This is a genomic window from Lentimicrobiaceae bacterium, from assembly GCA_020636745.1.
Lineage (GTDB): Bacteria > Bacteroidota > Bacteroidia > Bacteroidales > Lentimicrobiaceae > Lentimicrobium.
This window is the reverse complement of the sequence record JACJXH010000007.1, coordinates 1-57,671: the sequence shown is the minus strand read 5'-3', so window position 1 is coordinate 57,671 and position 57,671 is coordinate 1. Positions and strand designations below refer to the sequence as shown.

Genomic DNA, 57,671 nt, shown 5'->3' with positions numbered 1-57,671 from the left:
ATACCAAGCCATATATAGCGCTGAAACATGGCAACAATAAAAAATGGACAAGCATGTGGATCGACGATGTAGCCTGGACCAACCCCAACATTACCACTCCACCGAATCCAGCCATTTCATTATATCCGGCTAACAATGCAATTAATGTAGACCTCAACCTGCCCGACAATTACCTTATATGGTCAAACGGAGGAGGTAATCCAACCGGATATTATCTGAATCTGGGCACAAACAACCCTCCTACCAATTTGGTAAATATGGCCAATCTGGGTGATACAGTTGTATATCGTATTATGAGCGAGCTCAATTACAGCACCAAATACTACTGGCAGATTATACCATTTAACAATAACGGAAACGCAAACAACTGCCCTGTATGGCAATTTACAACCATGTCAAATCCTACCATCAGCCAATACCCGATGGTTGAAAATTTTGATGATTTAACATATGGTTCGGCATTCTATTACCCACCATTCCTTAAAGGCAACATTTATCCGCTAGGCTGGACAGTATTAAGCCCGAACAACAGCTCCATGCAATGGACGATGATTGCTAATTCCGATGGAAGTATCAATGCACATTCAGCACCCAATGCCATGCATATGGGCTGGGGTTTCCTCGAATCAATGGACGAATGGCTTATTTCGCCTCCGCTGGTAATGAGTCCCGACTTTGCCTATGATCTGAGTTTCTTCTACAAAACTGCCTCTCTTGGCATCAGCACTTTTGAAAAAATGGAAGTATTGGTTGGCACTTCGCCCAATCCTGCGGGAATGACGGCTGGTCGCATTTTTAACAATGCCAATATTACCAATCTGGATTATGAATCAGGCAGCGGTACATTTACTCCTGATACCGAAGGGGTATATTATATTGCATTCCATGGCTACAGCGATGCCCTTCAATTTTTGCTTTTCCTTGATGATGTAACCATTCAGAAAACCCCGGTTACCAGCACAAATAACATGATTCCTCAGGAAAATCCTGTGATTTATCCAAATCCAGCCAATGGATTTATCCATATTACGCTTCCTGAAACGATGAATGGCTCAGCAAAACTCAACATAACTGATCTTTCGGGCCGCAGTGTTTACAGCGGTCAGATGAATGGTACTCAACAACAGTTTGATATAAACGGGTTGAATGCCGGTATCTATCTCCTCACACTACAATCCCACAATAACCAATACCAACAAAAAATTGTGGTAAGATAGTTGATGCTTCCTTGCTTAGTGATTATTGTGTAAGAAAGGCCGGGCAATGCCCGGCCTTTCTTTTTACATGGGTTTTAAAATATATTTATGTTCAACTTTATGTGAATGGTTATAGAAAAATCACCTCATGATTTTAAACCATCTTCAACAGCAGAAACAATAAAAATCAGCATACTTTTTTTGTTATATTAGCTAAAAAAAAACAATGAAAAACCGGCATTCACTTATTCTTATCTGCATTTCAGGGTTAATTTACATTTTATCCGGATGCGGCAAAACAGAATCGGGCAAGGAAGATAAATCAATGCTCATGTCCGAAATAAACCAAACAATCGACAACTGGCATAAGAGTGCAGCACAGTCAGACCATGCCAAATACATTGGAGCAATGGCAGAGGAAGGCATTTATATTGGCACAGATGCAACTGAATATTGGACAACTGCCAGTTTTAGTAAATGGAGCAAGCCCTATTTTGATCAAGGCAAAGGCTGGGACTTAAAAAGCCTGAAACGCAACGTTTACCTGGGCAATAATGCATCCTTTGCCTGGTTTGATGAACTTTTGAATACGAGCATGGGATTATGCCGGGGCTCAGGAGTGCTTCAAAAAGCAAACGGAAAATGGCAAATATTCCATTACGTGCTTTCTCCTACAGTACCAAATGAGCTTACCAAAGAAGTAATGCTGCTCAAGCATCAGCAGGATTCATTGATCATCCACAATTTAAGCCCATTGTAAGAGCCAACTGTGTTTTATTTTAGCAAATGCAAATATCTGTCTCTGATAGCAGCCAGGTTTTCAACAGTCAGGTGCTCCTTGTAAACCCTTACCATATCGGTAATACCATGGTTTTCATAAATAAAAGCAGTTGCGGCATCAAAATACAGAAGGTTAATATCAAATTTCACTTCTGCTGTCAGGTCTTTAAACTCTTTCCAGGGAAGATAACCCGGTAACACGAAATAACCATGATGTGGCTGTGACTTATCAATGTATAAGAGATCGCCCACCGCCTCAAGGTAAAATAGCTTGCTTAAGCTGATAACGGCCGTTTCATTATCAAAAGACTTTACCTTTTTATGGTAAGCAAAGCCCTCTTCCTTGTAAAATTTTTGCAACAGGCCAATATGTCCGTATTCTTCCAGATTACGAATTCTGATTGCCCGGTGATAATGATCAAAAATATGAACATAACCTGCCGCTGCATCAAAAGGATGATTGAAAAACTTTTTGATTTTGAGCGTTGCCCTGTTAATTTTCTCTATGGAATAATTTCCATCTAGCATCATGTAAAAATAAGTAGGTTTAACAGCACCACGAATCTGACTGTAATATCCTAAGAAAGGAGACACAGCCTCTAACAGGCAGGCATTGGGAAGAAACATTTCATTGTTTACACAGGAAAGAGGTTCTTCTTTCAGGAGGCCTCCGAATTTTTCAATAATAACCGTCTTTTCCATAATTATAAAGGTTTTATCACACGGTTAAATATACGAAAAATAAAAACGTTTTACAAATCGGCATTTGAATAATCATTTGATTTACAAATATCCAGCATCCTAAAATAACAAACCTTCCAGGTTAAATAATGATATAAAGGACTTCAATATCCATAGCCTTGTTTCAGAAATAAAAAGCATGCGTTTAAAGAAGACAAGAATCTGACTGAAAACATCAGACAATAAACCGGAGCCATATCCAGGCTAATCTCATTCACAATAAATGTCGGCTAAAAAAATCGCGGTTTCAGTTTAACTTTAAACTTTAATGCGTGAAAAAAACTCAATCACATCCTGCACATAAGTTTGCGAAACAGGTATGGCCATAACGCCAGGCAAATCAAGCTCAAGTAAAAGGCCTTCCTTTTCACGTTTGATTAATGCAACCTTCTCAACATTAACCATAAACGACCTGTGACATCTGACCATATCAGTGCCGCTAAGATCTTCTCCGAGTTTCTTCAGATTGTTCCGCAAAACCAATCTTGAGGGCTTTTCACTATCCAGATAATGAATATAAACGTAATTATCAGCAGCTTCGAGAAAAAGCAAATGATCTGATTTGACCGAAAAACGCAGTACACCCCTTTCATCATTAAAATGAATCATACTTCTGCGAGCCTCAGGTTGTTGTATCTCATTGATCAATTCAAGCCGCTTCTTGTTTTCGACCCATGAAAAATAGAGCCACAAAACAGAGTAAGGCAACAACAATACCAAGGCCGTATTCTGTACAGAAACAACCAATAAATCAGGGAAAAAGCGGGTATCTCCCAGAATTAGCTTTTGATAGAGCGTATAAAACAGCCCCATAAAAAAGACTTCGGCCAGCACCCATATCAGGTACTGATATAGCTTTATTGTGTATCTGTGACTACTGTGATACATAATAATGCGACTCACAACCACAACCAGCACACCTGTGAGGATAATTATACTGGAATAAAGAAGCAATGTCCAACGGGTAACATTGAACCACACATCAACACCAAACGGTGCATAAACGTTGATAAAAATCAGCGCAAAAACAGCCGTAAAAAGAATTAATCTGACAATATTCCTTTTATTGAGAAGATAGGCAGGAATCTGTTTCTGCAGGTCGAACATAAATGGGGTATATAAATGCAAAGGTAGGGTAAAAAAACGCCTTTTATATAAGTCAAACTTATTTCAAACATGAAGGCCTGTATTTTTTTTACCCCAAAATATCGGTTTTCACCCCGATATTTAACATTCCGGACCATAAATACCTCTCAAGTCCCATTTTTTTGTATCCGGGTCAGGCGTTGTATTTCTTTGCAGAGAAAATCACACGAATGGACTATACAGCATCATATCATTTCTTAAAAAAAGCATTCAGGCAGGATTCTGCAAAACTGCTTCATACTGCCAATGGATGCAGTATAGAACAGTATACTTTCCATTCGCCCCCTCCCTTAACTATGAAAGGCCTCAGCATAGAAAACCATTTTCCGGCAGACTTTCACCTGCAGGACGATCATCAAATAAGCGAGAACTGTACATTTACTTATCCGGTTTTTACGCCTGAAGGACAACATTCATTCAGCAATGCCCTTATATTATTACACGGACTCAATGAAAGGAACTGGACGAAATATCTCCCCTGGGCGCAAAAGCTTGCCGAAAATCTTCACCGGCCAGTTATTCTTTTTCCCATTTCGTTTCATATGAACAGGTCGCCATCGGATTGGAGCAACCCCCGGCTGATGTCGGCCATGCTCCCCGGAACCCGCCTGCGTAACCACCGAAACCACTCTTCAACATTTGTAAATCTGGCATTGAGTTTAAGGCTCAGTTTACAGCCGCTGCGTTTTTTTACTTCCGGAAGTCAAAGCGCCAGAGATCTGGAAATCCTAATTAATGCCATACAAACAGGCCAGCATCCGCTGTTTGAAAAGGGAGCGCATGTCGATTTCTTCGCATATTCCATCGGGGCTTTTCTGGCTCAGATAATGATGCTTACCTACGGAGAATCAATGCTCTCCGACTCCCGTCTGTTTATGTTTTGCGGGGGAGCTCCCTTCAGTTCAATGAATGGAGTTTCAAAGCTGATTATGGACGAAGAAGCCTTTCTGAGGTTAAGATTTTTTTACCTGCATCAATACGAGCGTGAAATACGCAGCAAGGGTTCATTTTCAAATCTTGTTCAAAGCCAGCCCGCCTCCGGAGCTTTCAGAGCCATGCTCGACGCCTCCATATTAAGTGAATGGCGCAAAGACCGCTTTCATAAAATGGAAAACCGGATAAAAGCCATTGCTTTAAAACGCGACAAAGTTATACCTCCGGCAGGAATTGCTGAATTATTAAACAGCAAACAATTGCAGGTCATTGACTATGCCTCAGATTACACTCACGAAAACCCCTTCCCCTTAACCGGGAATCAGGATTTGGTCAATTATCACTTTGATATGATATTTGACAGTGCAATAGCTTTTCTAAAATAAGCAAGCACCAATTAAGCCTGAACCCATGCCTGAATTTCTTCCAGTTTAAGGGCCGGAATGTCAAGCTTCATTTTTTTACGTAAGCCGCCCAGGTCATTCAACAATTTATTGGGATTGGCAGCTTTCAGTTCGGCCACTGTTTTGAAACCGTATTTGCGCAATGCGGGAACCCAGGCTTCGGGCACACCAATCGCAATAAAAGCTTCATCAGCATCACCTGTCGGCGTAGTTTTCTTTTCGGGGCGCATCTGCGGGAAGAATAGCACATCCTGAATAGAGGGCTGGTTGGTCATAAACATGGTTAAACGATCAATCCCAATGCCCATGCCCGAGCAGGTTGGCATACCATATTCCAGCGCTCTCACAAAATCCATGTCTATGAACATCGCTTCATCATCTCCTTTTTGAGAAAGCTTCAGCTGATCCTGAAAACGTCCCAGCTGATCTACAGGGTCGTTCAGCTCAGAATAAGCATTGCAAAGCTCCTTGCCATTTACAAACAGCTCGAAACGCTCGGTAAGTTCAGGATTTGAGCGATGGCGTTTGCACAACGGCGACATTTCAATGGGGTAATCCATAATAAAAGTGGGCTGAATCAGATGTTCTTCACACTTTTCACCAAAAATGGCATCAATAAGCTTACCAGTACCCATACTCGGGTCAGTTTCAATATGCAATTGTTTGCAGATTTCCCTCAGCTCATCTTCTGATTTGCCAGCAATATCAACTCCTGCATACTGTTTGATGGCATCTGTCATTGTGAGGCGGCGGAACGGTTTTTTGAAATCGATATCACGCTCGCCCACCTTTACGCTGGTTTGATTATGCAGACCAACAGCCACACGTTCAAGCATTTCTTCCACAAACTCCATCATCCAGAAATAATCCTTGTATGCCACATAAATCTCCAGAACTGTAAATTCAGGATTATGGGTGCGATCCATCCCTTCATTGCGAAAATCTTTTGCAAACTCATAAACACCATCAAAACCGCCAACAATAAGCTTTTTCAGATACAGCTCATTGGCTATCCTGAGATAAAGAGGCATATCAAGGGCATTGTGATGTGTAATAAACGGTCTGGCAGCAGCACCGCCCGGGATAGGCTGCAAAATCGGAGTTTCAACCTCAAGATACCCCTTTGAGTTGAAGAACGAACGCATATTATTGATAATCTGGCTGCGCTTAACAAAAGTATCACGCACTTCAGGATTCACAATCAGGTCAACATAACGCTGGCGATAGCGGGTTTCAGGGTCGCTGAAAGCATCAAAAACCTGATCGTCCTTTTCTTTCACAACAGGCAACACCCGCAATGATTTGCTGAGCAGTTTCAACGACTTGACATGAATGGATATTTCACCCATTTGTGTAATAAACACATAACCGGTAATGCCAATAATATCGCCAATATCAAGCAAACGCTTAAAAACGGTATTGTAAAGGGTTTTATCATCACCATCACAAATTTCATCGCGTTTGATATAAAGCTGAATCCTGCCTGTTGAATCCTGCAGATCAACAAATGAAGCAGCTCCCATAATGCGACGGGTCATAATTCGCCCGGCAATACTAATATCCTGATATAAAGTCTGGTCTTCCTTAAAGTTCTTATGAATTTCAGAGGTAGAAACATTTACATTGAAGGCTTCTGCCGGATAAGCATTAATGCCAAGCTTTTCAAGTTCTTTGAGTGATTCCCTGCGGATGGCTTCCTGTTCGCTGAGGTCCTGATGCATATAGATTTTTTTTTGCAAAGATAGACATTTTGATTTGTTCATCCTTCCCGGCTCATTTTCATCCACAATGATTCGCACCAAACAAGCACAAACTGCGGGCTATTGCCCTTCAGTTTAAACCAAGACAACAGGCAGCTTTTGCTGCAATACAGCTAAATTCCGCACATTTTATCGACACAAACTACAGCTTGTTCAATTTATGCATTTCCCTACCTTTGCGAAGAAATAAGATTTTGAATTGCGATGAGCGCCATGCCAAAAATTACAGAAATTTCAAAATGCCGATGGTTTACTCCAGCAATGGTAACCCTTATATTCATCCCTTTGCTGTTTCTAAACATTCGTCACGACCACGACTGGGGCGGGGACTTTGCCCAGTATATGGCTCAGGCCGATAACATTGTGCATTTCAGAGCAATGGAAAACACCGGGTATGTTTATAATGAAGCATTTCCCAGCCTTGCACCCAAGGCATACCCGCCAGGATTCCCGCTCATCATTGCACCTGTCACAGCCATTTTCGGAAATGCCATTCCTCCATACAACTACCTGATTTCATTATTTTTAATTGCCACTGCCGTAACCACAGTATTATTGTTACAAAAGAAAGCCGGAATTTGGGCTGCCATTGCACTTAGTATAATCATTTACTACAATCCGTATCTGGTTAAGTTCAAATCGGAAGTCATGGCCGATATTCCCTTTTCATTTCTTGTCGCAGTGTTTGTTTCAATGGTACACAAGCAAGAATCACTTTCAGGAAGGCGATGGATTTTTGCCGGATTGATTGCAGGCTATGCCGCTGCTACCAAAACAGCCGGTGCCAGCTTATTGGCAGCACTTATGATTTACAGTCTGCAACAAATGATATCTTCATTTATTTCAGAAAAGAAAATCAGAAAAGCCATCGGCATGGCATCGGGCCCGATGAAAGGGCTGGCCGCGGGAATAGGCTTGTCGGTTGTGTTTTCATTGCTTTTTCTACACAGCGACAAAGGCTCGTTAAGCTACCTCAACACTTTCAGCTTTTCAAATATCCTTTCGTCCGTTTCACTCAATATTTTTGGTTATGCTGAAGTAATACGCTATTTCTTTGCCGGAGCTGCTGCACCTTCGCATTGGGTGGCGGCCCTGGCCGGCTCAGCCATGATTATTTTTTTTATTACAGGTCTCTTCCTCTCTTTTACACAAAAACCTGGAGTATTGGAATGGACCACTTTGGTTTACTTTGGTGTTTTATTTATTTATCCTTACCAGAACTCAGGTTTCAGATTTTTAATACCAATTGTTCCCTTGATGCTTTATTACATTATTCATACTGCCACATCATTGAAAAATGCCAGGGGAGGCACACTAATCGCTGTTTTCACTATGGTAATGATGTGTATACAATACTTTCCAATGCTTAACGACCTGCAGCACAGCACGCAAACCATTCAGGAAGGCCCATACAAATCAAATGTAGTTAGCGCTTTCCGTCAGATACAATCACTGACCCCTGAAAACGCATTGATTGTTTTTAAAAAGCCCCTTGTTTTAGCCCGATACACAGGCAGGCAAAGCATGTCGCACACGCCTGACGCCTCTGTTAAACAGCTTCAGGAGCAGTTTAATCAAAAAGAGGCTTCTTACTTTTTGCTGTATTCGGGATTGCCTGATGAAGCTCTTGAAAACTATTTGAAAAACCAAAGTAAAAATATGGCTCTGGTGTGGATTGATCAGGACTTCAAACTGTATCAGAAGAAATAATCAGTTCAGGAAAGCAACTCCTGAAGCACTTTCAGCGACTTCAATTCACCCATTTCAGGAATATTGAGCCGATAAAAATCAAGCAGGTTTTCCAAAAGCTCGTCACGCACCACTCTGTTAATCTTATAGCTTTCCAAATCAGAAAACTCCATCATCTGCAGTTCTTCAAGTGCTCTGGCAGGCTCACCGGCGATAAAATAACGGTGCAATGGTTCTGTATCGAGAAAAAAACCCTCTTCCATATCAAAATAACTACCGGCATCAGTTTTTGACAAACGGGGTTCAAACCCAAGATAACGGGTTAGTTTAAGCATAAACAATAAATGAAAAGCCTGTACAGAAGCCTGTGTATGGTCAAGTATTTGAAGTGAAGAAACAATAAAGCCAAACAATGGGCGGTTGCATTCTTCCTCTTTCACACATTTGTACAACAACTCATTAACAAATAGCACTATGGTACTTTTGGCAATATGATTCTGCAAGCCGTGCATAGGCATGCTTACTGTAACTTCTTTGATAAAATGCAGTGATTTGTGTTCTTTACGCTCAACCACCATATCAACCACCGATAAATGCCCGAACATAGCTGATCGGACACGCGATTTGCGGCTGTACAAACCCTTTACCAAATACGACTGAATACCAAAATCTTCGGTATATATTTTAACAATAGCACTGGTGTCAGAATATCGGGAAGTATGGAATACAATTCCGCGCGTATGATGAAGCATATTACTGCAAATGATTTTGATATTTATCTGCCAGACAAGCAGACCAAAATTAAATTAAATCAGGAGAAATCAGGCAAAAAAAGTTGTTTGAAACCCATCATTTATGAAGTTTCGATAATCAATAAACGGGCGAAAAAAAAACTTCCGGACATCTGCCCGGAAGTTTTCATATGTTCAGAAAAATTAGGTTAGTTAACAAACATAATTTTAGTCACAGTAGTTTTTGACCCATCGGCATTCGACACATAAACCAGATAAACGCCTGTTTGAACTTTCTCTCCATCGAAGTTTCTGCCATTCCATAAAGCCTGGCCGCCCTGGCTCATGGCAGTGTAAACCAGTGTTCCGGAGATATCCGTAATTTTCACATTAGAATTTTCGACCAACCCCCGGATGGCAATACTTCCGTTATAGCTTTCGCGCACAGGATTTGGGAAAACCACTACTTCGTCAAGCGTAGGCTGAGGGGGCACTGACTCGCTCCTGTATGAAATAATTCCCTTGGTTGTCCCGATAAACACTTCACCAGACTCGGCAATGGTAATATCTGTAATGGAATTGCTCAACAAAGGGCTGTTTTCCTCGGTAAAATGCAAAATTTCCTCGGTACCATCGGCTGACATCAGAAAAACACCTGCCCGGTCGGTTCCAAACCATTTGCGGTTTGATCCGTCAACAGCAATAGCTGTAACTGACTCAGTTTCGAGCAAATATTGCCCGTATCCATCCTGTTCAATCAATATTTTCTGCGCATCAAAATTTTGTCCGTTAAAAATATTATCAGGAGAATAAATTACTGAAACACCTTCATCTGAGCCAAGCCAAACAAGGCCATCGCGGTCAACAGCCATACTAAGAACAAACGCACCGGGAAGCGCTCCGTTTCCTACCGAGGAATTCAGTCGCCTGGCCTTATCATCCGACACATCATCGAGTGTATTATTATCATTGAATACAACCAGAGCATGGTCGCGGAGCATCATCCATTTCTGATTTGACTGGTCAACCATAACCCGACCGATGTCAATACCAGAAGCCACAGAGCCCAGGTTATATGATTTCCATTCGCCATTGGTTTTCCTGACCGATAAAGCGGTTGGAGAGCTTGAATTTGTTACCCACAAATTGTTATTATTGTCAAAAGCAATTCCACCGATTCCAATCCAGCCTTCATTATAAGCCGAAAACTCAAGAGAACTGTTTTCATTGGTATAGCGGTTTGTAAACACGCCGTCATTATATTCCAGCAAACCATAACCCCAAGTACCCAGATAAACTCTTTTATAATTTGCAGGATCGACTGCAACACAAAGCACATCACGCACATCGCCCAGGTAATCATCCTGTTTATTGCTGAATGTTTTCCATTTTCCATCAGAAAATCCGGCAAAACGGGCTTGTCTGTATAGATTTCCAAAAGAAGACGAACGACCACCGGGAACCACCCAAACATCACTTTTTCCGGATGACATGGCATAAACATCCGGGAAGTCGGGTCCGTCGGGGAGTATTTTTTCAGATGTCCAGATACCTGTTACTTTTACCAGCCCTTCGAATTCATCACCAACCCAAAGGTTGTTGTCTTTGTCAAGAATAGCATCCTGAGGCACCACATTGCCCGGGTTATAGGTATATACTCTGTATTCTAATGAAAAGTCGGGTTTAAAAACATCAACCGCCAGATTATTGGTGATAATCAACCTGTCGTAATGCACCTCCATGCTGAAACGGTTTGAAGTATTTTCGGGTTGAAACGCCTCCCAGTTGCCGTTTATTTTTACAAACATAGCATCGGTTGAGTAAGAAGGGCCTTTTTTATTGATAAAAATACGGTTATGAAAGGCCGCAATATGATTGAAAGGCCCCGCAGGGAGAGCCAAAGAATCTTCAGGAGTCCATTCAGCAAAATTGGCAAGGTTTGAATCGAAGAACGAAGCATGATAAATGCCTTCATCACTTGCTGCATAAATCAATGAATCTTCAGCATTATAAGCAATGTCGTTCACATTTACAGCACTTCCCTGCGCACCAATATAATAAATGGGTTCCGGAAACTCCTCTTTTTCAATATCAAGCACCACAATACCAAACCCACAGGCCAGATATGCTCTTTTGCCAATAAATACAATTCGGTTAATGGTTTTATTACCCAAAATTGGTTTTCTTTTGATATCAGAGAGGTTTACCACCTTTCCATCTTTAACCAGGTCAATATTCGCATTCGTATATGCAATAACAAGGGTTTTGAGCTCGGGGTGATATTGAATACTGCTGATTCCAACATCGCTCAGTCCATTGATTTTACTCAGGCGATTCACACTGTTATCGGCCAAATCGTAATAAAAAAGGCTGTATGGTGTTGCCGCATAAATAACTCCATCACCCTCGGTAACAGCAATAACCTTGCGGTATGGAAGATGATCGCGCCATTCACCAATACCAATTTCCTGTGCATTGGTTTGAACGGAAAAAATAAATGCTGTTAAAAGAAGCAGTAAAAGTCCTGTACGTTTCATTAATACAATGTTGACTATGAATAAAATATATAAATCAGCCTTAACCTGAGTACCGAAGGTTTTCTGACTTATTTAACTACATTTTTACCAAAATATTGCAATGTAGATGCATTTGCCTGGTAAAACGGTAAAAATACAATTTAAGACGGTACAAAATCCTGCAGAAATAGCCCAAAAACAAAACCTGATTTTTCGTATATTTGGCTGCATTAAACAATAACTGCTGATTTGGGTTTGATATAGACTTGTAGATGGTGACTATGCATAAGTACAATATTAGCTTCAATATTTAAAATGGTGAATTTGATCCTGCTAAAGAAAAATCAAACCAGCGCTATATAGTAAACCGGATTAACCATGGAAAGCCAACTTGAAACTTGTCGGTTACACCTTAAAAACATGGTAAGCAGCTGTTGTTTAAAGCTTATCAGAAACATTCTTGAACATGCTGGCGCCACTCCCACCTATATAAAAATGGGAGAAGTAGAATTCCGCTACAATCCACTAGAACATACCGAAGCTTATTTTGTAGAGCTCCTGGCAACAGAGGGCTTTCAATCTATCATGAGCCGCGAGGAAGTGCTTGTTGAAAAAATAAAGATGGTAACAATAGAGCTGGTGCATAAAGCCGGCAATGTTAATTCCATTATCCGTAACTCCGATTACCTGGTTGAACGCATGGGGATGTCTTATGCATATTTGTCGTCTATTTTTTCAAAATACGAACATATTACCCTTGAAAAGTTCATCATCATGCATAAGATTGAAAAAGTAAAGGAATTACTGGAATACGGAGAATACACACTGAGCGAGATAGCCATACAATTAGGATACAGCTCAGTTCAGTATTTGTCAAACCAGTTCAGGCAAATAACTGGCGTTTCAGTAAGTGAATATAAAAAGAGCGGTAGCAGCCGTACCCCGATTGAAACAATTGGCACAGGCACGACAATACAATAATTTACTTTGTCTGTTATCTCACAAAGCGTTTCCTCAAATCTTATAACCTTTTGCAAAAAAACTGTAAACCACAAAAGGGGAATAACACGTTAATTTGTAAAATCAAATTCCGGAGCACCGGATAAACCCAAACAAACCAATCATGAAAATAAACCAGAACCTGGCCATCAGTGAAAATGGGTTTCTGTTTAATCCATCAACAGGTGAATCTTTTACTGTTAATCCTATTGGCGCAGAAATTATCAAATTTTTTAAAGAAGGTTTATCTATCGAACAGATATTACTGGAGCTTACTGCCATTTATGATGTAGATAAAACCACACTTGAGAAGGACATACATGATTTCAGCAGTATATTAAATCAACACCAATTGCTTGAACAAGATGACGAAACCAAGGCTTAATATAGGTGTTACCGGGCTGAATGCAATTGACAGTCCCGGCCCAGGGATAGCTGTAATCAGAGGATTGCGCGAATCATCCAGCTTCGATGTAAGAATCATCGGGTTTGCCTATGAATCGCTTGAGCCAGGCATTTACATGCACGACCTTGTAGACTGTACTTACCAGATTCCCTATCCATCCATGGGGGCTGATGTATTGCTGAGCAGACTTGAATACATACACAGCAAAGAAAAGCTGGATGTAATTATTCCCAATTTCGATGCAGAATTATATTCTTTCATGAAACTGGAAGAAACGCTCAAAAGCATGGGGATACATATGTTTTTGCCAACATTTACCCAATTCGAAGAACGACACAAAGTCAACCTTTCGGAATTCGGAGAAAAGTATGGCATTGATGTTCCACTTGGAAAAGCCATTTACGATTCTTCAGAAATATTTGGACTACAAAAAGAGTTTGATTTCCCGCTGATGGTCAAAGGAAAATGGTATGACGCCTATGTTGCTTATAACATGGAGCAGGCACGTACCTATTTCAATAAAATCAGTGCCAAATGGGGACTTCCGGTGGTATTGCAACAATTTGTACATGGCACTGAATACAATGTAACAGGGCTTGGCGACGGAAATGGGCGGACAATAGCTGCCGTTCCTATGCGCAAACAATTTATAACCGACAAAGGCAAGGCATGGGCTGGAATCAGTATTGACGATAAAAGATTGCTGGCACTAACGGAAAAGTTTGTTGCAGAAACCAAATGGAGGGGCGCTTTTGAGCTGGAGATGATGAAATCAAACGACAACAAATACTACCTGATGGAAATTAATCCGCGCATTCCAGCCTGGGTTTATCTGGCAGTTGGAGTCGGACAAAACATTCCGGAAGCGCTCACCAATCTTGCCCTTGGCAACAATGTACCACCTTTTGAAACTTACGAGGTGGGCAAACTTTTTATACGCTACTCCTACGATATGATTGTTGATCGCAGCGAATTTGAGAAGATTTCGGTAAATGGTGAACTTTAATGAATGCTTAAAAAAACATTACAATGGAAAAGAAACGTTATGAACGCCCGCATATATTAAAACTCGAATCAGGAATGCCAGGTAAATCAGGAATGCGCAGCGATGCTCCTCCGTTTACCCACATTGAAGGTGTTGCAGTCAAAGAGCTGGCAGCTACTTATGGCTCTCCCTTATTCGTTTTGTCAGAAGATAAAATTCGCACGACTTATCGTAAAGCATACAAGTCATTCAGCACGAGATATCCAAAAGTGCAGTTTGCCTGGTCCTATAAAACCAATTATTTATCTGCTGTTTGCAATGTATTTCACCAGGAGGGTTCATGGGCCGAGGTAGTTTCATGGTTCGAATATGAAAAAGCTTTGGCCAATGGAGTTGACCCAAAGAAAATTATTTTTAACGGCCCCGGAAAATCAGCCGAAGATCTCAAAAGAGCTTCAGAAAACGGTTCACTTATTCATATTGACCACCTCGACGAGTTGTATCTTTTAATAGAGGTTGCCGGACAAATCAGCCAGAGGCCGCGAGTAGCCATCAGGGTGAATATGGATACAGGCATCTATCCGATGTGGGACAGATTCGGCTTCAACTACGAAAATGGCCAGGCCTGGGATGCGCTCAATAAAATCATGCATTCGGGCAAGCTGGAACTTATGGGCCTGCATACACATATCGGCACATTTATCATGAGTGCCAATGCATATGCTGTTGCGGCATCAAAACTTGCAGATCTGGCGCTCAACTTGCAGCAAAAGTTCAATCACAACATCAAATACATTGATATGGGAGGGGGCTTTGCATCAAAAAACACATTAAAAGGTTCATACTTGCCCGGCAGTGACACTAATCCTACTTTTGACGATTATGCAGAAGCCATTACCACTGCCCTGGTAAATACCAACTTTAAACCTGAAACATTACCCTTGCTTATTCTTGAAACCGGCAGGGCATTAATTGACGAAGCCGGCTATCTTATTTCAACGGTCATTGCCAACAAACGCTTATCAAGCGGAAGAAGAGCAACCATTATTGATGCCGGAGTCAATATCCTGTTTACATCGTTCTGGTATCAGCATCCGGTAACTCCGGCTCAGGGATTCTCACAATATCGTGAAGAAAACACCCTTTACGGCCCCTTGTGTATGAATATTGATTGTGTAAGAGAGAGCATTAATTTGCCACTTCTGAGAACCGGAGATCACCTGGTAATCCAGTATACCGGCGCTTACAATATGACCCAATGGATGCAATTTATTACTTTAAGGCCTAAAGTAGTAATGATTGACCCCAAAGGAACAACACACATTATCAGGGAGAACGAAGGCCTGACAGCCATTTCGGACTACGAAAAAATTCCTGATTATCTCAGAGATGTAAAATAATTTACTTATCCTTTTGCAGACTCGTTCAAAATATCTATTTTTATGAACTCATTTAACAGAAAAGCAAGGCTTTTTGGCTTCAGATTTGGGTATCCTTAAACAATCAGGCCAAAAAAATGTTGTTGCAGAATATCAAAAAATAAAATCAGGCGCTGGATGATACATTTTTCCGATCGGGCTATTGTCGAAGGGCTTAAACTCAATTCAGATTATATCATCAAGCATGTTTATCAGGAATTTTTTCCAACCATCAGATACCTGATAAAAAAGAATACAGGGAATGAGGAAGATGCAGAAGATATTTTTCAGGAATCATTAATTGTGATTCTTAAAAATGTTCAAAAAGACGACTTCTATCTTACGTGTTCTTTCCTGACATACCTCTATTCCATTAGCCGCAACCTATGGATGCAGCGCTTAAAGGTAAAACGCAAAGGAGGCACCAGTTTTGATCTCATTGAGAAATTCTTCAACATCCCTGAATCAGCCAATAAAGAAGCTGCCGAAAACGAACAGATGAAATACCGCATCTATCGCGAACATTTCAATGCCATGGAAAAGGACTGTCAACGTATTCTGCTGCTTTCACTTCAGAAATTTTCATCTAAAGACATAGCCGACACAATGGGCTATGGTTCAGAAAACTACGCCAAAACCAAAAAATACAATTGCAAGGAAAGGTTAAAAAAGGCTATTATGAACGATCCCAGGATGAGAGATTTTATTGAATAATTTCTGCCTTTAAACCCATTATCAGAAATCTTCATGCTCAAACACAACAGGCTGGTAAAAAATGCTATCAGCAGCATTCTGAATAGCTATTCAATGATATTTTTCTCCAAAAATCAGGTTTTTGGGGTATTGCTTCTCATTGTTTCCTTTTTTGACATCTACGCAGGACTGGCAGGCATTATTTCTGTAATTACAGCCAATCTGGCTGCCAGGTTGCTGGGGCTTAATTTCAACAACATCAACAATGGGTTCTATGGGTTTAATGCCTTGTTGGTAGGCATGGGGCTTGGCATTGCCCTGGAACCATCTGTTCCATTCTTTGCCATTTTACTTTTCATTTCACTGGCAACGCTTTTTGTCACACTGATTTTTGAAGGTGTGCTGGGCAAATACGGACTCCCCTATCTGACAATCCCCTTTTTACTTGTGATCTGGCTTTCGCAGCTTGCTATCAGAAATTATGCCGGCCTGACTCCCAGCGAGGGTGACATTTACGCACTCAATACAATGTACGGGCGGGGTGGCCAGCTAATGGTAGATATTTACCTTTGGTTTGGCGATGTTCAATGGCCACTGGTTGTCAAAACATATTTTAAATCCCTCGGCGCCATCTTCTTTCAATACCATCTGCTTGCAGGAATCCTGATTGCTGCAGGATTACTGATTTACTCAAGAATAGCATTTCTGCTTTCCATACTTGGATTTGCAGCAGCCTGGACATTTTACCTTATTATTGGCGCCAACATTCACGACCTTGATTACGGCTTTATAGGATTTAACCACATATTAACCGCAATTGCCATCGGCGGCTTTTTTATGATAGCCTCACGCTGGTCACTTTTATGGGTATTAATTCTTACACCTGTTGTTTCCATTTTTATTACCGGCTCAGCTGAACTGATGAAGCCCTACCAACTGGTCATTTATTCCCTGCCGTTTAATGTGGTTGTGCTTATGTTTTTGTATGCCATGAAATTCAGGGAGCGCATGTTACTTAAACCTGAAACTGTGATTGTACAGCATTTCACGCCCGAAAAGAACCTCTATGCCGGAATGAATGCCAGGGAAAGATTCCGTAACCAGCAATATTTTCAATTCTCGCTCCCTTTTTACGGCACATGGTATATCAGTCAGGGGCATAATGGGCAGCACACACACCGCGATGACTGGAAACACGCCTGGGACTTTGTAATTACCGATGAAAATCAACTTGAATTTAACGGCGAAGGGACACAACTCTCCGATTATTACTGCTTCAACAAGCCCATTCTGGCTCCTGCAGACGGGTGGATTGAAGAAACAATCGACATGATTGACGACAATGAACCCGGCGCATTTAATCTCGATCAAAATTGGGGTAATCTAATCATTATCAAGCACAAGGACGGACTTTATTCAAAGCTGTGCCATCTGAAAAAAGACAGCATTCAGGTTACTCGTGGCTCTTATGTTTATAAAGGACAGGTAATCGCATCCTGCGGAAATTCAGGACGTTCACCTTATCCGCATTTGCACTTTCAGTTTCAGACCACTCCTTACGTAGGCGCTAAAACACTTAAATACCCTTTTGCTCAATATGTCGTAAACAATGTTCATCACCTGCTCAGACTATCAGGAATTCCGGAGGAAAACCAATTGGTGCAGAATATCGAAGTTGAAACCTCTCTTAGCAAAGCATTTGAATTTGTGCCGGGTCAGCAGATAGAATATACCATCTCAGGCGATGAACAATCAAACGGAGAATGGACAGTGCAGACAGATATGTTTAACAACACTTATCTGCAATGCAACTCTTCAGGCTCAAAAGCCTATTACAAAAAGGAAACCAAACTATTTTACTTCACTCATTTCGAAGGCAACCGTCACACCGTATTGTATCATTTTTATCTTGCAGCTTACAAATTACCCCTGGGCTTTTATAAAGGCATGCAGGTGCAGGACATTTACCCTCCTACTATACTTAAAACAGGGCTATTGCGTCTGGTACAGGACATACTGGCCCCTTTTGTGCTTTTCCTGAAACCTTCATTCCTGCTTACTTACAAAAACCGTGAAGAAGATTTGGCCGGAAACAATTTACATATTGAATCCGGGTGTCGCCTTCACCTGGCCGGACAGCAATTAAGAGACTGGAAATACGTTATGCATATATCGGAAAACCGGTTACAATCACTCGATATTCAAACTAAAAAAATGAAGGCAACAGCAGCTTTTAAATAAAGGCAACCACATGACGTTTAAATCACTTTTCAAAATCTGCCTGATAAGCAGTTTGCTTTTGCACCTTCCTTTTACCGGAAAATGCGGTATTACCATCAATGACATTGAATCATTGACACTACGGTTATATAATGAGCAAAAATGGGACAGCTTGCTCATGGTTGGCGAAAATGCCATTGAGAATGGAGTTGACTATTTTTATCTGCGGGTAAGGGTTGGCCGTGCAGCCTTTGAAAACAAACGTTACGTAAGGGCCACAAGGCATCTAAAAAAAGCGGTGGAATTTGGAGGCTATGATGAATATGCCAGCTATCTGCTGTATAAATCATTTCAATATAGTAGTCAAACAAATGAATCCCGATTGTTACTCAGCAAAATGCCTGAGCAGCCTGCCCATGCAATGGGCCGGTCGGAGCGCATGCCGCTGCTTTACCTGGAAACAGGGCCTGCTTTCACCAATCATCCAGAGCAATATGAACTGAATAAACAAACCGACCCCGGCTTATACTCAGAAGTTTACCTGAACCGGAATTCGCAATACCTGCTGGCCGGAATTGCACAACCCATAAAGTACAGGTTTGGCATTCAGGCAGCCTTTGCCCGGTTAAATTTCAACAAAACGCGCATGGTAAATATAAACGGGCTGGACACGTTGCAAGGCAATTACAGTGTTTCAGAGTGGGAGGCGTATCTTTCGCCTTCTTTTATCATCAGCAAACATTTCAGCATAACGCCTGCTTTTAGAATCATCAATGTGAGAGTTGACAACCCGCTAACAAGTAATGACTCGCTGGTGCAGAGGCTAATTGGACCGTCAGTTGAGCTCAATTATAACGACTATGCTGCCGGAGGTGAATTCAGCTTTTCAAGCCCTTACGTTACAGTTTCGGCAGGTGCATGGTTTATACATTCAGGTGAATGGGATTTCACACAAGCATCCGGCACAGTTTTCTTAAGACCTTTCGGCAACCTCAATCTTTACACATCTACCACATTAAATATTCTTTCCTCTGACACTGACAGTGAATACATTCTCCATCAAATGATTGGCGGCAGAATATTCCGCAAATTATGGGGCGAAGCCTTTTACACGTGGGGCAATCTGGCCAACAGCGCCGAACAGAATTTACAGGTAGTTTACAACTCATTCGAAAAAGTAGAATCCCGGGCTGGCTCCCGGTTAATCCTCAACGTAAACGATTATCTGAAATTAAGTCTGAGATATCAGATTTTTTTCCGGGAAGGAACAGAATTATTTTATGGAATGGATGCTGTTCCCGGAATTTATTCTTATCATTACATTAACCAAAGTATCACAGGAGGAATCACATGGAATTTACATTAAAACTAAGAATAACAGCGATTTCTGTTTTCTTATTTCTCATTGGTTTCAGTTTATCAGCTCAGGAAAAAAGCTCACTTCCCGATGTTTTTAGTGCCAGCTACACTTACGAAGCCAATGCAGAATACGGCAAAGCTATTGAAGTCCTTAAAAAGGTGTACGATGAATCTTCGTATGAAATAAACCTGCGTTTAGGCTGGCTCACCTATCAGTCCGGCCTATTTACCGAATCCATTGCATACTATAACAAAGCCATCACCCTGATGCCCATGTCCATTGAGGCTAAGCTTGGCTATGCGCTCCCTGCTTCATCTGCCGGAAACTGGAATCAGGTAATTACACGCTATAACGAAATACTTAAACTCGACCCGAATCACTATACAACCAACTACAGATTAGGACTGATTTATTATGGCCGCAAAGATTATCAGAATGCTTTCAGGTATTTTGAGAAAATCGCCAATTTGTACCCATTTGATTATGACGCTTTAATTATGACTGCCTGGACCAATTATCAATTGGGAAAACTGCGCGAGGCTAAAATCCTGTTTGGGAAAGCCCTGCTGAACAAGCCCGGCGATAAATCGGCAACAGAAGGGATTAGTCTTATCAAATAAATTGAGTATATTTATCTTTTCTGAAAAGAAATTAAAATTCAATATATAATATTGGGAGTTAATCTGCATCACAGCTATGCAGATTGACTTCTGCCGTTTGCTATTGTCACTCTGTCTTATAAACACATTATGCTTGATCGGATCATTCACTTCAGCATTCACAACAAGCTTATCATTATCCTGTTTACATTGTCTGTTGCAGCTTTCGGACTATATTCGCTTACGCAGATACCCGTTGGAGCCGTACCGGATATCACCAACAATCAGGTTCAGGTAATTACAACTTCAGGTAATCTTTCAACACAGGATGTTGAGCAGTTTATCACCTATCCTGTTGAGCTGGAAATGGCAAATCTGCCAGGTGTAAAAGAAATAAGATCAGTTTCAAAATTCGGCCTTTCAGTTGTCACCATAGTTTTTGAAGACAAAACCGGGACATACCTTCCCCGACAGCTGATTGCTGAAAAAATAAAAAGTGCCTCGGCTAATATCCCTGAAGGCTTTGGCACTCCTGAAATGGGGCCGATAACAACCGGACTGGGCGAAATTTATCAATATATACTTGACACCAAACCTGGTTATGAAAACCGCTACAGCCCAATGGAGTTGCGCACCATACAGGATTGGGTGGTAAAGCGACAGTTATCGGGGATACCGGGAGTAGTTGAAATAAATACCTGGGGCGGCTATCTGAAACAATATGAAATTGCTTTAAATCCCGAAACACTCAATGCATTTGGGCTTAGTATTGGCGAAGTTTTTGAAGCAATCAGCAAAAACAACAGTGTAGCGGGAGGCGCCTATATTGAAAAACAGCAGGAATCCTATTTTGTGCGGGGTGAAGGATTGGTTTCATCTGTCCAGGATATCGAATCTATTGTTGTCAGAACCAAAAACGGTATTCCAATACTTATCCGCGACATAGCCGAGGTTAGATTTGGCCATGCCAACAGATTTGGAGCCATTACCGGAAACGGGCAGGGCGAAAAAGTGCTTGGGCAAATCATGATGTTGAAAAACGCCAATTCTAACAAAGTTATAACTGAAGTAAAATCGAGGGTTGCCGAATTGCAGAAGACCCTGCCGGAAGGCGTTTATATCAATCCGGTGCTCGAACGCAGTGAGCTGATTGCCAAAACAACATTTACCGTTTCAGAAAATCTGATACTGGGTTGTCTTATTGTGATTTTTGTTGTGGTACTGCTCTTAGGAAATTTCCGATCGGGCATGGTGATAGCTTCACTTATTCCGCTTTCACTGCTTTTCACCATTTCCATGATGTATATTTTTGGCATTGATGCCAACCTCATGAGCCTGGGAGCTATTGACTTCGGAATTATAATTGACGGAGCCGTTATCATCGTCGAATACATTGCCCTGCGATTAACGGTAGTCAAAGACGAGTTTTCTGCTTCACAGGGCGATAAAAGACAGATTCTGGTCGACAGTGTCACGTTTGAAGGCGCCTCAAAAATGATGAACTCTGCCATCTTCGGGCAGTTTATCATCCTGCTGGTATTTATTCCCATTCTTTCGCTCAGTGGCGTTGAAGGAAAAATGTTTCGCCCGATGGCCCTTTCGTTTAGTTTTGCACTGGTAGGTGCCATCATTTTTTGCTTAACATGGCTTCCTGTTGCAGCTTCACTCTTTCTTAAACCTGAGAAAGAAGTAAAGAAGAGCGTTTCGAAGTGGATCATGCATATTGCCTACAAGAGTTACAAACCGGTAATTGAATGGTCATATGATCATAAAAAAATCATTTTTGGCAGTGCACTCGCTTCACTGGTGCTTGTTGGCTTTCTTTATTCCCGCATGGGAGGAGAGTTTGTACCAACCCTGGATGAAGGAGATTTTGTCATTCAACCTGTTCTGAAAACCGGAACATCGTTGTCAAAAACCATTGAAATGACAACTCAAATGGAAAACATTCTGATAAAGAAATTCCCTGAGGTTGATCAAATTGTCAGTAGAATTGGGGCAGCTGAAGTCCCTACCGACCCAATGTCAATGGAAGAAAGTGACATTATCATTAAACTAAAGCCCAAAAGTGAGTGGGTTTCGGCCAAAAGCAAAGATGAGCTGGCTGATAAATTTAAAGAAGCCCTTTCGGTAATCCCGGGCATTGAATATGAGTTTACCCAACCCATTGAAATGCGCTTTAACGAGCTGATTACCGGCGTAAGAGCCGATGTGGCAGTGAAAATTTTTGGTGAAGACATGGATGTGCTGAATCAAAAAGCTTTTGAAGTAAAACGGCTTATTGAACATATTGATGGGGCAGCCGATGTGATAGTGGAAAAAACAGCCGGACTTCCGCAAATGAGTGTAAAATACCGGCGCGACAAGCTCGCCCGCTATGGAATGAATGCAGAAGATCTGAACCGAATAGTTTCTGCCGGATTTGGAGGAGCTGAGGCCGGTAGCGTTTTTGAAGGTGAAAAGCGCTTCGACATGGTTATCAGACTAAAAAAGGATTATCGCCGTGATATTGAAAACCTTGAAAATCTGCGCATCAACCTGCCCGACGGCCAACTCATTCCGCTCAGCGAACTGGCTGATATCACCTATACAACAGGCCCGGCTAAAATATCGCGCGACAACACCCACCGCCGCGTGGTTGTAAGTATAAATGTGCGTAACCGCGATATGGAATCGGTTGTGAAAGATGTTGAGCTTACCTTGAACGATAAACTGAAACTCCCACCGGGTTATTACATTTCCTATGGGGGCCAGTTTGAAAATCTGCGTACCGCCACTGCAAGGCTCAAAATTGCAGTTCCGGTGGCCTTGTTGTTGATTTTTATCTTTCTGCATTTTGCATTTGGCTCCATCAAAGAAGCCGCTATGGTGTTCACGGCCATTCCTTTGGCTACAGTAGGCGGCGTCTTGCTACTCTGGCTTCGCGGTATGCCATTCAGCATTTCGGCAGGCGTAGGGTTTATTGCACTTTTCGGAATAGCTGTTCTGAACGGAATTGTGCTGATCGAACATTTAAAAGAGCTCAAAGAACATGGTATAACTGACATGCGCGAGAGAATTATGAAAGGCACCATGCAGCGACTCAGGCCGGTTATGCTAACCGCTGCTGCTGCTGCACTCGGATTTTTGCCAATGGCCATCTCAACCTCAGCCGGAGCCGAAGTTCAGCGACCCTTAGCCACAGTAGTCATTGGCGGGCTTATTACCTCAACCATGCTTACCATGCTGGCATTGCCATTGCTTTACGCCGTCTTTGACACAGTTACCGGCATTCAGCTATGGCCATTCAAACTCAAACGCAGCATCCCGGTTTTGCTATTGTTGCTTTTGCCTGCAATGGCTTCGATGGCTCAGAATAAAACCTTAAGCCCTGAACAGGCCGTTGCTGTCGCATTGCAAAACAATCAATCGTTGAAAGCCGATAGCTTAAGAACCGAGCAAAGCAAAGCTTCACTGCCTGCATTTTCCGGACTTGGAAAAACCGGATTTTACTATGGTTTTGACCAAAATAATATAGCTGAAAATAACAAACCGCTTTATATCATTGGTGCCGAACAATTTTTCAGCTTCCCGGGGCTGCTCATGGCGCAGCGTAAAACAGGCAAAGCCGAAATAAATGCTTCTGAAAATGCCTATTATCTGAAGATACAGGTGCTGACCAAAAATGTGCTGCAGTCCTATTACAATCTGCTCTATCTGAAAAACGTTCAGCAGCGCTTTCGCCATGTCGACAGCATTTATTCCGGTTTTTCGAAAGCAGCCGGCCAGCGTTATGAACGAGGTGAGACTTCCTACCTTGAAATGCTGAATGCACAGTCGAAGCATGAACAAATCCGCATGCGCAAAAGGCAATCGGAGCAAGAAACGGCCAAAGCGCTCATTGAGCTGAAGAAGCTATTACAAACTAACGAAGCAATAGATATAGTGCCTGCTGAGTTACAAATGCTCGCCGTAATTGAAAAAGAAACCGGGCAAAACCCCCTCAATGCACTTTACGCTTCTTACACAAAATTGCAACAAAGCAGGTTAAAAGTTGAACGCGCCAGCAGAATGCCTGAGTTTACGCTTTCGTGGTTCAACGGGACCAACTCATATGCAGGAGCAAAAAATTATTACGGGTATCAGGCAGGAATAGCATTGCCCCTCTTTTTCGGAGGGCAAAATGCAAGAATTAAATCGGCCCGTCTTGGTGTTGAAGTTGCGCAAGCCGAAGAAAACAACCTGCGCATAGAACTTGAAGCCCGAAAAACGTCCCTGCAAAGCGAACTTGGCCAATATTATGAAGCCATTGATTACTATAACAAAAACGGAAAAAGCCTGGCATCAGAAATATACCGCACTGCTCAACAAAGTTACCAGCAAGGCGATGCTGATTTCTTCCAGTTTATTCAAAGTCTCGAAACTGCCAATGAGATTGAAATTAATTATCTGTACAATCTGTCTGAATACAATCGTGTAGTTTTAGAATTAAACTATTTAACCTTCAATTGATTGCACCATGAATAAGAAATATTTTACTATCCTTTTGCTTATCGTGGGACTTATCACGGGTTCCTGCGGTTCAAAAAAAGCAACCACCGAAGAATCCGAACCCAATGCAGGCGAACAAATAATCATTACCCGTACACAGTTTGAGTCGGCCCAAATGCAGCTCGGCAAGCCAGAGCCTGTCATTTTTCAGCACACCATAAAAGCAAATGGCATTGTAACAGCTTCACCATCGGGAATGGCCCAAATCAGCAGCCTGATTTCAGGAAAAATAAAGCGGATTGCTGTGAATACAGGCGATAAAGTTGTGAAGGGACAATTATTGTGTACAATTGAAAGCACTGAACTTATTCAACTTCAGCAGGATTTTGCTGAAGCTTCGGGCAAATTAAAGGCGGTTTTAGCTGAATATGAAAGACAAAAATCACTTGCCGGTGAGAATATTGCCTCTCAAAAAACCTTTCTGAATGCCGAAGGAGAATACAAAAGTCTTTCAGCAAGATGCGAAGGACTCCGCACCAAACTTCAGTTGCTGGGACTGAATACTGAAAAATTATCACAAGGCTTTATCACCTCTGAGTTAAGTCTTTTTGCACCTATCAGCGGATTTGTAGCATCGTTGGAGGCTGAAACCGGTTCATTTGCCGAACCGCAACGTATACTCATGGAAATAACTGACCTGAATCAATTGCAGCTCAAGCTTGCTGTATTTGAAAAAGATATATCTCATCTGAATCCGGGACAAGAGATAAAGTATTTTAATCCGGGCACCCCCGAGCAGGTGTATAAAGGAACATTAACTTCATACAGTCGCACCATCGACCCTGAGACCAAAGCTTTAACAGTTATTGGCAGCATTCAGGCTGCTGATAAAGCCCAGCTGGTAAGCGGCATGTACCTCGAGGCTGAAATTATAACCGGAGAACGCATGGTGATGGCTCTGCCCGATGAAGCTATTCTTAAATCGGGAGACACCAAACTCGTATTGGTGCAAAAATCGGGCAATGAAAATGAAATGACTTTTATCCGGAAAGAAATAAAAACCGGTGTCAGCAGCAATGGTTTTACCGAATTGATAAATGCAGAAGGTCTTGATCAGGTTCTGATTAAGGGCGGATTTAATCTGGTGATTGAATAACCTGCCAATTAAACAAAACAAACAGGAAAAATCACCTGCCAACCCTCTATTTTGCTACGATAAACCGGCCGGAATAATTGGCATTCAGTTGTGTGTAATAATACACGCCGGCCGGAAAATCTTCCAGAGGAATCATGATTGAATCGAAGTCTGGTCCCAGTTTGAACGATTTCACCATCAGCCCTGAAGCATTAAATATTTGCATGATGCTTTCCTGACCGGAAACCGGCTTATATGCCAGATTAATAAAATTACCGGCCGGATTCGGATAGGGCAACTTATGACTATCAGTTATTTCAGAAGGCTTTGCCCTGGTTATTAATGTACCTGGCAATGCATAAAACCGTGTATCAACCTGATATGGATATGACGAATAATCATAAATCCAGACAATGTACTTCCAGGCATTTTCAATATAATCGACCATAACAGAACTGGCTCCGGGAATAGTAACAAGAATTTCACCATTTTCATTCACCACCCGGTTTTCGTATATATAGCTACTTCCCGAATTATAATAACTTGTATAAGAAACCTCAATCAATGCATCCGTATTAAACAATCCATCTGAAACATACTGCATGCTGTTGAGGGTATATCCGGCCTGTAATGGCAAACTAAACGATTTGTATAAAGAATGATCGGCATGATACAAGCGGCAGAGTTTAGCCGGAGCGTCAAGAATGGCATACTTATCATCCTGAAATTCAAGATGGGCGATGGTTCCAAAGTTATTGTATGAATGCTCAAGTGTCAGCTGCGCACTGGCATGAAGGGCGATGGCAAAAAACAAAGCCAAAAAGAGTGGTTTCATAAAATTACAGTCAGGTATGCTGCAAATGTATACATGTATAAGCCAAAATCCAACACCCTGCCCCTATGGCAAACAGAAATTAGTCATCTCTTGTAAATGGCACAAACCTGACCGGCATAAGATATTTCTTCACAGGTTTTCCGTTTATTTTAGTCACCTTTGCCAATGTTTGCACCTTTCCGGGACTCCCTAAAGGAATTATCATAACACCCCTCTCCTTTAACTGCTGAAACAAAGGCAGAGGAACGTCTTCAGCGGCAGCAGTCACCAAAATAGCATCGTAAGGACTATGCTCTTTCCAGCCCCTGAATCCATCACCAATTTTGACAAAAACATTGGAGTAGCCTAATCTGCTCAACAATGCTTCAGCCTGTTTGCCGAGGGGCTCAATAATTTCAATGGAAAATACGCTATCAACAATTTCGGCCAGTATGGCTGCCTGATAGCCTGAGCCGGTTCCAATCTCCAAAACTTTCATACCAGCTTCCGGACGGATAGTTTCCGTCATAAATGCCACCATATATGGTTGCGAAATGGTTTGATCAAACCCAATAGGCAAAGGCATATCACGATAAGCAAGAGGTCTTACATCCATCGGAACAAATAAGTGCCTGGGAACTTTTCGCATTGCTTCAAGTGTAGCCTTATTCCTTACCCCTCTCTCCTCAATCTGGTATTTAACCATATTTTCACGGGCATTCACAAAGTCATCCTGTGCAAACGACGGAAGCATAAAAGTCAAAATTAAACCCACAAGCAAAATACAACCTGTACCGGAAACTAAGCATTTTCCGGCAAAACTGCCATTAGCTTTCATTACCCAAAGATAAGAAATTCCGGGCAATTAATCAACTTATACTATTGATTTTCAACTACTATGACGAAGAACAGCAACAAGATTTTTTACACTTTCTTCAGGCGAAAGAGGCTTATACCCAAACCGCTGATTAAACTTATTGCTGTTGAAAAAATAATCTCGGTTGTATTGGTATGTCATTTCCTTCAGTTCTTTGAGAATAGGAATAAAAAGCCCCAGCAGGGTCAGCATTCCGTCGGGCAGGGCGCTCAGTTTTGCTTTGGCATTCATTTCACGGGCGAACAAACCGACCCAGTCTTTGCCGGTTAACAGAGCGTCAGAAGTGGGTAAATGCCATACTTCGCCATAAGCATCGGGTGTATTTCCAAGCATAGCAGTGCCTTTGGCAGCATCCGTTGTATTGGTAAAACTATGAATCTTATCGGTGCGCGAAAACCAATTGGCTTTTTTACCCTTATTCAGGTTTTTATAAACTGACTCAACAAGAAAGCTGTTGGCCGGACCAATAAAATCGGCCGAACGGGCAATAAGAGCCGTGAGATTTCCGCTTTTGATCTCTTCCATCAACATGGCCGCTATGAGCGACCTCACTTCTCCTTTTTTGCTGACGGGCCGTATGGGGGTTTCTTCCGTCATATTGCCCATATATTCAGGGTCATACATATACACATTGTCAAAAAAAACAAGTTTTGCGCCGTATTTCTTACAGCTTTCAATGACATTATGCATGATCAGCGGCCATTGCTGCCTCCAAATTTTAAAATTATACGCAAGCCCAACTGTAAGATACACAATATCTGAACCTTCCACTGCTTTATCAACCTGAAGAGGAAGTGTAAGATCGGCTGCCATCAGTTGATCTCCTTTATTTACAGCCTTGGGGTTACGGCTTACCAGTCTGATTTCATTTGTATAGGCAGTTAATCCGGCAGCAAGTTCTTTGCCGATAACGCCATTGGCACCTAGAATTGTTTGCATATGTAATGTTTTTTAGAACAGGTATTTACAAAGTTAACACTGTTTAGCCCTGAAATAACCTTTTGCCAGCAAAATCAACTAGCCCTTATTAAAAACAATGGGAATCAATAGTTTAATACTGAAGTTTCTGCCCATATTAAACACCCCTGTCCGTCCGGTAAGATTATTGACAGCAGCATATTTCAGGCGGCTCAAATGACTCTGATAAGCAACATCGGTAAGATTTTCAACACTTACATGCAACGAGAGCAGGACTTTATTTTTTCGCACAATTTCAGTTCCGGCGCCTGCGCTCATTAACTGATAACCCGGCGTTGAGGTCTCGGTATTGAAAGCGGCATAAAATTTATCCTGTCTGAAATAATGGCTTAATCCTACCCTTAAATACCCATTGGCAAGTGTTTTTCCTATTTTCTTTTTCGTAGCTTTTACTTCAGATGTTAATTTCGGGGCAGGTGTAAAGGGCATATACTGTGCAGAATCAGACATATTTTGCTGCTTTGACACCACATATGAAAATGTATTCTCAATATGCAGCCAATCGAGTGGATGAGGGTGAATATCAAGTGAAACCTCGACACCTGAAACGCTGGCATTGCCCGATGCATATTTGAAGGTGGCAAAACCATCCGTAAGAGAATCACCCCCTTGTGCATTTTCCAGCTTACTCAGAAAGATGTAATGGCTGATTACGCTGGTAAAAACATCAGCTTCAGCAGAAATATGGGTGGAATTTAAGCCTAAAGCATAATCAAACTGTAAGCTGTTCTCTGCCTTGAGCTTTGGAGAGCCTATCAAAAAGCTGATGGTTCCCTCATGCACGCCATTGGCTGAAATTTCAGCAATATTGGGAGCACGAAAACCTCTTGAAACATTTACTTTGGTAAACACTTTCTCTGAAAACTGATAGGTTGCGCCAAGGCTACCTGACCATCCGGTGAAGGTTTCACTGAATGCATCGAACTGGTGAATGGCTCCCGGCTCATTTCCTTCAAGCTTAACACCTGATTGGCTCAGAAACAAATCCTCCCCCTTTTCAAATCGTGTATCATAACGCAGCCCACCACTGATGTCAAGCCTATCGACATTCTTTCTTACAACCACAAAGAATCCGGCATCAAACAAACTGTATGCAGGAATTAAAAATTCAGTTCCCTTGTTCTTTGACGATTGCTGCATGCCATTCACACCAAATGAAATGTTCAGATTTCTTTTTTCCGGAAGCGTACAGCGTATATCGTAATTGAAAGTATTCAGCAGAAAGTAAAGACCGAAATTATCAGGGGTAAGTATTTCGGCAAATTCTTTTCGCTGATTCTGCTGAAAGCCCAATGTTGTTTTAAGGTTCGCATCGCCCATTATCACACTGCTGTTTAAAACGGCCTTGTAATGATGAATTTCCTGATAAGGAACCAATGGATGGTAGGATTTAAAATCGGAATTGCCGGCAATTATTTCATCAGTTGTCCATTCATCTATTGCAACCGGCCTGGTAAATTGCCCGGTTGCACTGTCGCGCTCCCCTTCAACAATGCCCGGCGTAAGGTTATAAGCACTCACAAGCAGATGAGCATAGCCCCAGGCTTTGTTTAAACCCAATGTTCCACCTAAACTATGCTCTCTGAATCCTGAATTCAGCACATAACCATCATATTTATTCTGATAGGAATGAGCTATTTTATGACTATACCTGATATCCCATATAAATCCTTTGCGATTCCCTTTAAAATTTCCCGAATACCCCAACAATCCATTATTGGTCTGATAGTTAGCCAAAATACTCCCTTCAATATTTCCTTCAGGCAATGTAGGAGCCGATATCAGATTGATGACACCAGCCATTGCATCAGAGCCAAAAGCCAGACTGGCCGGCCCCTTTAAAACTTCAACTCTGTTCACTGAATACTCATCTACTTCAATACCGTGTTCGTCGCCCCATTGCTGCCCTTCCTGCCTGATACCATCATGCACGGTTACTACGCGGTTGTAGCCCAGCCCACGGATGACCGGTTTTGAAATTCCTGAGCCTGTGGTAACCTGAGAAACTCCGGGTAACTTTGCCAGGGCATCAATGATGTTTGTTGAAACGTTTTGTAAAAGCTGAACAGGCGAAATGCCAGCCATTGGAGCAGGTGTCCGGTTTTTGAGCGCTGCTTTTGACAAGCCGGTAACCACAACTTCGTTAAGCTCAACAACAGAAACTTCAAGTTCAAAATCTCTGACAGCGGTTGTGGAAAGATCAACCACTTCTGCCAGCATTTTATAACCAACAAAAGTCACCTGTACCAACACCCGTGATGAAGGCAAATGTGCTATACTGTACAAACCGTTCTGGTTAGTTACTGTTCCGGCCTTCAGATCAGGAAAATAAATACTGACACCCGGCAGTAATTCACCGGTAATTTTATCAACGACCTTGCCTGACAAGGAATTTGAAGCTGTCACATAATGTTCAGCCGATAGCGTGCCTGAAATAAACAATATTATTCCAAACATCAATAAAAATGTTTTTTTCACTTTATTTCGAAATGAGATTTACAAATAATAGAACACAAACGCCAGTATGCGTTTTAAACAATATTTGTAAAAACCGGAGGGGCTCGTAATAAAAATGAATACCGGGAAAGATCGGAAAAATGGGAATGAACAGCCGGACAGATAAAATAAACTGCTATTTCGTTCTTTTCGAAAACAACTTTTGAATCTCTGGCTTGAAAAACTGAAAATTCGAAATTACAAACTGCACATTTTTCATGCGTTTCATGAATAATTTTGCCATCAGTTTGTGAGTAAATGAAGGACTCATGGTGATGCCCGGCCTTAATAAAAGCGGGCAATAATAAAATGAAAGCCATCCATAATGAAAGAGCACTTCTGATTTTTGCGGATTTCATGAATAGCTTCAATGTTAAACTTTGATATTTTACAGGAGCCTGCGTTTGTGGCTGCAGCTTATTAACAACAACATTTCATAAATGTTGTATATAAAACAAGCGGAGCGAAAAAAAATCCGCTCCGCTTGTTTTATCACATCACAACGGCTCTTTATTTCAATGCCTTTAAAGCTTCGGTAGCTGCATTCAGTGTTGGTTCAATAGAAATTTCGCGGCCAACAGCTCCTTTCATCCATAATTGAGGAATAAGCCTTCCCTGGGTATACATACGGTCAAATTCAGCTGCAAGAGGTTTGCCTTTCACCTGCTGTTCAACCTGAAACTCAATCAGGTGTCCCATCGGGTAGTTAGACAGATACAGCGGATTATCAATCATATGAGAATAAATGGCCAGAATGGGTTCGTCATTGCCGCCCATAATGCCGGCATAATATTTATTCCATACTTCTTTGGCGGCGGTTATAACAGCTTCTTTCAGCTGCGCCGGAGAGGCTTCAGGATTTTCGTACATCCACTTCCAGACTTTCATATCAACCAGCGACACACCCATAATCTCGTAACATGACCAGAAGTTATCAAGAGCCATCATGTAATCCTTATTCGGATCGGCGTTGGGCATTCCCAGCAGTTCAAGATCACGTTTCTGAAAAAGAAATGCGACAGCCTCGGTAAACGAAGTATTCGGAACACCCTGCAGCATAAAATAGTCCACATCGTTCATAGTAGTCGTTTGTTCAACATTGTGTCCGAACTCATGCACTGCAATATTATATCCTTTATAATCCATTCCCTTTTCACCAATGCGTGTACGCAGATGCGCCACATCATTGCGCATTTCGGCGCCCCATGCATGACCTGAACCACGTGCAGGATCTACAGTAATAAGCGATGAAATTTTTGCTGCCTTCTCCTTACTCCACCCAAGTTTTACAAGAATGTTAGGCATATCGGCTTCAAATGCTTTGGGATTGGGATATTTTTTTGAAGTCATGGCTGTAAGCTGCTCTTCAGGAACACCTCCGCGCGATTTAAAACCATTGTACCAGATATCAAATGGTTCGAGCGGGCGACCCAGTTGCTGACTGATATAGGCCGCCACCTCTTTTACCTGTGGCGATGAAACAAACTCAGTAAACAAACGTTCCACATCTTCCTGGGGAATTTCCATTCCACCTTCAAAAGCGCGGCTGATGTATGTGGGGAAGTTGGGGCTATAAGCATCAATGGCTTTCATCACATGAAAATTATCAAGCAAAACCGCATAACGTTTATCAGGCTCTGGGGTTGAAGTCTGTTCTTTCCCATCTTTAAATATCTTGTTGTCCAATGGATTCCAGGCATACTCCTCTTTATTGATAACCTGTTGAGGAATACTCTGGTCAATAATATGTTTCATAACAGCATAAATCATCCGCTGTTTCTCAATTCCATTTTCTCCGGTATAATTTGACTTCAGTTCATCGCGCAATCCCCAGTGGGTAATAAGTTTCATGTCAGCAGGGAACAGAAATTTTCCTTCTGCGTTCTGAAGTTTCCCCATATAAATGTTATAATCAGAAATATAGGCATCAGCTTCGGTAAGTGTTTGCGAGGCTTTCAGGATTATATCGGCCGGCACACGGGAGGTAAAGCGGTCGCCCATACGGGCATAAGCCCATTCTTTGCGGCTCCATTTTTCGCCAAGCTCAGTTTTTTCCTTAAGCGAATAAAAAGGAAAGTTAAGCGCTGTGATAAAGGCAATTTTGTTATTAAAGAAATCATCATCCAGGTGTGCTGAGGCATCATAACTTCCAAACATCATATCAACCGGCTCAATTTCGGGGCCGGTTAGCTGTATCGGCTCTTTTAGCAGTACATCCATTTTATGAAAATAGCCCCTGAAAATTTCAAAATTCCGCTCAAGTTTTTTGAAAAGTGTTTCTTGCGCAGCATCAGTGGCTGCAAAATTCTCTTTACAAAACTTTTCGAAATCAACAGCGGTTCCATCGCTTTCGCGCCATAAGGCTGCCACCTGTTTTACGCCTCTTTCGATGCGAAATTTCGCCGATTCGCCCAACGAATCAGTCAGGGCTTTTGTAACTTTTTCCACAGTTGGTTGTTCAATAAATGTTTTTACAGTTTCAGTTCCGGTGGCTGAAGGTTGTTTTTTCCCACAGCCAACCACGGCCAGCAATGCTGCCACTGCCATGAAAATGATTGTTTTACGCATGTTGATATGAGTTAAGTACAGGTGCAAATGTATGAAAATGCTTCAAAGCCAAAGCAAATAAAACTATTTAATATTTGACCAGGCAAGCATGTTGTGAAAACAAACACAGGTGAACGTACGGCCTGTTACAGACACAGTTTAATTTCGAAGCCATAAGGCAGGACTTAACGAAAAAAGCATGATTAGCGCTAAAAACACAAACATCATGAACTTCAAAATTATACGATAAGACATTAAACATATAAACTTCCCTATCTTTGCAATTTCAATGAAAAATCAAGACATGTTCCGCGACGAAACCGGCTTCCGCCCAACCCAGAAAATATTTACCGACGTTCCACCCAAATACGACATTCTTAACCGCATTCTTACGTTGAATATGGACGAAGGCTGGCGTCGGAAAACAGCTGCCAAAGTGCTTGAAAATAAACCCGGGCGTGTGCTTGACCTTTGCTGTGGAACCGCTGACCTTACCATGCATATTGCCAAAAACGCGCCTGCTTCCACTGACTTGTATGGCCTTGATTTCAGTCACACCATGCTCGAGCGGGCTAAAGAAAAAGTGGCTGTTTTTGGTGAAGGCCGGGTGAAACTGATTCAGGGTGATGCCGGAAACATGCCCTTTGAGGATAATTTTTTTGACGCAATCGGCATCTCGTTTGGCTTTCGCAATCTTACTTTTGAAAACCCTGACGCTCAGCTTCATATCAGTGAAATTTTCAGGGTTTTAAAGCCAGGCGGGCGTTTCGTTATTGTTGAAACCAGTCAGCCATCCAGCAAACTTATCCGCTGGGGCTACCATCAGTACATGAAATATATTACAGCGCCTGTTGGCGGACTCATTTCGGGCAACCGGCCGGCATATGATTACCTTGCCTACTCGGGCAACAACTACTGGTCAATACCTGAGTTATCGGAAATACTGATGAAGGCAGGATTTGGCTCGGTCAAAGGTTATCCTTTGCTGATGGGAGCGTCTGCCATTGTAGTTGCTGAAAAATAAGCAGCCGGGGACCAATCCCTTCGCATCATTGTATCAAAAAAAATCAGCATAATTTACAGAATAGAAAACCGGCCGGCATCTCAGGATGCCGGCCGGTTCATATTATCATTCCACAGGTTAGCCTGTTGCCTTATCTGGCAAGCATACTTTTTACCTGGCTATAAACATTCTGGCCGGTAAACCCGAATTCCTTATCCAGCACTTTAGCAGGAGCTGAATAACCAAAATGATCGAGCCCCCATACCTTACCCCTGGAACCTACCAGCCCTGCCAAAGTAACAGGTAAACCGGCTGTAAGACCGAACACAGGAACATCAGCAGGAATAATGCTGCGCTGATAAGCATCAGACTGTTGACGGAAAAGCCCTTCAGAAATCACAGAAACCACTCTTACCCTGAGCTGGCTATCTGCCTTGAGCAGCTCAGCCCCTTCAATAAGGGTTGCAACTTCTGAACCACTGGCAACCAGTACTACATCGGGTTGTCCGGAACCATCTGATACAATGTAAGCTCCTTTTTCAGCCTGCAGCGCTGATTTGTATTTAGACAATTCAGAAGCCACAGGCAAATCCTTGATATTCTGACGAGAAAAAATAAGAGCTGTAGGTGTATCGGTATTTTCCATTGCCATTTTCCATGCCACAGTTGTTTCGGCGGCATCGGCCGGACGAAGAGCCAGCAAACTCATTTTTCCATGATGATTTTTAAGCTGCTCAAGCAATCTAATCTGGGCTTCCTGTTCTATCGGTTGATGTGTTGGCCCGTCTTCGCCAACCCGGAAGGCATCGTGCGACCAGATATATTTTACCGGCAGGCCCATGAGTGCCGACAGACGCACAGCGGGCTTCATATAGTCGCTGAATACGAAGAAAGTAGCACATGCCGCCCATACACCGCCATGCAGCGCAATACCGTTACAGATAGCCGCCATGGTAAGTTCGCTGACACCGGCCTGTAAAAAGGCTCCACTAAAATCACCTCTTACAAAAGGTTTGGTATATTTAAGAAAACCATCGGTTTTATCGCTATTGGAAAGGTCGGCCGAAGAAACAATCATGTTTTCGACATGCTGTGCCAGATAAGATAAAACGGCTGAAGAAGCAGCTCTTGAAGCCACATTTTCTTTTTGGACAATCGATTCAAAATCAAGCGACGGAAGCGCTCCTGACAGAAAAGAGGCCAGCTTGGCGGCCAGCTGAGGATTTTGTTTTTCCCACTCCTGCTGAAGGCCTTTGCGCACGGCAGCCTCCTTTATCTTTGATTCGCGTGCCTGACGATACAATTCGCTTACCTCGGGGAAAACAACAAACGGGTCGGCCGGATTGCCACCCAGATTTTCAATCGTTTTTTCAAACGAAGCTCCTGATTCGCCCAAAGGCATACCATGTGTGGCACAATTACGCTCAAAGCTACTGTTATCGGCTTTAACAGCGCCTTTACCCATAACGGTTTTGCCAATAATCAGGCTTGGCTTTTCCTTTTCATTCACAGCTTTCGACAATGCACCACGGATTTCATCAGCATTATTTCCATCAATGGTCATTACATTCCAGCCCCAGGCTTCATATTTCAGGGCTGTATTTTCGCAGGTAACCGCACCCGTTTCGGTTGAAAGCTGAATATCATTGGAGTCGAAAAACATAATGAGGTTATTCAGCCCCAGATATCCGGCAATACGGCCAGCCGACTGAGAAATTTCTTCCTGAACACCACCATCCGAAATATAGGCATACGTCTTGTGCGACATCCACTCACCAAAGCGTGCACACAGAAAACGCTCAGCAATGGCAGCTCCCACTGCCATGGTATGTCCCTGACCCAATGGGCCGGAAGTATTTTCAACACCCCTCAGTTTATCCACTTCAGGATGACCGGGTGTACAGCTGCCCCATTGCCTGAAGTTCTTTAAATCGTCAATGGAGTAGGTTCCTGAAAGAGAAAGAACGGCATAAAGCATCGGTGACATATGACCCGGATCGAGGAAAAAACGATCGCGCATATGCCAACCCATATCTGATGGATCGTACCGCAGAAATTCAGAATAAAGAATGTTGATAAAATCAGCGCCACCCATGGCACCGCCCGGATGGCCCGACTTTGCTTTCTCAACCATCGCTGCGGCCAGAATACGAATGTTATCGGCTGCAGTATTGGTAATTGCGTTTTCCATAAAATTATTCGTTGTGTTGTATTTGAAGATGTATTTATTCTCAGTAAACGGGTGTCTGTATCTGAATTCAGGACCTTTCCGCCTATTCACATACATCCATATGTAATGATAAATTACACAAATTCATCATTTACAACATGATACACCATTACAATGCTTTTTTACTTCTGATTTGCAAATTTTACAAAAAACTAAGTTGTCAAACCAAAAAAAAGCGAAAAGAATGAAAATGAAGTCATATTTTAATCAGGATGCACCCTGAATTTAAGGTGAAAAGATACCGCATTTCTATCATAACAAGCCTTTCAGGATGAAAGGTTTTTATTTTTAACCAGGCACCTTATCGGCAATCAATCCCTGTTTTTATAAAAAAAGTTATATGATCAACAACCACAATGCGCCATAAACTATACCATTGGGTTCATGGCCACGCAGCGGTCATATAGCAACAGACAGATTGAATAAAGCTAACAATGCAAAGTCAGACAAGCCCTCTGAGTGAAGCCAGTTTCAATATCAGGCCCGTCATTTCCTGATGTGTAACCTGACTGCAGTTAATGGTCAGGTCAAAAAGATGCTCAGAAGGCATCATTCCTTTCAGATTATCGCGAATCAGTTTATAGCGTTTATGGTCAATTTCGGTAAGCTGTTTATAGGCTTCTTCCCTTTTCCAGCCATGCCTGTCCATAAGCGATTCCAGCCGCCATTCAACCGGAGCAATGAGGTGAACATGAACTGCAGAGCGCATACCACGTGTAACGGCAGCCCCGCCCCGGCCTACAATAATAGTGTGACCTGTTTTAGCAGTATTGCGCACCACATCGGCAATGGTTTGCCTTATTTTCCGGTCACTTTTATAAAATTTTGAGGAGAGGGCATGCATCACTTCATCCATGCGGGTACGGTCGGTTGAACCGGCAATCATGCTAATTTTTTCGGGATCCATTTTGAGCTCCTGCGCAGCACTCAGAATAATCTCCTTGTTCATAATCCGCCAGGCTGTACCCGATTGATCAAGCTCACTTTTTAGCATAGTAGCCAGCAAATTGGCCTGACAGCCAAACTCCCTGGATAAGGTGATAAAGGGCTTGTCACTTTGGGTTCCATTTTCCTCAGGGGCTTTTCTTTCAAAACTTTCAGCCATTATTCTCAATAGAAGATTGTCCATGACATTTTGTTTTACAATGGTAAATATAAGAAAAATCGCATAGAAATCAAAATTATAAAAGGTGATGAAAAACAAAATCCTGCCCGTAAACAAACCGGGCAGGATTTAAAATATGGATGATATACGTTTTTACAATCTTTTGCGCAGGGCTTCGGTTTGTTCTTCAAAACCAGGCTTGCCAAGCAATGCAAACATATTCTTCTTGTAAGCTTCAACACCAGGCTGGTCAAACGGGTTCACATCGAGCAGATACCCCGAAAGTGCACAGGCAAATTCATAGAAATAGAGCAGCTGGCCAATCGTATTTTCATTTAAAGCCGGGAGGCTAAGCACAATATTGGGGACCAATCCATCAACATGAGCCAGCAGAGTTCCCAGTTCGGCCTGCCTGTTTACCTCATGAATGCGGCGACCGGCCACAAAATTAAGTCCGTCGGCATCATCTTCTTCAACAGGCACGGCAAATTCGCGTTTAGGTTTTTCAATACTCAATACGGTTTCAAAAATAATACGAAGACCATCCTGAACATACTGGCCCATAGAGTGCAAATCAGTGGTAAAGCTCACCCCGGCAGGGAAAATACCACGATGCTGTTTGCCTTCACTTTCACCATAAAGTTGTTTCCACCATTCGGTAATGTAAACCAATGAAGGCAAATAATTGACCATGATTTCAACCGGCTTGCCTGAGGCATACAAAGCATTGCGGGCAGCAGCATATTTAAAAGCCGGATTATCCTCAATGGTTTTAGCGGTGGTTACAATCTGCTTCATGGCTTTCGCGCCATTTACAAATTCGCGGATATTGAATCCGGCCACAGCAATCGGCAAAAGTCCTACCGGTGTCAGTACCGAATAGCGGCCTCCCACATCGTCGGGCACAACATAGGTTTTATAGCCTTCGGCATCAGCCAGTTTTTTAAGAGCGCCTCTTGATTGGTCGGTAATTGCAATAATGCGTTTGCGGGCTTCTTCATGGCCATATTTCTGCTCCAGATGGCGGCGCAAAACCCTGAAGGCAATAGCCGGCTCAGTTGTTGTTCCCGATTTGGACACCACGGTAAGAGCATAATCACGTTTATCAAGAATATCAATCAAATCAGCCAGATAATCTTCCGAAATATTATTACCGGCATAAACAATAAAGGGTGATTTACGTTCGGCCGGCGACTGAAGACCAGCAAAATTATGCTGCAATGCTTCAATTACTGCTCTTGCGCCCAGATAGGAACCCCCGATACCAATCACCACATAAATCTCTGCTTTGGCCGAAATTTCAGCTGCATCAGCCTCAATAGACCTGAGCATGGTTTCATCAATTTCATCGGGCAGGGTAATCCAGCCCAAAAAATCGTTTCCTTTACCCGTTTTATTCAAAAGAGCACCCTGATGCAGCACGAGCTGCTGTTCAAAGGCCTTAACGGATGCATCGTCAACAAAGCCTTTCAGCTTATCGATACTGATTTTCAGATCAATCATAGTATGCTAAATTTAGATTTTACTGTTATTTTAAAGCGCTGCAAAGATACATCAGAAACTGCAATAAATAAAAAGTGCAGCCCTGTGGGAAAGCTGCACTTTTATTTCAGGAAAACCTGTTAAACACGTAACACACAAAACACAAAACACACCAAAATATATTGAATGGTTAACCCATTGATTATATCGTTCTGATGAAGCAAAGATAGTATCGCCTCACTCCCTGGCTTGTTAACGAACCCTAACAAAAGTTAAAAGTTGTTAATGACCGGCACCATTATGCATGCGGTCGCTTAACTTTGCAGAGATGAACCGACGGTTAATAATTTTTATAGCTATACTGGTGAGTGTTGCACTAACCATTCTCACAGGCATTCAGGCCTACTGGATAAAGAGTGCCGTGCAATTGCGCGAAGCTGATTTCCAGCGCAGTGCCGCTGATGCAGTAAGCCTGGTAATGTCGCGGCTCGAAAAAGCTGAGCTTGACAAACAGGTAAAAAAGAACCTGGAATACAGTAACCTGTTGCGCACCATTGATTCGCTTGATTACCTGATTAACCTCGAATCGGTAAGAATGGGCATAAAACCCGACACCGGCAACACATTTAATTACCAGCGACAACAACAATGGGATGAAGTTTTTGAAGACAACCAATGGAAACTGGTAAAGAGATCGGATTCGGCCAGAATGAATTTTCCGGGAGAAGGCGACAATACCACCGACAATCCCAACCTGAGCGTTTATGCCCGACAGCTCAATCGCAAAAAAGCATTTCTGCTCAATCAGGTATTTGACGAAATGTTTAATTCGCCGTTTACGCCCAATATTGAGCACCGCATCAGACGAGGCCAGCTCGACAGCCTGCTAGGCAAAGCCCTTTCGGAAAAAGGAATAAAAACCCAATACGAGTTCGGGGTTTTCAGTGAGGGGCGAAACATTATGGTGATTGAAAAAAATCCCGGCTTCCAGAAACAACTTCTGGAAAAAGGGCTCTTTTTTCAGCTTTTCCCGGGCAATTCATACAGTCCGCCCGATTATCTGCTCATCTGGTTTCCTGCCCAAACCCGTTATCTGCTCATACAAATGAGCGGAATGCTCATTATTTCGGGAGCCCTGATGCTTATCATTATCATTGCTTTTGTGGTTGTGATGATTGCCATTATCAGACAGAAAAAACTTTCGGAGATGAAGAACGACTTCATCAACAATATGACGCATGAATTTAAAACGCCTATTTCTACTGTATCGCTGGCCTGCGAAGTATTGAACGACCCCGAAGTAAGTAAAACCGAAGAGCTGTTTCATTCCTATATCGACATTATCAGCGAAGAAAACAAACGCCTTGGTGTGATGGCTGAAAAAATTCTGCAAACGGCCATTCTCGAAAAAGGGCAGTTGAATTTACGTAAAGAAAATTTCGACCTGCACAAAGTCATTTCAGATGTCATCCGCAAAATAGCCATTCAGGTTGAAATACGCGATGGCAGCATTACGACCGATTTCAGAGCAATGCACCCCGAAATTCTGGCCGATAAAGTGCATATCACCAATGTAATCAACAACCTGCTTGACAATGCCAACAAATACACACCCAAAAAGCCGCTGATTACAGTGGTTACTGAAGATCAGCAAAATGGGATTCTGATAAGTATCACCGATAACGGTACCGGTATCAGCAAGGCCAATCAGAAGAAAATATTTGAAAAACTATACCGTGTTCCAACCGGCGATGTACATAATGTGAAGGGGTTTGGATTAGGCCTGAGCTATGTAAAATTTATTGTCGAAAAACACGAAGGAAAGGTAAGTGTTGAAAGCGAATCAGGCAAAGGCTCTACCTTCAGAATATGGTTGCCTGCCGGACAGATATAATGATTTTTCAGCTTTGAATGATAAATGAATATTGATTGACAAGCTGGGGAAAAAGCAAAAACATCCTGTAGTTGACAGGTAGCAATTATAAAAAAAGCAGATTAGCGCACTCAGAAAAAACCGGATTATGGAAAAAGAAAAAACACGCGTATTACTGGCCGAAGACGATCGTAATCTTGGAAATATCCTGAAATCATATCTGGAAGCCAAAGGATATGCCACCAAACTTTGTATTAACGGGCAGGAAGCCTTTGACCTTTTTAGCAAGGAACAATTCGATTTTTGCATTGTTGATGTGATGATGCCTGTGAAGGATGGTTTTACCCTGGCCAGGGAAATAAGGCAACATGACAAAAACATACCCATTCTTTTTCTCACAGCCAAATCGCTGGAGGAAGACAAACTTAAGGGATTCCAGGCAGGAGCAGATGACTACCTGACCAAACCCTTCAGCATGGAAGAGCTGATTGTGCGCATGGAAGCGATTCTGCGCCGCTCAGGCCATGTAGCTTCAGGTGGTAAAATATTTGAAATTGGCAAATACAGCTTTGACTATACTTTACAGATACTCAAACTCAACGACCTTGAACAACGCCTGACTTCAAAAGAAAATGATCTGCTGAGGCTTCTTTGCGAAAACAAAAACGAGGTGCTTGACCGCAGCTATGCCCTGAACAAAATATGGCAGGACGACAGCTACTTTAATGCACGAAGCATGGATGTTTATATTGCCAAGCTTAGAAAATACCTGAAAGGCGACAACCGGGTTGAGCTCATCAATGTGCATGGCATCGGCTTTAAGCTGGTTGTAAAGTCATGATGCTCCTCACTGGCTTGCATTTTTGAGGCATCTACCACTTTTTTTTCTTTTTGCCTTTCAAATACTTTTCTTCTTCTTTTTCGGCCTGTTCAACCAGCGATTTCCAGTCGGCTTTGCTTTCTGACGTTAAATCAAGCGTTGCGGAGTAATCGCTGCGGGTAATTTCCAGTACACTGATTTTGTTGCCTGTATACTCTTCAATGGCATCAAGCAATGGTTTTTCTTCGGGGCTGCAAAAAGCAATAGCAGTCCCTCTTTTTTTTCCGCGGCCAGTGCGGCCAACACGGTGCACATAGTTTTCGGCTTGTTCGGGCAAATCATAATTTACCACGTATTCCACCCCATCAATATCAATACCACGGGCACTCACATCGGTGGCAATCAAAACCAATACAGCTCCATCTCTGAATTGCCTGAGCGCCAAAATGCGTTCTTTCTGCTCTTTATCGCCATGCATGGTCAGGCTTTTAATATCCACACGCGCCAGGGCTGCGCTCACTCTTTCGGCTCTGACTTTCGTTCTGACAAACACCAGAATTCTGCTTTCAGGATGTTCATTAATCAGCCGTTCAAGAAAAAAGCGCTTGTCATCCATGGCAATAAAGCCAACCGAATGATCTACATTTTTTGAAACAGGATCTTTGGGAGAAATCTGTATACGAATAGCGTCCTTTACCAACGAATAGGCCAGCTTCTTGATTTCAGAGTCGATGGTAGCCGAAAAGAAAAGTGTTTGCCTCTTTTTGGGCAATATCTTCACCAGTTGTCTGATATCATGAATAAAGCCAAGGTCGAGCATATGATCGGCTTCATCCAGCACCAGAATCTCCACTTTATCAGTAGTGATATGTCCCTGGCTCACCAGGTCGAACATGCGGCCCGGGGTAGCAACTAAAATATCCACCCCTTTAGCCAAACGCTGAATCTGAGGATCCTGCTCAACGCCACCGTGCACACACAATGTTTTCACCCGGCTTCCTTTGCCCAACGAATTGAATACATCAGTAATCTGCAGCGCCAGTTCACGTGTGGGAGCCATTACCATACAACGAATACCGGCTTCTGCTTCGCGGTCAGAAATCAGTAAATGAAGCACTGGTATCGCAAAAGCTGCGGTTTTACCGGTGCCGGTTTGGGCAATGGCCAGCACATCTTCACCCTTCAGCACTGGCGGAATGGTTTTAAACTGAATATCAGTGGGTCGGTTAAAACCGGCAAGTGCCAGATTTTTTTTGATGACCGGGGCAAAATTATAATCTTCAAATCTCATGCTACCTTTACTTTTTCAGCCTGTGTGGCCATTAATTAATCTACTATTTGAAATCGGTCCCAGTCTGGTCCGACTGCAAACCTGTTTCTGAACTCTTCCAGCGAACTGTAATTCAGTTCCACTGACTTAGCAAACGGTTCATCGGGCGGAGCTGTCAGCAATTCACGTCCTTTAAAATCAAGCACGCATGAATTACCTGTATGGGGCAATCCATGTCCATCCTCTCCAATCCGGTTAACGCCTATGCAATACGACAGGTTTTCAATGGCACGTGCCGGCAACAGGGTTTTCCATACATGGCTGCGGCTGGCCGGCCAATTGGCCACATAAATTAAAAGATCATAGGCATAGGCCTGGTTTGAATAACGATTCCTGCTCCAAACCGGGAACCGGAGATCATAACAAATCAACAGTTTTATTTTCCAGCCTTTCAGTTCAACTATCAAAGGTTCAGTACCGGCAGTAAAACGCAAATGTTCATTGCCCATGCTAAACAAATGCCGTTTATCAGCTGCTTCATAACTGCCGTCAGGACGCATCCACACCAACCGGTTAAAAAAGCGGCCATTTTCTTCAATCGATACACTTCCGGTAATCACACATTGAAGCGCTGCCGCAGCAGATGCCATCCACTTCATGACTCTGCCATCCATCTGCTCAGCCACTTCTGCAGGTTCGGTAACAAATCCTGTGGCAAACATTTCGGGCAATACAATCAGGTCAGTTTTTCCTGAAAAAGGGAGCATCACTTCGGTAAAATAAGACAGGTTTGCCTCCTTTGCCGCCCATTCGAGCGGAGCCTGAACAATGCTCACATTCAGGGGTAAAACGGTAGATAAAGCTGACATACAAACAGGCTTTTAAGGTTGAAGAAATTTTATAACAGGTTCAGCAAAAACAAAACGACCCTGTTGCAAAGATGAAAATTTATAACAGCTTCTGAAAGACTGAAGATCACCTGCGGTGGCTATCAGAAAACTGCAGCTTCAGGTTACGCGCAACCTGGCAGGATTTCAAATTCATCAAATCCGACAAAGTATTTCAGCGGCCTTTTCAATAGTTTCAGCAGTTTTGGCAAAACAGAACCGCAGCACTTTATTATCAGTATAATTGTGATAAAACGAAGAAACGGGAATAGATGCAATGCCAAATTCACGGGTAAGCCTGACGGCAAAATCAGCTTCCTTTTCATCACTGATACGACTGTAATCGAGCAATTGAAAATAGGTGCCTGATGCCGGTTTGGCAGTAAACCTCGAAGGCTCTACAAATTTAAGAAAAAGGTCGCGTTTTTGCTGATAAAAGTTTCCCAGGTCAAGGTAAGCTGCAGGATTTTTCAGATACTCAGCAATGGCATACTGCACCGGTGTATTTACAGCAAAAACCACAAATTGATGTATTTTGCGCAGTTCGGCAGTAAGATTAGCCGGTGCCAGCACAAAACCACATTTCCATCCGGTAGCATGAAATGTTTTACCAAAAGATCCGGTAATCAGCGCCCGGCTGGCAAGTTCAGGATATTTACACACACTTTCGTGCGGGAGCCCGTCATAAATCAGGTGTTCATAAACCTCATCACTCAAAATCAGGATATCACGGTCTTGGGTAAGCTTTTCAAGTTTCAGCAAATCGCCGGCTTTCAATACGCTGCCTGTAGGATTGTGGGGCGTATTCAAAATAATCATACGGGTATTGCCCGAAATAAGCGAAGGAAGTGTATCCCAGTCGATGCTGTAATCAGGTTCTGTTAACCTGGCATATTTAACCAGCCCACCCTGCAGTTTAATAACCGGCGCATAACTATCATAGGCAGGTTCAAAAACCACCACTTCGTCGCCCGGTTTGATAAAAGCAGAAATAATACTGAACAACCCCTGAGTGGCGCCAGCTGTAATGGTTATTTCACTTTCGGGATGATAATCGGCATTATATTTTTGGTTAAACATAGCCGAAATTTCTTCGCGCAGCTCCTGCACGCCTGTCATGGGGGCATACTGATTAAAACCCTTTTTCATATAGCTGTTTACCAGCTTTATCAGCTCATCAGACACCGGGAAATCAGGGAAGCCCTGCGACAGATTGATGGCATTGTGCTCGCGGGCCAGCGCCGACATCACCGCAAAAATACTGGTGCCGGTCATGGGCAGCTTTGAAATCAGGTTACCTGTGTAAGAATGCATTGAATCAACAATTTAATGGGCTGCAAAGGTAGAAAAAAGCCAATGCCTGCGAAAGCGCATGAAAATATGAAATCAATCGCCATGTGAACACCACCCGAAATCCTGCCTTCACATAAGTTCATGCCGACACCCATCTCCATACGGGTATAAAAATAACTCTTTCAGAATTTGTGTAAAAGCCGTATCTTCGTACACGTTTTTAACCTAAATCAATGAATATGAAAACGATTGATTCATACGACTTTACAGGCAAACGCGCACTGATCAGGGTCGATTTTAATGTACCTCTGGACGAAACCCTGAAGATTACAGACACCACACGTATTGATGCAGCGCTCAAAACCATTCAAAAGGTGCTGGCAGGCGGCGGCTCTGTTATCCTGATGTCGCACCTTGGCCGTCCGAAAAAGAATTTCGAAAACAAACTCTCTCTCAAACATATCATTCCTTATCTGAATCAGGTTTTAAAACTTGATGTAAAATTTGCCGATGACTGCATGGGCGAATCAGCCAAAACATTAAGTGCAGGCCTGAAACCCGGAGAAGTACTTTTACTTGAAAACCTTCGCTATTACGAAGAAGAAGAGGGAAAACCACGTCTGCCTGAAACAGCTACCGACGAAGAAAAGAAAGCCGCCAAAGCTGCTACCAAAGAAAAACAAAAAGATTTCACCAAACAGCTGGCTTCTTATGCCGATTGCTATGTAAACGACGCTTTTGGCACAGCTCACCGCGCACATGCCTCCACAGCACTGGTTGCGGCCTATTTCCCCAACGACAAAATGTTTGGCTATCTGATGAATGCAGAGGTTGGAAGCCTGAACAAAGTACTGAAAGAAGGTAAAAAACCATTTACAGCCGTGCTGGGTGGTGCTAAAGTTTCAGGCAAAATCCAGATTCTCGAACATTTGCTCGACAAGGTTGACAACCTGATTATTGGCGGCGGCATGATGTTTACTTTTATTAAAGCCATGGGCGGAAAAGTAGGCAATTCACTGGTAGAAGACGATTTGCTCGAACTCGCACTCAATACACTCGAAGGTGCCAAAATGCACGGCGTGAACATTATCCTGCCGGTTGATGCCATCGCAGCCAATGCATTTGCCAACGATGCCGAAACAAAATTGGTAAAATCAAATGATGTTCCTGATGGCTGGATGGGCCTTGATATCGGACCTGAATCAGTAGCCCTGTTCGACAGCGTACTGATGAACTCGCAAACCATTCTCTGGAATGGCCCGATGGGTGTTTTTGAAATGCCCAGCTTTGCCGAAGGTACTGTCCAGATTGCCAAATCCATTGCCAACTCTACTCAAAAAGGCGCATTCTCTCTCGTTGGCGGCGGCGATTCAGTAGCGGCAGTCAACAAATTTAAACTGGCCGACAAGGTTAGCTATGTGAGTACCGGTGGTGGTGCCATGCTCGAATTTATTGAAGGCAAAGTATTACCTGGTGTAGCTGCTATCGAAGCATAAGCCATTTATCTGCAATCTTTTAAAGCTTTTTGTAATAAACCAGCCCCTGTAGAGTTTTACAGGGGCTTTTCTTTGTCATTAAAATAACAGGCATTCATAAGGGAAAAATCTGCATTGTTTTGTAATTTACCATTTAAACAAGTACGTTTGGCTTTCAAATAAATGAATCTGCTATGAAGTCCAAATTTCTTTTGTTGGCATTGTTTCTTATCGTTGTTAACGGAACTTGTCAGATATATAAAGACTCCACAGTTGCGGTGGAATTAAGGGTCAACGATTTATTGAAAAGAATGACCCCGGAAGAAAAGTTCTGGCAGCTTTTTATGCTGGCCGAAGAATGGAACAAAGACAAAAACCGTTATAAAGATGGCGCCTTTGGTTTTGAAGGCGGGGTATCAAACACAAATACAGCTGCCGGGCAGATGATTCAGAATGGCGGAGGGGGCAATGCGGGCGAAATGGCCCGCATGATTAACCAGGCACAACAGTATTTCGTTGAAAATACCCGACTTGGCATTCCAATTTTACCATTTGACGAAGCATTACATGGGCTGGTCAGGCCGGGAGCCACTGCATTTCCGCAATCCATTGCTATGGCAGCCACATTTGACACCTCACTTATGCACCGCATGGCTGCCGCCATTGCACTCGAGACTAAAAGCAGGGGAATCAGACAGGTGCTGTCACCGGTAATCAATATTGCCGGAGATGTGCGCTGGGGTCGCGTGGAGGAAACATACGGTGAAGACCCTTTTCTGTCGTCGGAAATGGGTGTGGCTTTTATTTCTGAATTTGAAAAACGAAACATCATTGCCACCCCCAAACATTTTGTTTCCAACTATGGCGCAGGCGGACGCGACAGCTACCCTGTTCATGACAATGAACGCACCCTCAGGGAAACCGAACTTAAAACCTTTGAAGCCGCTTTTCACCGGGCGGGCGCACGATCGGTAATGACTGCCTACAATTCACTGGACGGAAGCCCCTGCACCGCCAATAACTGGCTATTAAACAAACTGTTAAAAGAAGAGTGGAAGTTCAAAGGATTTGTTATCTCCGATGCAGGTGCAACCGGAGGTGCCAACGTATTGCATTATACTGCTGAAAACTATCAGCAATCGGCAGAAAACGCCATCAATAACGGACTTGATGTTATTTTTCAGACCGCTTATGAACATTACCCTTTATTTATTGGCGCCTTTAAATCGGGAAATATACCTTCTGCTATCATCGACAGTGCAGCAGGCAGGGTTTTAAAAGCCAAAATTGAACTGGGACTTTTCGAACATCCGTATGCCAATCCCGAACAGGCCGAACGCATGAATGGAACTCCTGAAAACCGGCTGATTGCGCTTGAAGCCGCCAGAAAATCAATAGTACTGTTGAAAAACGATCAACAAATTCTGCCCCTCAGCCCCCATATCAAATCCATAGCCGTTATCGGCCCCGACGCAACAGAGGCCCGCCTTGGCGGATATAGCGGCCCCGGCAATCAAGTAATCTCAATGTTACAGGGCATCCGCGAAGCAGTAGACGCCAAGACTGAAGTAAATTACCTGCCCGGCTGTTCGCGCGAGGTTATCAGCTATGTTCCTGTTCAGGCTGAATACCTGAGCTTTACTCAAAACAATGTTAAAACACCCGGACTGACGGGCGCCTATTACAACAATATCAACTTTAAAGGAGAACCGGTTTTTACCAGAACCGACCCGCAGATTAATTTCCAATGGACACTTTTTCCGCCCGATCCGCAGAAGCTAAATTATGACTTTTACGCCGTAAGATGGGAAGGCAAGATAATAGGACCTGTTACAGACAAGATACAAATTGGCATTGACGGCAACGATGGCTACAGATTATATATTGACAACATACTATTGATTGACAACTGCTTACACACCGGACGAAACCTGAAAACGGCAGAATTTCAGTTTACAGAAGGGAAGGAATACGATATACGCATTGAATATTCCGAACCGGTGGGAAATGCCTGGTTCAAACTGGTATGGGACTTTGGCACACCCGCCAACTATGCATCACAAATGAATGCTGCGGTTGAACTGGCATCAAAAAGCGACCTGATCATTATGGCTGCAGGCATTGAAGAAGGTGAGTTTCGCGACAGAGCCCTGCTTGATCTGCCGGGAAACCAGGAAACAATGATTGACCAGCTGGCAGCCACCGGCAAACCCCTGGTTGTAGTACTTACCGGTGGAAGTGCCATTACCATGAACCACTGGATTGACAAAGTACCCGGCATCATAGATGTGTGGTATGCAGGTGAAGCCGGAGGCACTGCCATAGCCGATGTGCTGTTTGGAAAATACAATCCTGCCGGCAGGCTGCCCATTACGTTTCCCCAACACGAAGGGCAATTACCTTTGGTGTATTCTCATAAACCAACCGGCCGTGGCGATGATTATGTAAACCTGAGCGGTCAGCCTCTTTTCCCTTTCGGCTACGGACTAAGCTATACCAGTTTCAGCTATGACAGCCTCATCATTAGCCCCAAACAAAATCATCATACATTCAGGGTGCAGTTTACCCTTAAAAACACCGGAACTACTGCAGGCGATGAAGTTGTGCAACTGTATCTGCGCGACCTGGTGGCTTCTGTTTCACGACCGGTAACCGAACTTAAAGGATTCAGAAGAATTCATCTTTTGCCCGGCGAATCGAAAAATATTGAATTTGAAATCACACCCCGAATGCTGCAAATGCTGGATGTTCAGCTGAACCCCGTAGTTGAACCTGGTGATTTCAGAATTATGATTGGAGCCTCTTCAAAAGATATCAGGCTAAGTGAAACGCTCCATATTTATCCCGATTGATTTTAAGATGGGTATTTCTTGTATTTGGTCGGTAAATAAGCCCCATTAGTCTAAAAGATTTTCATTCCGGTTCAGCGCACCATAGTTTTGCTGCATCAAACCGGATAACAATGAAAATCAGACGAATTCTATTCTCTTCCCTGCTTATAATTTTCTTCAGCGGACCTGCATTTGCACAGTCCGAAGTCTGGACGCTCAGCGATTGTATTCACACTGCGCTTGAGCACAACCTTCAGGTAAGGCAAACTGTGCTGACCTCTGAAATCAAACAGGTAAACAAGGAACAAGCGCGGGCATCACGTTTCCCTACACTTGACGCTTCGGTCCGGCAGAATTTTTCCTGGTCGGACCAGCAAAATGCAGAGGGCGGATATGATTTCAACGATTACAACAACACCAACCTTTCGCTCAGTTCAAATCTGAATCTGTTCAACGGATTTCGCACCAGCAGCAGCATCAGGCAATCACAGCTTGAATATAATGCTTCAACGTTTGACACAGAGGCCTCGCGTGAAAACATCAGCCTGCAGGTGCTGGATTACTATCTTCAGGTATTGTACGCCGAAGAGCAACTCCAAAACAGCAACAATCAGCTATTATCAACCCAACAGCAACTTGCACTGGCCGGTGAACGGATGGCATTACGCATCATCTCAAAAGCCGATTATCTCCAGGTAAAAGCGCAGGAAGCCAATGAAAAGCTACTGGTTGCCAATGCAGTCAAGCAACTTCAGCTAAGCCGGCTTAACCTGATGCAAATAATGGAAATCCCGGTAAATGACTCCTTTGCCATTGAAAAACCCGACTTTTCGCAAACGGGCAAACAATTAAACGTATCATCAGCAGATAAAATTTACGCAACAGCGCTTGAAATCAAGCCACAAATAAAAAGTGCGGCCCTGCAAAAGCAAATATCTGCTTATGATATGGAAATAGCCAAAGCCGGTTATTTCCCTCAGCTCAGCCTGAATGCAGGGCTTAGCTCAGGCTATAACAGCCTGGCCGAAAGTCTGAAATTTGCCTCGCAACTTGACCATAATCTTACACCCACCCTGGGCCTTACCCTTTCCATGCCCATTTTCCAGCAGAAACAGGTGCGCTCGCAAGTGTCACTGGCAAAAATAAATCAGACTTCTGCCGAAATAAACGAACAGAATATCCGCAACCAGTTGCGCAAATCGGTTGAAACAGCATGGGCAAATGTACTATCGGCCGAAAATGAGTATGATGCCAGCAACGAACAATATACTGCAACAGCTGAATCGTTTCAGGTTACCACCGAACGCTTTCAGCAGGGAGTCATCAACTCGGTAGACTTCCTCTACGAAAAAACCAACCTGATAAATGCTGAAAGCAAACTGCTACAGGCTCGTTATAACCTGATATTCAACTACAAAGTACTTGATTTTTACCAGGGCAAACCATTGGAATTATAACCTGAGTAAACCCCACAAGACCTCTGAAAGCCATAAAATAAACTACCTGAAAAACTGAAACCGGACTACAAACTGTAATAACATAGCCTCAGAGGTCTTTCTTTAAAAAAACAAACCCAACAATCATAAAATGACACGGACTACAAAAATTATCGGAATTGGCATTCTTCTTGCCGGGTTATCAGCAGCAGTGTTCTTTAGCTGCGGAGCTAAAAAACAGGCTTATACCACCAGCACTGCAAAAGTCCGGATAGGCAGTATAAGCAAAACGGTGACGGCAACCGGCACCATTGAAGCCATTACAACAGTAGAAGTGGGCACGCAGGTTTCCGGCGTAATACAAAAACTGTTTGCTGATTTTAACTCAGTTGTAAAAAAAGGCCAACTGCTTGCTCAACTCGACGAAACCATGCTTCGTGCCAGCCTCGATCAGAGCAAAGCCACCCTGATGGATGCAGAAGCCGACCTGGCATATCAGAAAAACAATTACCAGCGCATGAAAGCCCTGTATGATAAAAACCTGATGGCACAGGCCGATTTCGACCAGGTGGAATACAATTACAAGCGCGCCATGGCCAATGTTGCCAATGCCAAAGCATCGATGCAGCGAAACCAGGTAAACCTCAACTATGCATCCATCTATTCACCCATCGACGGGGTTATCCTTAACCGGGCGGTTGACGAAGGGCAAACAGTGGCAGCCAGCTTTAACACACCCACACTATTTACCATTGCCAACGACCTTACCCGCATGGAAGTACAGGCCAATGTTGATGAAGCTGATATCGGACAAATAAAGCTTGACCAAAGGGTTGAATTTACCGTGGATGCCTTCCCTGGCGAAACTTTTTCAGGCACCGTAACTGAAATCAGATTACAGCCTGTAATTACATCAAATGTTGTGACTTACACGGTTGTAATCAACGCCCCTAATCCTGAAAAAAAACTTATGCCCGGCATGACAGCCAGTGTAACCATATTTATGTCAGAAGCCGACAACATTTTAATCATTCCGGTAAAAGCCACAAAATTTAATCCGGATGAAAATGTTCAGCTCACAGATTCCACACCACCACATAAACCGATAAAAGGCCCCCATGTATGGGTTTACGACGGCAACCGAATGGAACCACGTACAATTGAAACAGGAGTTTCAGATGGCAGCTTTGTTGAGATCCGCGCCGGGTTAACCGAAGGTGAAGATGTTGTGCTAGCAGTTAAAGTAGCAGAAATATCTGACAAACAGGCTAAAACCGCATCAAGTCCCTTTATACCCAAAAGACCTGGAAAATCGAATCAAAAACCGCCGCAGCCATAAACATGGCTCCATACTTAAATCCATTGATCATGAAACGAAATATCATCAGTGTCAACGCATTAAAAAAGGATTTTCATGTTGGTGAAGTGACGGTACATGCCTTGCGGGGTGTTGATCTCACCATCAGTGAAGGCGAGTTTGTAGCCATTATGGGCACAAGCGGAAGCGGTAAATCAACCATGCTCAATATTCTGGGCTGCCTCGATAAACCCACTGAAGGAAGCTATCTGCTCGACAATGTAGACATCAGCAGCCTGAACAAAAACGAACTGGCCCGCCTGCGCAACCTGAAACTCGGTTTTGTTTTCCAATCCTACAACCTGTTACCCAGAACATCGGCGCTTGAGAATGTGGAACTGCCCTTATTCTACAACAACACCGTAAAACCCCGCGAGCGCAGGGAAAGAGCCTCTGCTGCACTTGAAGCTGTAGGGCTGGCCGACAGGATGCACCATATGCCCAATCAGCTATCGGGCGGACAGCAACAGCGCGTGGCCATTGCCCGCTCACTGGTAAACGACCCCGTAGTCATACTGGCCGACGAAGCCACCGGAAACTTAGACACACGCACAACCTACGAAATTATGGCATTGTTTCAGGAGTTAAATGAAAAGGGCAAAACCATTGTTTTTGTGACCCATGAACCCGAAATTGCCGGATTTACATCGCGCAATGTGCACTTCAGAGACGGAAATATTGTAAAACGTGAAATGGTCAGCCAGCGTGGCTCTGCCAGGGAAATGCTGATGGCCATGCCCGCTGAAACAGATGACTAGCCGCAGAAGGAGATGATACATTTCATTTCCCGCAATTCTATCACGAATGTCTGCACAAATCTTTGAATTTAGACTTTGATAATAAACCCATGAACATATCAAATTTATCGAAAATCGCTCTCAACGCCTTGCTCCGGAATAAGTTCAGGGCATTCCTGACCATGCTGGGGGTTATTATTGGTGTTGCATCGGTCATAGCCATGCTGGCCATAGGCGAAGGTTCTAAAAAAAGTATTCAGGACCAAATCAGCAGCATGGGCTCAAACCTGGTCATGGTGATGCCCGGAACACAATCATTTGGCGGCGTACAACAAGGGAACAGCGCATCCAAAGCCCTTGACCTGAAAGATGTAAAAGCCATTCAGCTTGACAGCCCATCGTTGCAATACATTTCGCCCGAAGTCAGGGGAAGCGGACAAGTAGTAGCCAACGGCAACAACTGGCCCACCACTTTTTACGGTGGCGATGTAAATTACCCCGACATTAAAAAGATTGAAATCAAATCGGGCAGAATGTTTACTGAGCAGGAGGTTGCTTCGGCAGCTAAGGTATGCCTGATGGGGCAAACCGTAGCCGACAACCTTTTTGGTACTGACATTGACCCGGTTGGGCAAACCATCAGGTTTAAAAACATACCGGTAAAAGTGATTGGCCTGCTAAAAGAAAAAGGCGAAAACACCTTTGGCATGGATCAGGATGACTTGTTGATTGGCCCTTATACCACCGTTCAGAAACGCATCATGGCCATCACTCACCTGAATGCCATTATTTGCTCAGCCATCAACGAAGATGCCACCACACAGGCTGTAGAAGAAATTACGGCAGCTATGCGGCTGTCGCACAAAATCGCTGATGGCGGGGAAGATGATTTTCAAATCCGTACACAAGCCGAACTCGTAAGCACTTTCAGCTCTATCAGCAACATTCTTACCACCCTGCTTGGTGCCATTGCAGCTATATCACTGCTGGTTGGCGGTATAGGCATTATGAATATTATGTATGTCTCCGTAACCGAGCGCACCCGTGAAATAGGCCTGCGCATGAGCATTGGCGGCCGCGGGCTGGATATATTGATGCAGTTTCTGATTGAAAGCACTTTTCTGAGCGTTATCGGCGGTATTTTTGGCATATTGCTGGGAATTACAGCCTCATCCGTTATAGGCCAAATTACTGGCTGGCCCATTGCTGTTATGCCCATTGCTGTAGTGATGTCATTTCTGGTGTGCACGGCCATCGGGATTTTCTTTGGATGGTATCCGGCCCGCAAAGCAGCCAACCTCAACCCCATTGATGCCCTCAGATTTGAGTAACGCACTGAAACCTCCACAAAAATCAACTGGAAAAACAGTACATTTGAATATAAATCCGGTTTATGAAAGGCACAAAACTTATCCTTGTTATTCACCTTGCTTTTTGGGCAATGGTTATTGCACTGCCCTGGTTCATGATGTCGGGCAATATCGAACAGCCCGGCTTTTTTGAGGGCCGGTACTATCTCAGGCTTTTAAGCGGCGGGCTACTTTTTTACATCACTTATCTGTACCTGGTACCCCGGTTCTATCTGAACAACCGGAGAACAGAATTTTACCTGGCTGTTTCGGTATCTATCCTCTTTTTCCTGGGAGCAACAGAACTACTCAGTCAGTGGCTTTTCCCTGACGACTTGCTTCGGCAGAAAATAGACCTGATAACACAGAAACTGGCCAGCGAAGGCATACAGTTTCACGCCCCTCCACCTTCGTTAAGGTATTTCAATGCTGCATTTATATCGGTGCTGATTGCCATTTTTGCGCTTGGGCTGAGGTTAACCAGAGCCTATTCGGAAAAAGAGAAACAGAACCGGGAACTGGAAAAGGAGAAACTCGCCTCAGAACTGGGATTGCTCAAAAGCCAGGTGAGCCCCCACTTTTTCTTTAACACCCTTAACAACATTTACGCCCTCACCGAATCGGGAAGCCCTGAGGCCGGAAATGCCGTACTGAAACTCTCAAAAATGATGCGGTATGTGCTCTACGAATCGGAGCAGCAAACAAACACAACCCTTGACCAGGAAATCAGCTTTATGAACCATTATATTGATTTGATGCGACTGAGGCTGAACGAAAAGGTAAACATCAGCGTGGATTTCAGACCTCATAAAGGCGACATTCAGATACCTCCCATGATTTTTATCTCCTTTATTGAAAATGCTTTCAAACATGGCATCAGCTACCGCGACAACTCTTTTGTTCAGATTACGCTGAAATCAGCCCCTGAAACGCTCACATTCACCTGCAGCAACAGCAATTTCAGTAAAAAATCAACACAAGGCGATATTCATTCCGGCATCGGGCTGGAGAATATACGCAAACGGCTTAACCTTTTATTCCCCGACACACACGCGTTAAGCATCAGCAATACCCCGGAAAAGTTTGAAGTGAACCTTCGCATTCAACTGAAACAATCATGAAAACCCTCAGAACCATTGCCATTGATGATGAGCCTCTGGCTCTTCAGCTTATCACAGGATACATTATCCAAACACCATTTCTGGAACATCTGGGTAGTTTCGACAGCCCGCTGACGGCCATGGATTTTCTGGAACAAAACCCTGCTGACCTTATTTTTCTTGACATTCAGATGCCCGATCTGCTGGGCACAGAGTTTGCCCGCATCCATCACAACGACAGCCTCTTTGTATTTACAACAGCCTACCCAAACTATGCCGTAGAAGGCTTCCGGCTCGATGCCGTCGATTATCTTTTAAAACCTTTCTCTTACCAGGAATTTCTCGATTCGGCCAACCGGGCAAGAAAACGGCTGAAAACAGATTCACCTGATGAGCAGCAGGAGGTCGATTCAGCCAACGGCTTTCTTTTTATCAAGTCAGACTACAAGGTCAGGCGCATTAACCTCAACGACATTCTTTACATTGAAGGTTTAAAGGATTATATCAAAGTATATCTTCACGGAACTGAAAAGCCCGTGCTGACCCTGGCCTCCCTCAAACAGGTAGAATCAAAACTGCCTGCCTCCCAGTTTATGCGGGTGCACCGATCCTATATCGTAAATCTGCAGCGCATCGAAATCATCGAACGAAGCCGTATTGTTTTTGGCAAAGTGTATATTCCGGTAAGCGAACAATATAAAGACACTTTTCAGGAGTATATTGACAAGAATTTTATCTGATCAGGCCAGCGGATTGTCATTGGCCAATGCTTTTTAAAATCAACTTCTGAAAACCCAACAAAAAGGGGTAAGGGACAGCATTGTCCTTTACCCCTTTTTTTTTACTGAACCTGAGTTCGCCAGGAGCTGTTTTCTATTGCTGTTCTTTGCAGCGGCTCGCCCGGTATGCCTTACGTCCGCCCCAGGCGGCACCCATCCCCAGCAAAAGAGCGATACCGCCACCAATGGGAGCACCACCACCGTTGGCCGGCTGATTGGTTTCCTGACCATGGCCTCCGCCCGGAGGTGGTGGCGGCCCCTGAGCCATGCCGGCCAGACTCCAGCCTGTAAACAAGGCCATGATCAGTGTAACTTTGGTATGATGGACTATCTGTTTCATTTTATCTGTCATTTTCATCGATTCACTTATTTCTTTTTTCAACTTACGGGCGTATGGCCACTTTGCGGCTCATTACCCTGTCGTCTGCAACTACATTCACCACATAAATGCCCTGGCTCAACCCCTGCGCAGGAAGCGCTGTAAGGGTATGGCCGGCTGTTTGCGCCTCCATCACCAGCTGTCCGGTAAGATTGTAAACCTTCACCATGGCCGGTGCAAGGCTGGTGGTATTCAGGTAAAGGGTGCCTGCACAGGCATAAATCTGAATTTGATCTTCGGCTTGCGGCCCTTCAATGCCCAGACTGCCAAACGAGAGCAGGAAACGACCGGGGTCATCGCCAGTGGCAGCGGTGAAAGCATACACGGGATTGGCTTTCAAATCGTGTACCTTTCCTGTGAGCTGGTCAGTTA

The 57,671-nt window shown here is 43.3% G+C and carries 43 protein-coding genes (1 of these 43 running past the window's edge); 25 read left to right on the top strand and 18 right to left on the bottom strand.

Annotated elements, in window-relative coordinates; translation table 11 throughout:
- Together H6541_11355 and H6541_11350 are read left to right on the top strand one after the other, a co-directional pair.
- Positions 1-1,217, top strand: the end of a protein-coding gene (locus H6541_11355; protein ID MCB9016384.1) for a choice-of-anchor J domain-containing protein. 2,053 nt of this gene lie to the left of the window's left edge; 1,217 of the gene's 3,270 nt are visible here — the last part of the coding sequence; its start codon lies beyond the left edge, outside the window; the stop codon is at positions 1,215-1,217.
- Positions 1,218-1,422: 205 nt separating this feature from the next.
- Positions 1,423-1,956, top strand: a complete 534-nt coding sequence (locus H6541_11350) for a nuclear transport factor 2 family protein (protein ID MCB9016383.1) — start codon at positions 1,423-1,425, stop codon at positions 1,954-1,956.
- A gap of 14 nt (positions 1,957-1,970) precedes the next feature.
- Here the strand turns inward: H6541_11350 and H6541_11345 are convergent, their stop codons facing one another.
- Both H6541_11345 and H6541_11340 read right to left on the bottom strand, forming a co-directional pair.
- Complete coding sequence (locus H6541_11345; GenBank protein MCB9016382.1) at positions 1,971-2,678, bottom strand: hypothetical protein; 708 nt, start codon at positions 2,676-2,678, stop codon at positions 1,971-1,973.
- A gap of 297 nt (positions 2,679-2,975) precedes the next feature.
- Entirely contained in the window at positions 2,976-3,824 is an 849-nt protein-coding gene (locus H6541_11340) for a LytTR family transcriptional regulator (protein MCB9016381.1), read from the bottom strand.
- Between the two features lie 209 nt (positions 3,825-4,033).
- Here H6541_11340 and H6541_11335 point away from each other — a divergent pair, with 209 nt between their 5' ends.
- Positions 4,034-5,182: a hypothetical protein gene (locus tag H6541_11335; GenBank protein MCB9016380.1), complete on the top strand. Its 1,149-nt coding sequence runs from the start codon at positions 4,034-4,036 to the stop codon at positions 5,180-5,182.
- A gap of 11 nt (positions 5,183-5,193) precedes the next feature.
- Here the strand turns inward: H6541_11335 and lysS are convergent, their stop codons facing one another.
- Complete coding sequence (gene lysS / locus H6541_11330) at positions 5,194-6,921, bottom strand: lysine--tRNA ligase (protein MCB9016379.1); 1,728 nt, start codon at positions 6,919-6,921, stop codon at positions 5,194-5,196.
- Between the two features lie 252 nt (positions 6,922-7,173).
- Here lysS and H6541_11325 point away from each other — a divergent pair, with 252 nt between their 5' ends.
- On the top strand, positions 7,174-8,670 hold the full coding sequence (locus H6541_11325; GenBank protein MCB9016378.1) for a glycosyltransferase family 39 protein: 1,497 nt from the start codon (positions 7,174-7,176) through the stop codon (positions 8,668-8,670).
- 5 nt (positions 8,671-8,675) lie between these two features.
- Here the strand turns inward: H6541_11325 and recO are convergent, their stop codons facing one another.
- Positions 8,676-9,401: a DNA repair protein RecO gene (gene recO / locus H6541_11320; GenBank protein MCB9016377.1), complete on the bottom strand. Its 726-nt coding sequence runs from the start codon at positions 9,399-9,401 to the stop codon at positions 8,676-8,678.
- 188 nt (positions 9,402-9,589) lie between these two features.
- Positions 9,590-11,917 carry a T9SS type A sorting domain-containing protein gene (locus H6541_11315; GenBank protein MCB9016376.1) on the bottom strand — a complete coding sequence of 776 codons (2,328 nt, stop codon included), beginning with the start codon at positions 11,915-11,917 and terminating at the stop codon, positions 9,590-9,592.
- A 357-nt stretch (positions 11,918-12,274) separates the two neighbouring features.
- Here H6541_11315 and H6541_11310 point away from each other — a divergent pair, with 357 nt between their 5' ends.
- From H6541_11310 to H6541_11265, 10 genes are all read left to right on the top strand, one after another.
- The gene (locus H6541_11310) at positions 12,275-12,877 is read left to right on the top strand and encodes a helix-turn-helix transcriptional regulator (GenBank protein ID MCB9016375.1); all 603 of its coding nucleotides are present in this window, start codon (positions 12,275-12,277) and stop codon (positions 12,875-12,877) included.
- A 142-nt stretch (positions 12,878-13,019) separates the two neighbouring features.
- Positions 13,020-13,280 carry a PqqD family protein gene (locus H6541_11305; GenBank protein ID MCB9016374.1) on the top strand — a complete coding sequence of 87 codons (261 nt, stop codon included), beginning with the start codon at positions 13,020-13,022 and terminating at the stop codon, positions 13,278-13,280.
- Positions 13,261-14,307 carry an ATP-grasp domain-containing protein gene (locus tag H6541_11300; GenBank protein ID MCB9016373.1) on the top strand — a complete coding sequence of 349 codons (1,047 nt, stop codon included), beginning with the start codon at positions 13,261-13,263 and terminating at the stop codon, positions 14,305-14,307. Before H6541_11305 ends, H6541_11300 begins: the two co-directional genes overlap by 20 nt.
- 23 nt (positions 14,308-14,330) lie before the next feature.
- A complete protein-coding gene (locus tag H6541_11295) occupies positions 14,331-15,686 on the top strand; it encodes an alanine racemase (protein MCB9016372.1) in 1,356 nt (451 codons plus the stop codon).
- Between the two features lie 156 nt (positions 15,687-15,842).
- Positions 15,843-16,418: a sigma-70 family RNA polymerase sigma factor gene (locus H6541_11290; GenBank protein ID MCB9016371.1), complete on the top strand. Its 576-nt coding sequence runs from the start codon at positions 15,843-15,845 to the stop codon at positions 16,416-16,418.
- Positions 16,419-16,451: 33 nt separating this feature from the next.
- Complete coding sequence (locus H6541_11285; protein MCB9016370.1) at positions 16,452-18,638, top strand: urea transporter; 2,187 nt, start codon at positions 16,452-16,454, stop codon at positions 18,636-18,638.
- Positions 18,639-18,648: 10 nt separating this feature from the next.
- Positions 18,649-19,983, top strand: a complete 1,335-nt coding sequence (locus H6541_11280; GenBank protein MCB9016369.1) for a hypothetical protein — start codon at positions 18,649-18,651, stop codon at positions 19,981-19,983.
- On the top strand, positions 19,968-20,597 hold the full coding sequence (locus H6541_11275) for a tetratricopeptide repeat protein (protein ID MCB9016368.1): 630 nt from the start codon (positions 19,968-19,970) through the stop codon (positions 20,595-20,597). Before H6541_11280 ends, H6541_11275 begins: the two co-directional genes overlap by 16 nt.
- Before the next feature lie 129 nt (positions 20,598-20,726).
- Positions 20,727-25,067, top strand: coding sequence for a CusA/CzcA family heavy metal efflux RND transporter (locus H6541_11270; GenBank protein MCB9016367.1), 4,341 nt, complete (start codon positions 20,727-20,729; stop codon positions 25,065-25,067).
- Positions 25,068-25,074: 7 nt separating this feature from the next.
- Entirely contained in the window at positions 25,075-26,202 is a 1,128-nt protein-coding gene (locus H6541_11265; GenBank protein MCB9016366.1) for an efflux RND transporter periplasmic adaptor subunit, read from the top strand.
- A 46-nt stretch (positions 26,203-26,248) separates the two neighbouring features.
- On the opposite strand, the gene H6541_11260 is transcribed toward H6541_11265, so the two are convergent.
- From H6541_11260 to H6541_11240, 5 genes are all read right to left on the bottom strand, one after another.
- Positions 26,249-27,016: a T9SS type A sorting domain-containing protein gene (locus tag H6541_11260; GenBank protein MCB9016365.1), complete on the bottom strand. Its 768-nt coding sequence runs from the start codon at positions 27,014-27,016 to the stop codon at positions 26,249-26,251.
- A 79-nt stretch (positions 27,017-27,095) separates the two neighbouring features.
- On the bottom strand, positions 27,096-27,749 hold the full coding sequence (locus tag H6541_11255) for a protein-L-isoaspartate(D-aspartate) O-methyltransferase (GenBank protein ID MCB9016364.1): 654 nt from the start codon (positions 27,747-27,749) through the stop codon (positions 27,096-27,098).
- Between the two features lie 135 nt (positions 27,750-27,884).
- A complete protein-coding gene (locus H6541_11250; GenBank protein ID MCB9016363.1) occupies positions 27,885-28,811 on the bottom strand; it encodes an NAD-dependent epimerase/dehydratase family protein in 927 nt (308 codons plus the stop codon).
- A gap of 78 nt (positions 28,812-28,889) precedes the next feature.
- Complete coding sequence (locus H6541_11245; protein ID MCB9016362.1) at positions 28,890-31,307, bottom strand: TonB-dependent receptor; 2,418 nt, start codon at positions 31,305-31,307, stop codon at positions 28,890-28,892.
- Positions 31,308-31,856: 549 nt separating this feature from the next.
- Positions 31,857-33,914 (bottom strand): hypothetical protein, encoded by a 2,058-nt coding sequence (locus H6541_11240; GenBank protein ID MCB9016361.1) that lies wholly within the window; start codon positions 33,912-33,914, stop codon positions 31,857-31,859.
- A 268-nt stretch (positions 33,915-34,182) separates the two neighbouring features.
- Here H6541_11240 and H6541_11235 point away from each other — a divergent pair, with 268 nt between their 5' ends.
- Positions 34,183-34,917 carry a ubiquinone/menaquinone biosynthesis methyltransferase gene (locus H6541_11235; GenBank protein MCB9016360.1) on the top strand — a complete coding sequence of 245 codons (735 nt, stop codon included), beginning with the start codon at positions 34,183-34,185 and terminating at the stop codon, positions 34,915-34,917.
- A gap of 130 nt (positions 34,918-35,047) precedes the next feature.
- Here the strand turns inward: H6541_11235 and H6541_11230 are convergent, their stop codons facing one another.
- From H6541_11230 to H6541_11220, 3 genes are all read right to left on the bottom strand, one after another.
- Positions 35,048-37,087: a transketolase gene (locus H6541_11230; protein MCB9016359.1), complete on the bottom strand. Its 2,040-nt coding sequence runs from the start codon at positions 37,085-37,087 to the stop codon at positions 35,048-35,050.
- Positions 37,088-37,568: 481 nt separating this feature from the next.
- A complete protein-coding gene (locus tag H6541_11225) occupies positions 37,569-38,255 on the bottom strand; it encodes a cytidylate kinase-like family protein (protein ID MCB9016358.1) in 687 nt (228 codons plus the stop codon).
- A gap of 129 nt (positions 38,256-38,384) precedes the next feature.
- Positions 38,385-39,734 (bottom strand): glucose-6-phosphate isomerase, encoded by a 1,350-nt coding sequence (locus tag H6541_11220; GenBank protein ID MCB9016357.1) that lies wholly within the window; start codon positions 39,732-39,734, stop codon positions 38,385-38,387.
- A gap of 307 nt (positions 39,735-40,041) precedes the next feature.
- Between H6541_11220 and H6541_11215 the strand changes: the two genes are divergently transcribed.
- On the top strand, positions 40,042-41,607 hold the full coding sequence (locus tag H6541_11215; protein MCB9016356.1) for a HAMP domain-containing histidine kinase: 1,566 nt from the start codon (positions 40,042-40,044) through the stop codon (positions 41,605-41,607).
- Positions 41,608-41,734: 127 nt separating this feature from the next.
- Complete coding sequence (locus H6541_11210; GenBank protein MCB9016355.1) at positions 41,735-42,427, top strand: response regulator transcription factor; 693 nt, start codon at positions 41,735-41,737, stop codon at positions 42,425-42,427.
- A gap of 31 nt (positions 42,428-42,458) precedes the next feature.
- On the opposite strand, the gene H6541_11205 is transcribed toward H6541_11210, so the two are convergent.
- From H6541_11205 to H6541_11195, 3 genes are all read right to left on the bottom strand, one after another.
- A complete protein-coding gene (locus H6541_11205; protein MCB9016354.1) occupies positions 42,459-43,697 on the bottom strand; it encodes a DEAD/DEAH box helicase in 1,239 nt (412 codons plus the stop codon).
- Positions 43,698-43,732: 35 nt separating this feature from the next.
- The gene (locus tag H6541_11200; protein MCB9016353.1) at positions 43,733-44,545 is read right to left on the bottom strand and encodes a nitrilase family protein; all 813 of its coding nucleotides are present in this window, start codon (positions 44,543-44,545) and stop codon (positions 43,733-43,735) included.
- 174 nt (positions 44,546-44,719) lie between these two features.
- Entirely contained in the window at positions 44,720-45,877 is a 1,158-nt protein-coding gene (locus H6541_11195; protein MCB9016352.1) for an aminotransferase class I/II-fold pyridoxal phosphate-dependent enzyme, read from the bottom strand.
- A 218-nt stretch (positions 45,878-46,095) separates the two neighbouring features.
- Between H6541_11195 and H6541_11190 the strand changes: the two genes are divergently transcribed.
- The 8 genes from H6541_11190 (at position 46,096) to H6541_11155 (ending at position 56,881) form a co-directional block, all read left to right on the top strand.
- Positions 46,096-47,352, top strand: coding sequence for a phosphoglycerate kinase (locus H6541_11190; GenBank protein ID MCB9016351.1), 1,257 nt, complete (start codon positions 46,096-46,098; stop codon positions 47,350-47,352).
- Between the two features lie 173 nt (positions 47,353-47,525).
- Complete coding sequence (locus H6541_11185; GenBank protein ID MCB9016350.1) at positions 47,526-50,183, top strand: glycoside hydrolase family 3 C-terminal domain-containing protein; 2,658 nt, start codon at positions 47,526-47,528, stop codon at positions 50,181-50,183.
- Positions 50,184-50,293: 110 nt separating this feature from the next.
- Entirely contained in the window at positions 50,294-51,619 is a 1,326-nt protein-coding gene (locus H6541_11180) for a TolC family protein (protein MCB9016349.1), read from the top strand.
- A 130-nt stretch (positions 51,620-51,749) separates the two neighbouring features.
- Positions 51,750-52,937, top strand: coding sequence for an efflux RND transporter periplasmic adaptor subunit (locus tag H6541_11175; protein MCB9016348.1), 1,188 nt, complete (start codon positions 51,750-51,752; stop codon positions 52,935-52,937).
- A 41-nt stretch (positions 52,938-52,978) separates the two neighbouring features.
- Positions 52,979-53,713, top strand: coding sequence for an ABC transporter ATP-binding protein (locus H6541_11170; GenBank protein MCB9016347.1), 735 nt, complete (start codon positions 52,979-52,981; stop codon positions 53,711-53,713).
- A gap of 89 nt (positions 53,714-53,802) precedes the next feature.
- Positions 53,803-55,023, top strand: a complete 1,221-nt coding sequence (locus H6541_11165) for an ABC transporter permease (GenBank protein ID MCB9016346.1) — start codon at positions 53,803-53,805, stop codon at positions 55,021-55,023.
- A 62-nt stretch (positions 55,024-55,085) separates the two neighbouring features.
- Positions 55,086-56,162, top strand: a complete 1,077-nt coding sequence (locus tag H6541_11160; GenBank protein MCB9016345.1) for a histidine kinase — start codon at positions 55,086-55,088, stop codon at positions 56,160-56,162.
- The gene (locus H6541_11155; GenBank protein ID MCB9016344.1) at positions 56,159-56,881 is read left to right on the top strand and encodes a response regulator transcription factor; all 723 of its coding nucleotides are present in this window, start codon (positions 56,159-56,161) and stop codon (positions 56,879-56,881) included. Before H6541_11160 ends, H6541_11155 begins: the two co-directional genes overlap by 4 nt.
- 133 nt (positions 56,882-57,014) lie before the next feature.
- Here H6541_11155 and H6541_11150 read toward each other — a convergent pair whose 3' ends face one another.
- Positions 57,015-57,260: a hypothetical protein gene (locus H6541_11150; GenBank protein MCB9016343.1), complete on the bottom strand. Its 246-nt coding sequence runs from the start codon at positions 57,258-57,260 to the stop codon at positions 57,015-57,017.
- A gap of 43 nt (positions 57,261-57,303) precedes the next feature.
- A partial coding sequence (locus tag H6541_11145; protein ID MCB9016342.1) for a T9SS type A sorting domain-containing protein occupies positions 57,304-57,671 on the bottom strand: 368 nt, incomplete at its 5' end.

Excerpts from the sequence above, each read along its gene's own strand:
- H6541_11350 (MCB9016383.1), top strand. The coding sequence starts at position 1,423 with ATGAAAAACCGGCATTCACTTATTCTTATCTGCATTTCAGGGTTAATT.
- H6541_11345 (MCB9016382.1), bottom strand. The coding sequence starts at position 2,678 with ATGGAAAAGACGGTTATTATTGAAAAATTCGGAGGCCTCCTGAAAGAA.
- H6541_11340 (MCB9016381.1), bottom strand. The coding sequence starts at position 3,824 with ATGTTCGACCTGCAGAAACAGATTCCTGCCTATCTTCTCAATAAAAGG.
- H6541_11335 (MCB9016380.1), top strand. The coding sequence starts at position 4,034 with ATGGACTATACAGCATCATATCATTTCTTAAAAAAAGCATTCAGGCAG.
- lysS (MCB9016379.1), bottom strand. The coding sequence starts at position 6,921 with ATGCATCAGGACCTCAGCGAACAGGAAGCCATCCGCAGGGAATCACTC.
- H6541_11325 (MCB9016378.1), top strand. The coding sequence starts at position 7,174 with ATGCCAAAAATTACAGAAATTTCAAAATGCCGATGGTTTACTCCAGCA.
- recO (MCB9016377.1), bottom strand. The coding sequence starts at position 9,401 with ATGCTTCATCATACGCGCGGAATTGTATTCCATACTTCCCGATATTCT.
- H6541_11315 (MCB9016376.1), bottom strand. The coding sequence starts at position 11,917 with ATGAAACGTACAGGACTTTTACTGCTTCTTTTAACAGCATTTATTTTT.
- H6541_11310 (MCB9016375.1), top strand. The coding sequence starts at position 12,275 with ATGGAAAGCCAACTTGAAACTTGTCGGTTACACCTTAAAAACATGGTA.
- H6541_11305 (MCB9016374.1), top strand. The coding sequence starts at position 13,020 with ATGAAAATAAACCAGAACCTGGCCATCAGTGAAAATGGGTTTCTGTTT.
- H6541_11300 (MCB9016373.1), top strand. The coding sequence starts at position 13,261 with ATGACGAAACCAAGGCTTAATATAGGTGTTACCGGGCTGAATGCAATT.
- H6541_11295 (MCB9016372.1), top strand. The coding sequence starts at position 14,331 with ATGGAAAAGAAACGTTATGAACGCCCGCATATATTAAAACTCGAATCA.
- H6541_11290 (MCB9016371.1), top strand. The coding sequence starts at position 15,843 with ATGATACATTTTTCCGATCGGGCTATTGTCGAAGGGCTTAAACTCAAT.
- H6541_11285 (MCB9016370.1), top strand. The coding sequence starts at position 16,452 with ATGCTCAAACACAACAGGCTGGTAAAAAATGCTATCAGCAGCATTCTG.
- H6541_11280 (MCB9016369.1), top strand. The coding sequence starts at position 18,649 with ATGACGTTTAAATCACTTTTCAAAATCTGCCTGATAAGCAGTTTGCTT.
- H6541_11275 (MCB9016368.1), top strand. The coding sequence starts at position 19,968 with ATGGAATTTACATTAAAACTAAGAATAACAGCGATTTCTGTTTTCTTA.
- H6541_11270 (MCB9016367.1), top strand. The coding sequence starts at position 20,727 with ATGCTTGATCGGATCATTCACTTCAGCATTCACAACAAGCTTATCATT.
- H6541_11265 (MCB9016366.1), top strand. The coding sequence starts at position 25,075 with ATGAATAAGAAATATTTTACTATCCTTTTGCTTATCGTGGGACTTATC.
- H6541_11260 (MCB9016365.1), bottom strand. The coding sequence starts at position 27,016 with ATGAAACCACTCTTTTTGGCTTTGTTTTTTGCCATCGCCCTTCATGCC.
- H6541_11255 (MCB9016364.1), bottom strand. The coding sequence starts at position 27,749 with ATGCTTCCGTCGTTTGCACAGGATGACTTTGTGAATGCCCGTGAAAAT.
- H6541_11250 (MCB9016363.1), bottom strand. The coding sequence starts at position 28,811 with ATGCAAACAATTCTAGGTGCCAATGGCGTTATCGGCAAAGAACTTGCT.
- H6541_11245 (MCB9016362.1), bottom strand. The coding sequence starts at position 31,307 with ATGTTTGGAATAATATTGTTTATTTCAGGCACGCTATCGGCTGAACAT.
- H6541_11240 (MCB9016361.1), bottom strand. The coding sequence starts at position 33,914 with ATGCGTAAAACAATCATTTTCATGGCAGTGGCAGCATTGCTGGCCGTG.
- H6541_11235 (MCB9016360.1), top strand. The coding sequence starts at position 34,183 with ATGAAAAATCAAGACATGTTCCGCGACGAAACCGGCTTCCGCCCAACC.
- H6541_11230 (MCB9016359.1), bottom strand. The coding sequence starts at position 37,087 with ATGGAAAACGCAATTACCAATACTGCAGCCGATAACATTCGTATTCTG.
- H6541_11225 (MCB9016358.1), bottom strand. The coding sequence starts at position 38,255 with ATGGACAATCTTCTATTGAGAATAATGGCTGAAAGTTTTGAAAGAAAA.
- H6541_11220 (MCB9016357.1), bottom strand. The coding sequence starts at position 39,734 with ATGATTGATCTGAAAATCAGTATCGATAAGCTGAAAGGCTTTGTTGAC.
- H6541_11215 (MCB9016356.1), top strand. The coding sequence starts at position 40,042 with ATGAACCGACGGTTAATAATTTTTATAGCTATACTGGTGAGTGTTGCA.
- H6541_11210 (MCB9016355.1), top strand. The coding sequence starts at position 41,735 with ATGGAAAAAGAAAAAACACGCGTATTACTGGCCGAAGACGATCGTAAT.
- H6541_11205 (MCB9016354.1), bottom strand. The coding sequence starts at position 43,697 with ATGAGATTTGAAGATTATAATTTTGCCCCGGTCATCAAAAAAAATCTG.
- H6541_11200 (MCB9016353.1), bottom strand. The coding sequence starts at position 44,545 with ATGTCAGCTTTATCTACCGTTTTACCCCTGAATGTGAGCATTGTTCAG.
- H6541_11195 (MCB9016352.1), bottom strand. The coding sequence starts at position 45,877 with ATGCATTCTTACACAGGTAACCTGATTTCAAAGCTGCCCATGACCGGC.
- H6541_11190 (MCB9016351.1), top strand. The coding sequence starts at position 46,096 with ATGAAAACGATTGATTCATACGACTTTACAGGCAAACGCGCACTGATC.
- H6541_11185 (MCB9016350.1), top strand. The coding sequence starts at position 47,526 with ATGAAGTCCAAATTTCTTTTGTTGGCATTGTTTCTTATCGTTGTTAAC.
- H6541_11180 (MCB9016349.1), top strand. The coding sequence starts at position 50,294 with ATGAAAATCAGACGAATTCTATTCTCTTCCCTGCTTATAATTTTCTTC.
- H6541_11175 (MCB9016348.1), top strand. The coding sequence starts at position 51,750 with ATGACACGGACTACAAAAATTATCGGAATTGGCATTCTTCTTGCCGGG.
- H6541_11165 (MCB9016346.1), top strand. The coding sequence starts at position 53,803 with ATGAACATATCAAATTTATCGAAAATCGCTCTCAACGCCTTGCTCCGG.
- H6541_11160 (MCB9016345.1), top strand. The coding sequence starts at position 55,086 with ATGAAAGGCACAAAACTTATCCTTGTTATTCACCTTGCTTTTTGGGCA.
- H6541_11155 (MCB9016344.1), top strand. The coding sequence starts at position 56,159 with ATGAAAACCCTCAGAACCATTGCCATTGATGATGAGCCTCTGGCTCTT.
- H6541_11150 (MCB9016343.1), bottom strand. The coding sequence starts at position 57,260 with ATGAAACAGATAGTCCATCATACCAAAGTTACACTGATCATGGCCTTG.